The 45,111-nt window shown below is 59.2% G+C and carries 37 protein-coding genes and 3 pseudogenes; 23 read left to right on the top strand and 17 right to left on the bottom strand.

The window, feature by feature from the left end; all coding sequences use genetic code 11:
• Positions 1-4,016 (bottom strand): retention module-containing protein (locus AC07XF_RS23190; protein WP_495028339.1); only part of this gene is annotated, 4,016 nt, incomplete at its 3' end.
• A 588-nt stretch (positions 4,017-4,604) separates the two neighbouring features.
• Between AC07XF_RS23190 and AC07XF_RS23195 the strand changes: the two genes are divergently transcribed.
• The 3 genes from AC07XF_RS23195 to AC07XF_RS23205 all read left to right on the top strand — a co-directional run bounded on the left by AC07XF_RS23195 (position 4,605) and on the right by AC07XF_RS23205 (position 9,691).
• On the top strand, positions 4,605-5,969 hold the full coding sequence (locus AC07XF_RS23195; protein WP_495028340.1) for a TolC family outer membrane protein: 1,365 nt from the start codon (positions 4,605-4,607) through the stop codon (positions 5,967-5,969).
• 16 nt (positions 5,970-5,985) lie between these two features.
• The gene (locus tag AC07XF_RS23200) at positions 5,986-8,145 is read left to right on the top strand and encodes a type I secretion system permease/ATPase (protein ID WP_495028341.1); all 2,160 of its coding nucleotides are present in this window, start codon (positions 5,986-5,988) and stop codon (positions 8,143-8,145) included.
• A 181-nt stretch (positions 8,146-8,326) separates the two neighbouring features.
• Positions 8,327-9,691, top strand: a complete 1,365-nt coding sequence (locus AC07XF_RS23205; RefSeq protein WP_495028342.1) for an HlyD family type I secretion periplasmic adaptor subunit — start codon at positions 8,327-8,329, stop codon at positions 9,689-9,691.
• A gap of 140 nt (positions 9,692-9,831) precedes the next feature.
• Here the strand turns inward: AC07XF_RS23205 and AC07XF_RS23210 are convergent, their stop codons facing one another.
• The gene (locus AC07XF_RS23210) at positions 9,832-10,428 is read right to left on the bottom strand and encodes a tRNA-uridine aminocarboxypropyltransferase (RefSeq protein WP_495028343.1); all 597 of its coding nucleotides are present in this window, start codon (positions 10,426-10,428) and stop codon (positions 9,832-9,834) included.
• 4 nt (positions 10,429-10,432) lie between these two features.
• Complete coding sequence (locus AC07XF_RS23215) at positions 10,433-11,326, bottom strand: LysR family transcriptional regulator (protein WP_007972518.1); 894 nt, start codon at positions 11,324-11,326, stop codon at positions 10,433-10,435.
• Between the two features lie 367 nt (positions 11,327-11,693).
• Here AC07XF_RS23215 and speB point away from each other — a divergent pair, with 367 nt between their 5' ends.
• From speB to AC07XF_RS23245, 6 genes are all read left to right on the top strand, one after another.
• Positions 11,694-12,644 carry an agmatinase gene (speB, locus tag AC07XF_RS23220; RefSeq protein ID WP_007984912.1) on the top strand — a complete coding sequence of 317 codons (951 nt, stop codon included), beginning with the start codon at positions 11,694-11,696 and terminating at the stop codon, positions 12,642-12,644.
• A gap of 9 nt (positions 12,645-12,653) precedes the next feature.
• Positions 12,654-13,076 carry a YybH family protein gene (locus AC07XF_RS23225; protein ID WP_007984910.1) on the top strand — a complete coding sequence of 141 codons (423 nt, stop codon included), beginning with the start codon at positions 12,654-12,656 and terminating at the stop codon, positions 13,074-13,076.
• Positions 13,077-13,131: 55 nt separating this feature from the next.
• Positions 13,132-14,643, top strand: coding sequence for a purine-cytosine permease family protein (locus AC07XF_RS23230; protein WP_495028344.1), 1,512 nt, complete (start codon positions 13,132-13,134; stop codon positions 14,641-14,643).
• Between the two features lie 162 nt (positions 14,644-14,805).
• The gene (locus AC07XF_RS23235; protein WP_495028345.1) at positions 14,806-16,185 is read left to right on the top strand and encodes a sodium:solute symporter family protein; all 1,380 of its coding nucleotides are present in this window, start codon (positions 14,806-14,808) and stop codon (positions 16,183-16,185) included.
• 85 nt (positions 16,186-16,270) lie between these two features.
• The gene (locus tag AC07XF_RS23240) at positions 16,271-16,996 is read left to right on the top strand and encodes an MBL fold metallo-hydrolase (protein ID WP_495028346.1); all 726 of its coding nucleotides are present in this window, start codon (positions 16,271-16,273) and stop codon (positions 16,994-16,996) included.
• A 55-nt stretch (positions 16,997-17,051) separates the two neighbouring features.
• On the top strand, positions 17,052-17,303 hold the full coding sequence (locus AC07XF_RS23245; RefSeq protein ID WP_495028347.1) for an acyl carrier protein: 252 nt from the start codon (positions 17,052-17,054) through the stop codon (positions 17,301-17,303).
• A gap of 203 nt (positions 17,304-17,506) precedes the next feature.
• Here the strand turns inward: AC07XF_RS23245 and AC07XF_RS23250 are convergent, their stop codons facing one another.
• Positions 17,507-17,635 (bottom strand): PA1414 family protein, encoded by a 129-nt coding sequence (locus tag AC07XF_RS23250; protein ID WP_007972508.1) that lies wholly within the window; start codon positions 17,633-17,635, stop codon positions 17,507-17,509.
• A 135-nt stretch (positions 17,636-17,770) separates the two neighbouring features.
• Positions 17,771-18,664, bottom strand: coding sequence for a putrescine utilization regulator PtrR (gene ptrR, locus AC07XF_RS23255; RefSeq protein WP_495028348.1), 894 nt, complete (start codon positions 18,662-18,664; stop codon positions 17,771-17,773).
• A 104-nt stretch (positions 18,665-18,768) separates the two neighbouring features.
• On the opposite strand from ptrR, the gene AC07XF_RS23260 reads away from it, so the two are divergent.
• The gene (locus AC07XF_RS23260) at positions 18,769-19,950 is read left to right on the top strand and encodes an MFS transporter (RefSeq protein WP_495028349.1); all 1,182 of its coding nucleotides are present in this window, start codon (positions 18,769-18,771) and stop codon (positions 19,948-19,950) included.
• Here the strand turns inward: AC07XF_RS23260 and AC07XF_RS23265 are convergent.
• Together AC07XF_RS23265 and AC07XF_RS23270 are read right to left on the bottom strand one after the other, a co-directional pair.
• Entirely contained in the window at positions 19,895-20,827 is a 933-nt protein-coding gene (locus AC07XF_RS23265; protein WP_204934755.1) for a DMT family transporter, read from the bottom strand. The genes AC07XF_RS23260 and AC07XF_RS23265 overlap by 56 nt on opposite strands.
• 194 nt (positions 20,828-21,021) lie before the next feature.
• Positions 21,022-21,858: a CvfB family protein gene (locus AC07XF_RS23270; protein WP_495028350.1), complete on the bottom strand. Its 837-nt coding sequence runs from the start codon at positions 21,856-21,858 to the stop codon at positions 21,022-21,024.
• Between the two features lie 351 nt (positions 21,859-22,209).
• On the opposite strand from AC07XF_RS23270, the gene AC07XF_RS23275 reads away from it, so the two are divergent.
• The 4 genes from AC07XF_RS23275 to AC07XF_RS23290 all read left to right on the top strand — a co-directional run bounded on the left by AC07XF_RS23275 (position 22,210) and on the right by AC07XF_RS23290 (position 25,094).
• Entirely contained in the window at positions 22,210-22,398 is a 189-nt protein-coding gene (locus tag AC07XF_RS23275; protein ID WP_015096330.1) for a PFL_1563 family small protein, read from the top strand.
• Between the two features lie 306 nt (positions 22,399-22,704).
• On the top strand, positions 22,705-23,574 hold the full coding sequence (locus AC07XF_RS23280; RefSeq protein WP_495028351.1) for a DUF6279 family lipoprotein: 870 nt from the start codon (positions 22,705-22,707) through the stop codon (positions 23,572-23,574).
• A 190-nt stretch (positions 23,575-23,764) separates the two neighbouring features.
• Positions 23,765-24,499: a DUF899 domain-containing protein gene (locus tag AC07XF_RS23285; RefSeq protein ID WP_495028352.1), complete on the top strand. Its 735-nt coding sequence runs from the start codon at positions 23,765-23,767 to the stop codon at positions 24,497-24,499.
• Between the two features lie 127 nt (positions 24,500-24,626).
• Positions 24,627-25,094, top strand: a complete 468-nt coding sequence (locus tag AC07XF_RS23290; RefSeq protein ID WP_495028353.1) for an AraC family transcriptional regulator — start codon at positions 24,627-24,629, stop codon at positions 25,092-25,094.
• 182 nt (positions 25,095-25,276) lie between these two features.
• Here AC07XF_RS23290 and AC07XF_RS23295 read toward each other — a convergent pair whose 3' ends face one another.
• On the bottom strand, positions 25,277-26,617 hold the full coding sequence (locus AC07XF_RS23295; protein ID WP_495028354.1) for a DEAD/DEAH box helicase: 1,341 nt from the start codon (positions 26,615-26,617) through the stop codon (positions 25,277-25,279).
• A 192-nt stretch (positions 26,618-26,809) separates the two neighbouring features.
• Between AC07XF_RS23295 and AC07XF_RS23300 the strand changes: the two genes are divergently transcribed.
• Together AC07XF_RS23300 and AC07XF_RS23305 are read left to right on the top strand one after the other, a co-directional pair.
• Complete coding sequence (locus AC07XF_RS23300; protein ID WP_495028355.1) at positions 26,810-28,105, top strand: mechanosensitive ion channel family protein; 1,296 nt, start codon at positions 26,810-26,812, stop codon at positions 28,103-28,105.
• A gap of 98 nt (positions 28,106-28,203) precedes the next feature.
• On the top strand, positions 28,204-29,244 hold the full coding sequence (locus AC07XF_RS23305; RefSeq protein WP_495028356.1) for an acyltransferase family protein: 1,041 nt from the start codon (positions 28,204-28,206) through the stop codon (positions 29,242-29,244).
• A gap of 45 nt (positions 29,245-29,289) precedes the next feature.
• Here AC07XF_RS23305 and AC07XF_RS23310 read toward each other — a convergent pair whose 3' ends face one another.
• A complete protein-coding gene (locus AC07XF_RS23310; protein WP_495028357.1) occupies positions 29,290-30,897 on the bottom strand; it encodes an MFS transporter in 1,608 nt (535 codons plus the stop codon).
• A 161-nt stretch (positions 30,898-31,058) separates the two neighbouring features.
• Positions 31,059-31,358: pseudogene (locus tag AC07XF_RS23315) on the bottom strand (cysteine hydrolase family protein); the annotation flags it as partial.
• Between AC07XF_RS23315 and AC07XF_RS23320 the strand changes: the two are divergent.
• Positions 31,345-31,628 (top strand): annotated as a pseudogene (locus AC07XF_RS23320) (hypothetical protein); the annotation flags it as partial. The pseudogenes AC07XF_RS23315 and AC07XF_RS23320 overlap by 14 nt on opposite strands.
• Here the strand turns inward: AC07XF_RS23320 and AC07XF_RS23325 are convergent.
• The 5 genes and pseudogenes from AC07XF_RS23325 to AC07XF_RS23345 form a co-directional block, all read right to left on the bottom strand.
• Entirely contained in the window at positions 31,570-33,045 is a 1,476-nt protein-coding gene (locus AC07XF_RS23325) for a S41 family peptidase (RefSeq protein ID WP_495028358.1), read from the bottom strand. The pseudogene AC07XF_RS23320 and the gene AC07XF_RS23325 sit on opposite strands and share 59 nt — an antisense overlap.
• Before the next feature lie 43 nt (positions 33,046-33,088).
• Positions 33,089-33,952 (bottom strand): carboxylate/amino acid/amine transporter, encoded by an 864-nt coding sequence (locus AC07XF_RS23330; RefSeq protein ID WP_495028359.1) that lies wholly within the window; start codon positions 33,950-33,952, stop codon positions 33,089-33,091.
• 343 nt (positions 33,953-34,295) lie between these two features.
• Positions 34,296-34,895 (bottom strand): FMN-dependent NADH-azoreductase, encoded by a 600-nt coding sequence (locus tag AC07XF_RS23335; protein WP_495028360.1) that lies wholly within the window; start codon positions 34,893-34,895, stop codon positions 34,296-34,298.
• Positions 34,896-35,018: 123 nt separating this feature from the next.
• Positions 35,019-35,111 (bottom strand): annotated as a pseudogene (locus tag AC07XF_RS23340) (metal ABC transporter ATP-binding protein); the annotation flags it as partial.
• A gap of 12 nt (positions 35,112-35,123) precedes the next feature.
• Entirely contained in the window at positions 35,124-35,438 is a 315-nt protein-coding gene (locus AC07XF_RS23345) for a 3-phosphoglycerate kinase (RefSeq protein ID WP_116262284.1), read from the bottom strand.
• 49 nt (positions 35,439-35,487) lie between these two features.
• On the opposite strand from AC07XF_RS23345, the gene AC07XF_RS23350 reads away from it, so the two are divergent.
• The 5 genes from AC07XF_RS23350 (at position 35,488) to aqpZ (ending at position 40,714) form a co-directional block, all read left to right on the top strand.
• Positions 35,488-36,411 carry a PA3225 family LysR-type transcriptional regulator gene (locus AC07XF_RS23350; RefSeq protein ID WP_495028361.1) on the top strand — a complete coding sequence of 308 codons (924 nt, stop codon included), beginning with the start codon at positions 35,488-35,490 and terminating at the stop codon, positions 36,409-36,411.
• Positions 36,412-36,425: 14 nt separating this feature from the next.
• Positions 36,426-37,229: an alpha/beta fold hydrolase gene (locus AC07XF_RS23355; RefSeq protein ID WP_495028362.1), complete on the top strand. Its 804-nt coding sequence runs from the start codon at positions 36,426-36,428 to the stop codon at positions 37,227-37,229.
• 3 nt (positions 37,230-37,232) lie between these two features.
• On the top strand, positions 37,233-37,790 hold the full coding sequence (locus AC07XF_RS23360; RefSeq protein ID WP_495028363.1) for a peptidylprolyl isomerase: 558 nt from the start codon (positions 37,233-37,235) through the stop codon (positions 37,788-37,790).
• Positions 37,791-37,884: 94 nt separating this feature from the next.
• Positions 37,885-39,717 (top strand): ABC transporter ATP-binding protein, encoded by a 1,833-nt coding sequence (locus AC07XF_RS23365; RefSeq protein ID WP_495028364.1) that lies wholly within the window; start codon positions 37,885-37,887, stop codon positions 39,715-39,717.
• 298 nt (positions 39,718-40,015) lie between these two features.
• Positions 40,016-40,714 carry an aquaporin Z gene (aqpZ, locus tag AC07XF_RS23370; RefSeq protein ID WP_495028365.1) on the top strand — a complete coding sequence of 233 codons (699 nt, stop codon included), beginning with the start codon at positions 40,016-40,018 and terminating at the stop codon, positions 40,712-40,714.
• Between the two features lie 19 nt (positions 40,715-40,733).
• Here the strand turns inward: aqpZ and AC07XF_RS23375 are convergent, their stop codons facing one another.
• Positions 40,734-41,858, bottom strand: coding sequence for a GNAT family N-acetyltransferase (locus tag AC07XF_RS23375; protein WP_495028366.1), 1,125 nt, complete (start codon positions 41,856-41,858; stop codon positions 40,734-40,736).
• Between the two features lie 281 nt (positions 41,859-42,139).
• On the opposite strand from AC07XF_RS23375, the gene AC07XF_RS23380 reads away from it, so the two are divergent.
• The gene (locus tag AC07XF_RS23380) at positions 42,140-43,471 is read left to right on the top strand and encodes a putative porin (RefSeq protein ID WP_495028367.1); all 1,332 of its coding nucleotides are present in this window, start codon (positions 42,140-42,142) and stop codon (positions 43,469-43,471) included.
• 220 nt (positions 43,472-43,691) lie between these two features.
• Here AC07XF_RS23380 and AC07XF_RS23385 read toward each other — a convergent pair whose 3' ends face one another.
• Positions 43,692-44,813, bottom strand: a complete 1,122-nt coding sequence (locus AC07XF_RS23385; RefSeq protein WP_495028368.1) for a beta-ketoacyl-ACP synthase III — start codon at positions 44,811-44,813, stop codon at positions 43,692-43,694.
• Positions 44,814-45,111 lie beyond the last annotated feature (298 nt).

The raw sequence follows: 45,111 nt of genomic DNA on the forward strand, positions 1-45,111 counted from the left end.
TTGCTGTCGTATACGGCTGTTGGCAGGTCGTCGACGATGTTCACGTCGAGGCTGCCGGTGGCAGTAGTGCCGTTGTCATCGACCACGGTCACGGCGAACTGTTCGGGCAGGTTGTTGGCACCGTTGGCGGTCGGGTGCGCTTCGTTATCGTTGAGGGTGTAGCTGTAGCTGACGACGCCCGTGGCGGCGTTGAACCCGGTGATGGTCAGGGTGCTACCCAGTGGCGTGGTGATCGACTGCGGGAAGCCGGCGGCCACGCCAGCGCTGACCACGGCAATACCGCCGACGCTCAGGGTCGTCACGCCGTCCAGCGCGGTGACAGTGAAGGTGCCGGTCTGCGTCAGCGCCGACGCGTTGGGGTTGCTGCCGTCGCTGAGGTTTTTCTCGTAGACCGTCAGCTCACCGCCATACACGTCGAGGCCGTTGAGGGTCACCGGATTGTCATTGTTGTGGATCTGCAGCACCAGGTTCGCCGTGCTGGTGTCGCCGTCCGAGTCGGTGAGGGTGTAGTTGAAGGTTTCGGTACCGTTGCCGCCGCCGTGCAGGGCCTTGAAGTCGGCATCGCTGGTGTTGAGGGTGTAGGTGTACGTGCCGTTGGCATTCAGCACCAGGGTGCCGTACGTGCCGGTGAAGGTGCCGGGGGTGATCGGTCCGGCATTTTCCCCGAGCGACACGCGGTCGGCGCCTTGCACGTCGTTGGTCAGCACGTTGCCGCTCAACGTCAGCAGGGTTTCCGAGGCCGTTGAAGCATTGCTGTCGTATACGGCTGTTGGCAGGTCGTCGACGATGTTCACGTCGAGGCTGCCGGTGGCAGTAGTGCCGTTGTCATCGACCACGGTGACGGCGAACTGTTCGGGCAGGTTGTTGGCACCGTTGGCGGTTGGGTGCGCTTCGTTAGCGTTGAGGGTGTAGCTGTAGCTGAGCACTCCAGTCGCCGCATTGAAGCCGGTGATGGTCAGCGTGCTGCCCAGCGGGGTGGTGATCGATTGCGGGAAGCCGGCGGCTACGCCAGCGCTGACCACGGCGATGCCGCCGACGCTCAGGGTCGTCACACCATCCAGCGCGGTGACGGTGAAGGTGCCGGTCTGGGTCAGCGCGGTGGCATCCGGTGTGCTGCCGTCGCTGAGGTTTTTCTCAAAGACGGTGAGCTCGCCACCCTGAACATTCAAACCGCCAATCGTGATCGGGTCATCGTTGTTATGGATCTGCAATACCAGGTTGGCGGTGCTGGTGTCGCCGTCGGCGTCCGTCAGCGTATAGCTGAAGGTTTCGGTACCGTTGCCGCCGCCGTGCAACGCTTTGAAATCGGCATCGCTGGTGTTCAACGTGTAGGTGTAAGTGCCGTTGGCGTTGAGCACCAGGGTGCCGTACGTGCCGGTGAAAGTGCCGGGGGTGATCGGGCCGGCATTTTCCCCGAGCGGCACCCGGTCGGCGCCTTGCACGTCGTTGCTCAGCACGTTGCCGCTCAACGTCAGCAGGGTTTCCGATGCGGTACTGGCGTTGCTGTCATTCACGCCTTGCGGCAGGTCGTCGACGATGTTCACGTCGAGGCTGCCGGTGGCGGTGCTGCCGTTGTCGTCGACCACGGTCACGGCGAACTGTTCGGGCAGGTTGTTGGCACCGTTGGCTGTTGGGTGCGCTTCGTTAGCGTTGAGGGTGTAGCTGTAGCTGAGCACGCCGGTCGCCGCATTGAACCCGGTGATGGTCAGCGTGCTGCCCAGCGGGGTGGTGATCGATTGCGGGAAGCCGGCGGCTACGCCAGCGCTGACCACGGCGATACCGCCGACGCTCAGGGTCGTCACGCCATCCAGCGCGGTGACGGTGAAGGTGCCGGTCTGGGTCAGGGCCGTGGCATCCGGTGCGCTGCCGTCGCTGAGATTTTTCTCGAAGACGGTGAGCTCGCCGCCCCCAACGTTCAAACCGCCAATCGTGATCGGGTCATCGTTGTTATGGATCTGCAATACCAGGTTGGCGGTGCTGGTGTCGCCGTCGGCGTCCGTCAGCGTATAGCTGAAGGTTTCGGTACCGTTGCCGCCGCCGTGCAACGCTTTGAAATCGGCATCGCTGGTGTTCAACGTGTAGGTGTAAGTGCCGTTGGCGTTGAGCACCAGGGTGCCGTACGTGCCGGTGAAAGTGCCGGGGGTGATCGGGCCGGCATTTTCCCCGAGCGGCACCCGGTCGGCGCCTTGCACGTCGTTGCTCAGCACGTTGCCGCTCAACGTCAGCAGGGTTTCCGATGCGGTACTGGCGTTGCTGTCATTCACACCTTGCGGCAGGTCGTCGACGATGTTCACGTCGAGGCTGCCGGTGGCAGTGGTGCCGTTGTCGTCGACCACGGTCACGGCGAACTGTTCGGGCAGGTTGTTGGCACCGTTGGCTGTTGGGTGCGCTTCGTTAGCGTTGAGGGTGTAGCTGTAGCTGAGCACGCCGGTCGCCGCATTGAACCCGGTGATGGTCAGCGTGCTGCCCAGCGGGGTGGTGATCGATTGCGGGAAGCCGGCGGCTACGCCAGCGCTGACCACGGCGATACCGCCGACGCTCAGGGTCGTCACGCCATCCAGCGCGGTGACGGTGAAGGTGCCGGTCTGGGTCAGGGCCGGTGCGTCGGGGCTGCTGCCGTCGCTGAGATTTTTCTCGAAGACGGTCAACTCGCCGCCCCCAACGTTCAAACCGCCAATCGTGATCGGGTCATCGTTGTTGTGGATCTGCAATACCAGGTTCGCCGTGCTGGTGTCACCGTCGGCGTCCGTCAACGTATAGCTGAAGGTTTCGGTGCCATTGCCGCCACCGTGCAGGGCTTTGAAATCGGCATCGCTGGTGTTCAACGTGTAGGTGTAAGTGCCGTTGGCATTCAGCACCAGGGTGCCGTAAGTCCCGGTAAAGGTGCCAGGGGTAATCGGTCCGCTATTTTCCCCGAGCGGCACCCGGTCGGCGCCTTGCACATCATTGCTCAGCACGTTGCCGTTCAGCGTCAGCAAGGTTTCCGAGGCGGTGCCATTGCTGTCGTCGACTGCTCTCGGCACGTCGTCGGTGATGTTGATATCCAGCGAACCGGTGGTGCTGTCGCCATTGCTGTCGTTGGCCACCACGGTGAGGTGCTCGCCGAGACTATTGGCACCCTCACCGCTCGCATGGGTTTCGGGAACGTTGAGGGTGTAGCTGTAACTGACCACGCCCGTGGCCGGGTTGTAACCGGTGACAGTCAGCGTGCTGCCCAGCGGGGTGGTGATCGATTGCGGGAAGCTGGCGGCCACGCCAGCGCTGACCACGGCGATGCCGCCGATGTTGAGGCTGGTCAGCCCGTCGGGTGAATTGACGGTGAAGGTGCCGCTTTGGGTCAGCGCGCCTGCGTTACTCGCCGAACCGTCGGCCAGGTTGGCTTCATTGACGGTCAGCTCGCCGCCCTGCACCGACAGGCCATCGAAGGTGACCGGATTGTTCGGCACCTCGGGAACCACCGGTGGCACCTCAGGGACATCGGCTGCTACGACGTTATTGTCCGGATTAGCGTTCAGGCGTTCTTCGGGAAGTTCTGGAATGCCATTGAAACCGGCAGTGGGGAAACCAATGATCGGGTCGACTCGCCCGCCCACTTCTTCAAGCAGGACGAAACTATGGCCACTGCCCTGGACGCCACCCGGCACGCCGGTAGTCATAGCAGGCCCGGCAGCGGTGGCTTCAGCGGTCTGGGTCGGGTCGTCGCCCGCCGCAATGGCTTTTTGCAGCTGTTCGACATCGGTCAGCTGTGCTTGGCTCGGCGTCACCGCTTCAGGGGAGTCCACATGGGGAATCTGATTGGCGAGCAGCTGCGCAGTCATCTGCATGCTGCTGCCGCGCCCGAGGGTCAGTTCCTGGCCATTTTGCAGATGCACCGCCACTGCGCCTTCGGCGCCGGTGCTCAGTTGGTCGCCGGCAAACAGCCGATCCCCCTCGACCAAAGCACGCCGGGTGCCGTCGCCCGCAACCGCGAACACCTGGCCGATGACCTTACTGACGATACCGATGAGCGTTGCCATGGTGCACTTCCTCCGCTGCCAACCGCTGTCGGCACCTTGTTTGTGCGAAGAATGTGCGCATGGCTCAAGCGGGTTGTCTGGCGGATCGTGTTCCGGCTGCCGGTTTACTTGAGTAAGCCGCAGCCCCGGCAACGATCTCGCCCAGCCAGTCGCTCACGGCGCTGTTTGCGATTTCGGGAAAAACCCTCTGCAATCAATGGCATCGGATCCCTGTGCGCAACAACGTGGCCTGTGAGCAATGCGTAACGATCTCGAATCAGTCAAGTGACAAAAAACCGTCGCCATCAGATCGTTCGCATCCCTCCCCTCCAGCACTTCTCCGCTCTATGTCGATAAGTGGATTGGAACTTTCCTCAAACCCCGATGAGCGCCCTAGAGCCCATAAAACAAGGGCTTTCGAATTGAACAATGTGCTGGATTTTGCAGAGCTCATAAGTTTTTTTTGGCATACGCGTTATGAAAAAAATTTCTTAGCTACGCTCCAGAATGTTCTTAGCTCTTTTGTTAAAGAGGTGAAACAACTTTACCTATAAAAGTCGTCAAATAATTGGCGACTGATAAGCACCATCAGGAATCAGGGAGATGTAAATGCGCCTATTAACCCCCCTCTGCAGCGCGGTTCTTTTAGCCATGGCCTGCTCGTCCCAGGCTCAGGCCATGACGCTGACCGAAGCAATCCAGAGCACCATCGCGACCCACCCGGAGCTGGCTTCGCGGGTGGACAGCCGTCTGTCGGCTGATGAGGACGTGAAGGTCGCCAAAGGGGGCTATTATCCATCGGTTGATCTGAACGCCGCCTACGGGCGCGCGTACAGCGATAACACCAATACCCGGGCGCTCACCCCCAGCGGGCACAACACTGAAACCTTGAACTACACCCAGTCGGAATTGCGCCTGCGGCAAATGCTCTTCGACGGGTTCAACACGTCCAATGAAGTCGAACGCACCAAAGGCGTGGTCAACTCCAGAGCCTATTACGCTCAGGGTACGGCTCAGGACCTGGCCCTGCGCACCACCGAGGTCTACCTCGAAGTGCTCAAGCGCCGCGAACTGGTGACACTGGCCAAGAACAACCTGCAAGCGCACTTGCGGGTCAACGACCAGATCGGCCTGCGCACCCAGCGCGGTGTGGGCAGCAACGCCGATGCCGACCAGTCCTCGGCTCGCCGGGCACTGGCAGAAAACAACCTCGACACTGCCGAAGTTGATCTGGCCGATGCCGAGTCGAACTTCTACGCCGTTGTGGGGCGCATGCCCGATGAACTCGAAACCCCGCCGTCGATTCGTGGCGAAGTCCCCACCTCGCTGCCCGAAGCCCAGCAGAGCATGGTGGAAAACAACCCTTACCTGAAATCCGCCCAGGCCGACGTGCAATCGGCCGAAAGCCAGTACGAAGTCGCCAAGTCGCCGTTCTACCCACGCTTCGACGCCGAGGCGGCAGTGGGCGCGAACAACAACGTGCAGGGTGACGAAGGCCACGACAACGAATGGCGAGTCGGCGTGATCATGAACTACAACCTGTTCCGCGGCGGCAGCGACAAGGCGCGCCTGGCCTCTGACTCGCACAAGATCAACCAGGCCATGGACATCCGTAACAATGCCCTGCGCCAGCTCAACGAAAACATTCACCTGGCCTGGAACGCCATGGTCAATGCCAAGAAACAAACCCCGACCGCCCGTGAATACGCCGACACCAGCAAGCGCGTACGCATTGCCTATCAGGATCAGTTCGGCCTCGGTCAACGGACCCTGCTTGACCTGCTGGACAGTGAAAACGAACTCTACAACGCCAACCGTCGCTACACCGAAGTGCGCTACACCGAAGAGTTTTCGATGTACCGCGTCCTGGCGAACATGGGCCAGTTGTTGAGCAAACAACGGGTCGTACTGCCCGCCGACGCGATCGCCCAGACCGAAGTGAAAAACGAAGCTCGTCTGCCTGAAATGAAGTAGTGCATGGGAGGGTTCAATGACCAGCATGGAACCCGGCAACACCGGTGTCGATCCGCGCCTGAGCTTCGATGACCCGCTTCTGGACGGTCTGTTGATCCTCTGCAAACTCCACGACGCGACAGTCAGTCGCGCCAGCCTCAGTGCCGGGCTCCCAATGGCACACCAACGCCTGAGCCTGGACCTGCTGCCCCGTGCAGCGGCCCGGGCCGGTTTGCAGGCGCGCTTGCTGCGCCGTGACCTCAAAGACATTTCCCCGCTCAACCTGCCCGTGCTGCTGTTGCTCAACAACGGCCGCACGGCCGTCCTGCGTCGTTATAGCGAGGACGGCAAGGTGTTGATCCTGCCCAGCGAAGCCGACGGCGGCGAGCAATGGCTCAGCCCTGAAGAGCTGGCCGAACACTACAGTGGCCAGGCGTTGTTTGCCCGGCCACGCCACGAACTCGAAGACTTGCGCTCGCCGCTGGTGCCTCGGGTCCAGGCCTGGTTTCGCGATACGCTGAAGCTGTCGAAATGGCTCTACAGCGATGCGATTCTGGCGAGTTTCCTGATCAACCTGCTGGGGCTGATGGTGCCGCTGTTCGTGATGCAGACCTACGACCGCGTGGTGCCGAACCAGGCCACTTCGACTTTGTGGGTGCTGGCGATCGGTCTGCTGATCGGCACCGCTTTCGAACTGGTGCTGCGGATCGTGCGCGCGCACTTGCTGGATACCGCCGGCAAGAAAACCGATGTGATCCTGTCGGCCACCCTGTTCGAGCGCATCACCGGCATGGCGATGAAAGCGCGGCCGGCGACCATTGGTGGTTTTGCCCAAAGCATTCATGACTTCCAGGGCCTGCGGGAATTCCTCACCGCCGTGACCCTCACCAGCCTGATCGACCTGCCCTTCTGCCTGTTGATGCTACTGGTGATCGGCCTGCTCGGTGGCTGGCTGGTGGTAATCCCGATTCTGGCGTTTCCCATCACGATCATCTTCGCGATGGTGATCCAGGTCCGCCTGCGCGACACCGTGCAAAAGAGCCTCAGCCTCGGCGCCGAACGCCAGGCACTGTTGATCGAAACCCTCAGTGGCCTGGAAACCCTCAAGGCCTGCAGCGCCGAAAGCGAACGCCAGCACAAATGGGAAAGCACCCACGGTGCCCTCTCCCGCCTCGACAGCCACGCACGCAACCTCTCGGCCCTGGCCACCAACGGCACGCTCTTCATCCAGCAGCTGTCCGGCATGGCAACCATCGTCGCCGGGGTCTACAGCATCATCGCCGGCAACCTCAGCGTCGGTGCCCTGGTGGCCAGCTACATGTTGGGCAGTCGGGTGCTGGCGCCACTGGGACAGATCGCCGGCCTGATCACCCGCTACCAGCAAGCGCAACTGACCATGAAAAGCACCGACGCGCTGATGAGCCTGCCCCAGGAGCGCGACGCCAAACAACGGCCGCTGGAGCGCACCCAGCTACAAGGCGCGCTGGATGTTGTCGGCGTAACCTTCCACTACAACGGCCAGAGTGCTCCCGCCCTGGCCAACATCAGCTTCAGTGTGAAACCCGGTGAGCGCATCGGCATCATCGGCCGCAGCGGTTCAGGCAAAAGTACCCTGGCGCGAATGGTGATGGGGTTCTACGAACCGGATGAAGGCCAGTTGCTGCTCGATGGCCTGGACCTGCGGCAACTGGACGTCGCCGACCTGCGCCATCAAATCGGCTACGTCGCCCACGACCTGCCGCTGCTGGCCGGCAGCCTGCGCGACAACCTGACCCTCGGCGCGCGCTATATCAGCGACTCACGCATGCTCGAAGTGGCGGAAATGACCGGGGTCACCGAACTGGCCCGGCAACACCCGCACGGCTTCGACCGGCCCGTGGGCGAGCGCGGACAGTTGCTGTCCGGTGGTCAGCGCCAGGCGGTTTTGCTGGCCCGGGCATTGTTGCTCGACCCGCCGATTCTGCTGCTCGACGAACCTACCAGCGCCATGGACAACAGCAGTGAAGACGTTCTGCGGAAAAAACTCCACGACTGGGTCCAGGGCAAAACCGTGCTGCTGGTGACTCACCGCACCTCGATGCTGAGCCTGGTGGATCGGCTGGTGGTGCTGGACAACGGACGGATCGTCGCCGACGGGCCGAAAGAAGCAGTCATCGATGCACTGCGCAAGGGCCGTGTCGGCTCTGCGGCTGTTTAGATGCGAATACACAACCTGTGGCGAGGGAGCTTGCTCCCGCTGGGTTGCGAAGCAGCCCCCTCGTTGTGTCATCTGGATCGCGCCAGCAGTTTTTGCGACGGCTTCGCCGCCGGACGGGAGCAAGCTCCCTCGCCACAGGATTGTGTTCGGCACTATTTCTCTTAACTGACGGGTATCGCCCATGTCTGCTCAAACGCCAGATTCAGCGCCCCGAGGCTACTTCAACAGCTTCGGCAAAAGCGCCGAAGTCGATTTCATGCCGGAAACCGCCGGCGCCTCATTGCAGGACTCACCGCGCTGGTCGCGGATCACCGTGTGGCTGGCGGCGGCGTTGCTGATCAGCGCGCTGGTCTGGGCCAAATTCGCCGTGTTGCAGGAAGTCACCATGGGCGAAGGCAAGGCGATTCCGTCGAGCAAGGTCCAGGTGATCCAGAACCTCGAGGGCGGCATCGTCACCGAGATTTTTGTGCGCGAAGGGCAAATGGTGAACAAGGGCGACACCTTGCTGCGCCTCGATGACACGCGCTACCTGTCGAACAAGGGCGAAAGCGAAGCCGATCGCTATGCCTTGACTGCGCAAGTCGAACGGCTTTCGGCGGAAGCTGAAGGCCGGCCGTTCAAGCTGTCAGAAGAAGTGATCGCCAAAGCCCCGCAAGTGGCTGAAGACGAGCGTTCGCTATATGAGCAACGGCAACGTCGACTGGCCAGCGAGCAGCGCACATTGTCCGAGCAACTTCGGCAAAAAACCCAGGAGTTGGCAGAGTTCCGCTCGAAACAGGGGCAATTCAGCTCCAGCCTTGCGCTGCTGCAACAAGAAATGAACATGTCCACGCCACTAGTGGGCACCGGCGCGGTGTCACCGGTAGAAATCCTGCGGCTCAAACGCAGCGCGGTGGAGATTCGCGGCTCACTGAACGCCACCACCCTGGCGATTCCCCGGGCCGAATCGGCGATCAACGAGATCAAAAGCAAGATAGATGAATCGGAACAGACCTTCCGCTCGGAAGCCGCCAAAGAGTTGAATGAGAAACGCACCGACCTGTCGAAAATCACGGCATCGAGCATCGCCATCGACGACCGTGTCACCCGTACTACGGTGGTATCGCCGGTTCACGGCATCATCAAGGTATTGAAGGTCAACACCATCGGCGGCGTGGTCCAGCCCGGCAACGACATGGTGGAAATCGTACCGCTGGAAGACAACCTGCTGATCGAAGCCAAGGTCCGCCCGCAAGACGTTGCATTCCTGCATCCGGGCCAGAAAGCCATGGTCAAGTTCAGTGCCTACGACTACACGATCTACGGTGGCCTGAGCGCCAAGCTGGAGCTGATCGGTGCCGACACCATCACCGATGACAAGGGCAACAGCTTTTATCTGATTCAGGTGCGCACTGACAAAAATCATCTGGGCGGGGATGTGAAACCGTTGCTGATCATCCCGGGGATGGTGGCGACGGTGGACATTATTACCGGGGAGAAAACGGTGCTGGATTACTTGCTTAAGCCGGTGCTCAAGGCGCGGACCGAGGCAATGCGGGAGCGGTAGTTTCTGGCTGAGATTTTCTGGTGATTGTTCCGCCGCTTTCGCGAGCAAGCCCGCTCCCACATTCGACCGTGTTCCTCCAGGAGAAATACGATCAAATGTGGGAGCGGGCTTGATCGCGAAGAGGCCGGCACAAACAGCGATCAATTATCACCATGATTACGCTGGTAAACCTCCTCCCCCATCGCCGCAATCTGCCCTTCGATCAACGCTTCGAACGGCTTCAACAACGGCGCAAACGAAGTCGGCGCTTCAAGGGTTTCCAGCGCCTGCACAATCGCCTCCACTGTCGACAACGCCCCCGGTCCCGGCGCCTTGCGCAGCCGATAACGGGACACTCCCCCTTCGGCCAGCGTCACCCTCGGCAACGCCGCCAGCAGCGGATTGAGGTGCAGCATCTTGCGCGCCTTGCGCCAGGTGCCATCCGGGACGACCAGCAACAAGGGTTCGTCTGTCGGGGCATAAATCTGCATCGGCTGCGCATCGTCTCCGGGAAACAACAAGCGCGCCTGATATCCCGGCTGCCTCAGCAATGCCGGCAAATCCTCGAACACTTCCCCCACGATCAACTCGGCATTGTTCAAGCCCAACGCCGCCAACCGTGCCGTGTTCAGCGCATGGTTCACTTCGCTCGGATGCTGCAACAGCAACACGCGGGTGCGGCTGTCGAGGCTCGGGATCAACGGGCACAGGCAGTGGCTTTGCGGGCGCAGGCAGCGCGGGCACTGGATTCTGGACATCTTCTCAGGCCTGATTCAGTTGGGCTTTAAGCAAGTCGCGGAACGTCTGGATCAGCGGCTCGCGGCTGCGGCCCCGGCGCACGATCATCGAGAACGGCGCCTGATAGCCGAATGTCGCCGGCAGCAACACCCGCAAGTCGCCCTTGTCGGCCCAGGCCTGGGCGTAGTGCTCCGGTAAATAGCCGATGTAGGCGCCGGACAGCACCAGAATCAACTGGGCTTCCATACTTTCCACGGTCGCGGCGCTGTGCTTGAAGCCATGACGCGCCAGTTCAGCCTGACTCCAGTAGCCACGACCGACCATGCGCTGCTGGGTGATGACTTGCTCGGGAATGCGCCGTTCATTGAACAGCGGATGGCGCGTGCTGCAATACAACCAGTGTTGTTCACGGTACAGCGGCATGTACACCAGGCCGCTCATGCGTGTGGAAAACGCACCGATGGCCAGATCGAGACGGTTGTCCTGCACGCCGAGTTGCAATTCGTAAGGGCTCATGACCGACAGGTGCAAGTGCACGGCCGGGTGTTCCTGGCTGTAGGCGCCGATGGCTTCGGCGAACGGCAGGGCCTTGTCGCTGACGGTGGAGTCGATCACCCCGAGGTTCAACGTTCCACGCAACTCGCCCTTCAGCGCGGCGGCGTACTGCTCGAAGCCTTCGAGTTCGCCCAACAGGCGCAGGGTTTCCTGATGGAACAACTCGCCCTTGCTGGTCAGGCTGAAACCGCCACGGCCGCGATGGCAGAGCACCAGGCCGAGGGCCGCTTCGAGCTGGCTCATGTAGGTGCTGATGGCCGACGTCGAGAGGTTGAGCTCCTGCTGGGCATTCGCGAAGCCCTGGTGACGCACCACGCTGACGAAGATGCGCAATAGTTTCAGGTCGGGTAAAGCGTTGGCCATGGGGGGCTCCAGCAGCAACACAAAAATCAGGTGGACGATAACGCTCTGTAGCAGCTGGCGAAGCCTGCGTCCGGCGGCGAAGCCGTCGTGAAATCAGGCGACGCGCTGTTTCAGGAAAACCTCGCGTTCAGGTTTTGACGACGGCTTCGCCGCCGAACGCAGCCTCGCGGTGCTCGGCAGCTGCTACAGGAAACCCTGTGAGTCTATCGCCGTCATCACCATTAGTTTAGAAAAATCTGAACTAAGTATTTGCGCCTAGCGATTCTTCCTGGCCACTACATTTCGCAGAATCGGCCCACAACGGTGCCCGTACCTTCCGTGAACGGCGCAACCCAATAAATAAAACAACGACGATGAGGCCCTACCCGTGGACAAGATTCTTCACCAACCACTGGGCGGCAACGAAATGCCGCGCTTCGGCGGCATCGCCACCATGATGCGACTCCCCCACTTGAATACCGCTGCCGGCCTGGACGCTGCCTTCGTAGGCGTACCACTGGACATCGGTACCTCGCTGCGCCCTGGCACCCGTTTCGGGCCTCGCGAAATCCGCGCTGAATCGGTAATGATCCGCCCGTACAACATGGCGACCGGCGCTGCGCCGTTCGACTCGCTGTCGGTTGCCGACATTGGCGACATCGCGATCAACACCTTCAACCTGCTGGATGCCGTGCGGATCATCGAAGAATCCTACGACAACATCCTCGAACACGATGTGATCCCTCTGACCCTGGGCGGCGACCACACCATCACCCTGCCAATCCTGCGTGCCATCCATAAAAAGCACGGCAAGGTCGGCCTGGTGCACATCGACGCTCACGCCGATGTGAACGACCACATGTTTGGCGAGAAAATCGCCCACGGCACCACCTTCCGTCGTGCAGTCGAAGAAGGCCTGCTGGACCCCGACCGCGTGGTGCAGATCGGCCTGCGCGCCCAGGGCTACACCGCTGACGACTTCAACTGGAGCCGCAACCAGGGCTTCCGTGTGGTTCAGGCTGAAGAGTGCTGGCACAAATCGCTGGAGCCTCTGATGGCTGAAGTCCGTGAGAAAGTCGGTGGCGGTCCTGTTTACCTGAGCTTCGACATCGACGGTATCGACCCGGCCTGGGCACCTGGCACCGGCACCCCGGAAATCGGCGGTCTGACGACCATTCAGGCGATCGAGATCGTTCGTGGCTGCCAAGGCCTCGACCTGGTCGGCTGCGATCTGGTAGAAGTCTCGCCCGCTTACGACACCACCGGCAACACCTCGCTGCTGGCCGCCAACCTGCTGTACGAAATGCTCTGCGTACTGCCTGGCGTAGTCCACCGCTGAGGATGGTTCATGAACGAACGCGATCAGGTTTTGAAAGCCGCCGCCGATCTGGTGTCCGCTTTTGCCCGTAACGATCGCGAAGCCTACTTCGGCGCTTTCAGCGCCGATGCCAGCTTCGTCTTCTATACCCTCGAACAGCCCCTGCTGTCGCGCGACGCCTACCAGGCGATGTGGGACAGCTGGCGCGCCGAGGATGGCTTCGAGGTGCTCTCGTGCACCTCGAGCAACGCTTTCGTCAGCCTGCAGGGTGACGTGGCGATTTTCATCCATGACGTAGCCACCGAGCTGCGCATGCAAGGGGAGCAGCACTTTAGCCAGGAGCGCGAGACGATTGTTTTCAAGAAACAAGCGTCTGGCCAAGAACAACAAGGCCTATGGCTGGCCTGCCACGAACATTTGTCCGCGATGCCGGAAGGGCTGCCACCCCCTTAGCCAACACAGGTGACGCTCACGCACGATGAGCGCGCCTTTATGATCGGAGCTGATCATGAATAACAACAACAAAGACCAAAGCCTTACACAAATTGAAACCCACGGGGTCGAACAGATCCCGGACAACGAACGCACCGCAGGTCCGACGGACTTGTTCCGGATGATCTTCGGTGGTTCCAACACCTTTGCTACCGCCGTCCTCGGCAGTTTCCCGGTACTGTTCGGCCTGTCTTTCCAGGCGGGCGTCTGGGCGATTGTGCTGGGCGTGTTGCTGGGTTCGCTGATCCTCGCGCCAATGGGCCTGTTCGGCCCGATCAACGGCACGAACAACGCCGTGTCTTCCGGTGCGCACTTCGGCGTGCACGGGCGGATCGTCGGTTCGTTCCTGTCGCTGCTGACCGCCATCGCCTTCTTCTCGCTCTCGGTGTGGAGTTCGGGGGATGCGCTGATCGGTGGCGCCAAACGCCTGATCGGCCTGCCGGAAACCGACCTGACCCTGGGCCTGGCCTACGGTCTGTTCGCGATTCTGGTACTGACCGTGTGCATCTATGGCTTCCGCTTCCTGCTGTGGGTCAACAAGATCGCGGTGTGGAGTGCCAGTTTGCTGTTCCTGCTGGGCATCTTCGCGTTCGCCGGTCCTTTCGATGCGAACTACGCCGGCACCGTGAACATGGGCCAACCCGGTTTCTGGGCCGCCTTCATCGGCGCAGCGCTGGTGGCCATGAGCAACCCGATTTCCTTCGGTGCGTTCCTCGGCGACTGGTCGCGCTACATTCCGCGTGACACCTCCAAGCGCCGCATCATGGCAGCGGTGGTGATTTCGCAGATCGCCACGTTCATCCCGTTCCTGTTCGGCCTGGCCACCGCCACCATCGTAGCGATCAAGGCGCCGGACTACATCGCGGCCAACAACTATGTCGGCGGCCTGCTGGCAGTCTCGCCGAGCTGGTTCTTCCTGCCGGTGTGCCTGATCGCAGTGATTGGTGGCATGTCCACCGGCACCACCTCGCTCTACGGCACCGGCCTGGACATGTCCAGCGTGTTCCCACGCGTGCTGTCGCGGGTCAAGGCCACGCTGCTGATCGGGGTGATGTCGATTGCCTTCATCTTCATCGGGCGCTTCGCGGCCAACCTGGTGCAGAGCGTATCGACCTTCGCCGTACTGATCATCACCTGCACCACCCCCTGGATGGTGATCATGATCATCGGCCTGCTGGTGCGTCGCGGCTTCTATTGCCCGGATGACCTGCAAGTGTTCACCCGTGGCGAGAAAGGTGGCCGTTACTGGTTCACCCACGGCTGGAACTGGCGTGGCCTGGGTGCCTGGATCCCGAGCGCGGCCGTCGGCCTGTGCTTCGTGAACCTGCCGGGGCAGTTTGTCGGGCCACTGGGCGAAATGGCCGGTGGTATCGACATCAGCCTGCCGGTGACCCTGGGCCTGGCCTCGCTGGTGTACCTGGCGCTGCTGAGCCTGTTCCCGGAACCGCGCGAAGTGTTCGGCCCGAACGACTCGCGCAGCAAGACCACGGATTCGCTCGCTAAACCGGCGATGCGACAAACCGCCTGATTCAACACGTTAAACGCACTACCTGTAGGAGCGGGCTTGCCCGCGAAGACGGCAGCACATCCAACATTGATGTGACTGACAGACCGCTTTCGCGAGCAAGCCCGCTCCCACAGGGATTGATTTTCAGCCTCACATAAAAAAGACAATCGGAGACACGCCATAATGGCTTTGGATTTATTCGTTGTACTCATCTACGCCGCCGCGATGCTGCTACTCGGCTACTACGGCATGCGCAAGGCCAAGACCAACGAAGACTTTTTGGTCGCAGGTCGTAACCTCGGCCCAAGCCTGTACATGGGCACCATGGCTGCCACCGTTCTGGGCGGCGCGTCCACCGTGGGCACCGTGCGTCTGGGCTACGTGCATGGCATCTCCGGTTTCTGGCTTTGCGCCGCACTGGGTTGCGGGATCGTGGCGCTGAACCTGTTCCTCGCCAAACCACTGTTGAAGCTGAAGATCTACACCGTTACCCAGGTGCTGGAAAAACGCTACAACCCGATGGCCCGCTCTGCGAGCGCGGTGATCATGCTGGCCTACGCGCTGATGATCGGCGTGACCTCGATCCTGGCCATCGGCACCGTTCTGCAAGTGCTGTTCGGCCTGCCGTTCTGGATCTCGGTACTGCTCGGCGGCGGCGTCGTGGTGATCTACTCGGCCATTGGCGGCATGTGGTCGCTGACCCTGACCGACATCGTCCAGTTCGTGATCAAGACCGTAGGCCTGATGTTCATCCTGTTGCCGATCTGCATGTACCGCGTCGGTGGCTGGGATGAGTTGGTGATGAAACTGCCAGCGGCGAGCTTCAGCTTCACCACCATCGGCTGGGACACCATCATCACCTACTTCATGATCTACTTCTTCGGCATCCTGATCGGTCAGGACATCTGGCAACGGGTGTTCACCGTCAAGACCGCCAAAGTGGCTCAGGTTGCCGGTACCGCTGCCGGTATCTACTGCATCCTCTACGGCCTGGCCTGTGCCCTGATCGGCATGGCTGCACATGTGCTGATCCCGGATCTGGACAACGTCAACAACGCCTTCGCCGCCATCGTCAAACTGTCGCTGCCGGACGGTATCCGTGGCCTGGTGATCGCTGCCGCACTGGCCGCCATGATGTCCACCGCCAGCGCCGGCCTGCTCGCCGCTGCTACCACCCTGACCGAAGACCTGCTGCCGAAACTGCGTGGCGGCAAACAGTCGAGCCTGGCGATCAACCGCCTGTTCACCCTGTTGACCGGCATCGTGGTACTCGGCATCGCACTGGTGGTCAACGACGTGATCAGCGCCCTGACCCTGGCCTACAACCTGTTGGTGGGTGGCATGCTGATTCCGCTGATGGGCGCCATCTTCTGGAAGCGCGCCACCACCGCCGGCGCCATCGCCAGCATGGGCATGGGCTTCGCTACCGCGCTGCTGTTCATGTTCAAGGACGGTCTGGATGCCAACACCCCGATTTACTACAGCCTCGGCGTTGGCCTGGTGAGCTTCGTGCTGGTCAGCCTGCTGTCCCCTCGCCCGGCGGCAGTGGCCAGCGCTGCCTAAGCTGAACATAACGACTTGATGCTTTCTTCGACGGGTGTGGCGTCGGTTGCCACACCCGTTTTTTTTCGTCTGGAGAAAACGCTTTATGAAGATTGTTTCTCGCGACCAATGGTTCGAAGTGAAATCGCTCAGTGACGGCATCCGCCTGATTCACGAGCCGTACATCCGGCCTTTCTACCGCTGCAACCTCTGGCACATCCAGGGCCGCGACAAAGACCTGCTGCTGGACAGCGGCTCGGGCCTGGTCAGCCTGCGCGAGCAACTGCCGTGGATCACCGAACGGCCGCTGGTGGCAGTAGCCAGTCATTGCCATTTCGATCACATTGCCGGTCATCACGAGTTCAACGAGCGCCTGGTGCATCCGGCCGAGGCGGACATTCTCGCCGCGCCGGATGGCGACAACGACTTGAGCAAAGCCTTTGTCGGCGACGACATGTTCGAGGCGCACCCTGATTGCCCGCTGTGCTACGCCGAGTACCGGGTAAAAGCCGCACCGGCCACAGGGTTTATCGAAGATGGAGATGTGCTGGACCTGGGCAATCGAGTGTTGCAGGTCGTACACACACCGGGACACTCGCCGGGTGGCATCTGCCTGTACGAAGCCGCCACCGAGACCTTGTTCAGCGGCGACATCATCTACGACGGCCCGCTGATCGAAGACGCCTACCACTCCAACCTCGATGACTACGCCCGCAGCCTGCAACGGCTGCACGCGCTGTCGATCCGCACGGTGCATGGCGGGCATTTCGGCAGTTTTTCCGGAGAGCATTTGCGCAGCATGATTGACGAATGGCAGCGCTCACACGGCTAAAGCCTGCTGTACTCAGCGGCAGGGAGAACAACTCCCATTTCCTCGAAGAACGATCATGAAAGAAGCTGCCGTTCGTGCTGTCGTACATCGCTACATCAGCCGCCTGCTGAAAGGTCGGGATGACTTCGACAACAACGCCAGCCTGGCGCAATTGGGATTGGATAAAGAAGATATCGAAGAGCTGATCTTCCATCTGGAAGATGAACTGGGTGTAACGGCGTTTACCGTGGAGGAAGACCGGATGCTCAAGACCGCCACGACGGTGAATGACTTGAGCCGGTTTTTGCTGGAGATTGGGCGGGATTGAGGCTGATCGTCAACGACCTGAATCGTGGCGAGGGAGCTTGCTCCCGCTCGACTGCGCAGCAGTCGCATAACCTGCAATCAAATGACCTGCTAAAACTCAATGACTATTTGGGGCCGCTTCGCGGCCCAGCGGGAGCAAGCTCCCTCGCCACAGCAAGCTCCCTCGCCACAGAAGGCCCCTTATCAGCCAGATAGCATCAGCCGTTACCGGCGACGTTGCTGGCGTCGGCGCTGTTCGTCGTCAGTACGAACAGGCACGGGTTGCAGAGGCGGTTCGATCAAGCCGAGAGCGACGCCCAGGTCATGCAGCCAGTTTTGGATCTTCTCTTTCATGATGCCCCCTTCAGGGTAGTGCCGAGCGGCCAAAATTCTGTAGCCCCTTCGCACTGATAATAGTCCGAAGTCCTACGCAATGCTCGTGCAAAGTCGCAATGATCTGTTACTGAATCCATCACAATCAGCCTGTGTTCAGGCAATTTCCTGCGCCGGTACCCGTGTCGGCGGAAAAACCGCCTGTTGCTGCTCGATCCAGGCATTCAGGTTGGCCCCGACCATGCCCTTGCGCCACATCAGCCAGGTGGTAGCGCTGGCAAACGGTTCGGCCAACGGATGCACCGCCACACTCTCACGGCCTGGCAGGCTGGCGAGCATCGACTCCGACATCAACGCCACACCCGAACCCGCAATCACACACGCAAGCATTCCCGGATAGGACTCGATCTCCATCGCCCGGCCCATGGCCGCATGGTCATGGGCGAACCAGGCCTCCAGGCGCATACGGTAGGAGCAGCCCTGGCGAAAGGTGAACACCGAACGACCTTGCACATCCAGCGCGCTGTGCACGGGTGGATGATCGGCCTCGCTGATCAGCACCAGGCGTTCGTCGCACAAAGGCACGCCGTCGAGCCCGGCCAGCTCCATAGGGCCATCCACCAGCGCCGCATCGAGTCGGCCGGTGAGCAGGCCTTCGAGCAATTCACCGCTGGGGCCGGATTGCACTTGCAGGTTCACCGCCGGATACAACCGGTGGTAACGCGCCAATAGCCCCGGAAGGTGAATAGCAGCCGTGCTGTACATGGTGCCGAGCACGAAGTCGCCCGCCGGTTGCCCGCCCTGCACGGCCGCACTGGCTTCATCGCGTAAGGCAAACAGCTTGGTGGTGTAGTCCAGCAGGACTTTTCCCGCAGGCGACAACTGCAAGCGCTGACGCTCACGCAGGAACAGTTCGACACCCAGTTGCTCTTCCAGCTGTTTGAGCCGGGTCGACAGGTTCGACGGCACACGATGCAACCGTTCGGCGGCCCGGGTTATGGACCCTTCCTCCGCCACCGCCTGGAAGATGCGCAATTGGCTGAACTCCACAACATTCTCCAAATCAGAACAAGTTACTCACTATTATTCATTTTTAAAGAAAGTCAATCAGTCCTAGCCTGACGGTCATTGATCCTCCAAACGGAATCCAGACCATGTCTCCCCTGATTCGCTTATCCGCCAGTTTCATTGCCTTGATGATGGCCATGGGCATCGGCCGTTTTGCCCTGACACCGCAACTGCCGCACCTGCTCAGCGAAGGCCAGATCGACCTGACCGCCGCCGGGCTGATTGCCGCCGCCAACTATCTCGGTTATTTCATTGGCGCGGTGGACGCCATGTTCTCCCGGCGTCCCGCACAAGTGCGCCGGCGCTTGCTCGGCGGATTGTGGCTCTGCGTGCTGCTGACCCTGGCGTCATTCTGGGCCAATGGTTTCTGGTCGCACCTGCTGCTGCGCTTCGGCACCGGCGTGGCCAGCGCCTGGGTGCTGGTGATGATCACCGCCCTGAGCCAGCCGCTCGCGGCAGCGGCTGGTCGTCCTCGGCTCGGTGCCCTGGTCTTCGCCGGACCGGGTTTGGGGATTTTCCTGACCGGTTTATTGGCCTTGGGCTCAAATCTGTTGGGCCAGACATCCGCCACCTTGTGGCTGGTGTACGCCGCCGCAGGACTGGCGATGCTGCTGGGGATTCTGCCGCTCCTGCCACAACCGGGCACAGGCGCGACCGCTGCGCCCAGCGCCAGCGCGTCGAGTCATCAAGGCATCGCTCGCCTGGGCTTGATCTATGCCTTGTACGGATTGGGCTACATCATTCCGGCGACCTTTTTGTCGCAAATGGCCAACGCGCAATTCCATGGCCAATGGCAAGCCGATCTGTTCTGGCCTTGCTTTGGCCTCGCGGCGGCAACCGGCGTGGTGCTGGTGAGTCTGCGTCGGCAAAAACCTGACGCCACGCGTCACTGGCTGATGGCGACGTTATGGCTGCAAGCTGCTGGCGTGTTCGCCTGCCTGCTGGGCAACGGGCCAGGCCTGGCGTTGGGTGTGATCCTGTGCGGCACGCCGTTCCTGGCCTGCATGCAACTGGTGATGCAACGCTCCCGGGAGCTGGCACCCCACGCCACCCAGCGCAATGCCGGCCTGCTGACGGCCTGCTTCGCCGTGGGCCAACTGAGCGGGCCATTGCTGGCGGCGCTGAGCAGTCATTTCAGTGGCGGCTTGCAGCCGGCACTGGTGGTCGCCGGCTGCTGCTTGCTGATCGCCGGCGGTCTGTTGATCGCGCCGGTCAGTGCTGCCCGAGGGCTTTGCGCAAACGACGACGCAACCACTGCTCAGCGCTGACAAACGTGATGCCCGCCAATACCAGCACTGCACCGATGATGAAGTTCAGGCTCAGCGCCTCGCCTAGCAGCACCACACCGAACGTGACGCCGAACAACGGCGTCATGAACGAAAACACCGCGAGGTTAGCCGCCAGGTAACGGCGCAACAGCCAGAACCAGATGAGGTAACTGAAGAACGACACGACCACGCCCTGAAACAGCACACTGGCCACTGCCACGGTGGTCAGGCTGACATGGGTGATCTGGCCGCTGAGTAGCGCAATCAACAACAGACCGAAGAAACCGACAATCAACTGATAGAACAGCGTCAGGGTCACCGGCGCCTCCGACAGGCGCGAGGCGCGCACCACCACGGTGGTCGCACCCCAGGCGGCACCCGCCAGCACACCCAGGGCATCACCCATCAACATGCGGTAATCAAGGTTGTCCCAGGACACGCCCCCGGCAAACGCGATGGCAATCCCGATAAAGGCCAGGACAATCCCCAGCCATTGCAAGGGTCGCAAGCGCTCACTGGGCAGCAACCAGTGCACCCCCAACGCAGTGAAGATCGGCGCGGTGTAGAGGAACACCGACATGTGCGCCGCCGTGGTCAGTTGCAGGCCTTCGGAAATGAAGAAGAATTCCAGGCCGAACAAGGCGCCGGCCAACAAGCCGCCCCGCCAGGTTGTACCCACCTGGTTCCAGCCGCCCTTCCAGCAGATCAACAGCCCGACCAGCAACGCCGACATGCCGGAACGTCCGGCCGCCTGCATCACCGGCGCAATATCGGCCGCCGCCCACTTGATCATCACCTGCTGAACGCCCCAGACCAGGCACAACCCGACCATCACTTGCAGGGCAAACCCGTCGGCGCTGCGCCGGGTGGCGCTCACCGGAACACCTCGAAGACACAATCCATGGCAAAGACTCGGCAGTAAAAGCAAAGCCCCGGCCTTCTCGTTGAAAAGAAAACACCGGGGCGAAAAATCATGCTGTCGATTATTAACCAGAAGGCCGGAAAATGCCGCCTGCCAGAGACCTTCACTTCTCTGCTTGCGCCATCCAGGCCCTCTGTATTGTCAGGCAATCAACTCAGTTCGATACGGTCGGCATGAATGACAATCTGGCCATTCTTGTACAACGCGCCAATGGCCTTCTTGAAGTTGCCCTTGCTGACACCGAACAGGCTGCTGATCAACGCCGGATCGCTCTTGTCGCTGACCGCCAGGGTGCCGTTGTTTTCACGCAACTTGGCGAGGATCTTCGAGTTCAGGCTGGTGGCCGCTTCCTGACCGACCGGTTGCAGGCTCAGGCTGATCTTGCCGTCGGCGCGAACTTCCTTGATGAAACCCTTTTCTTCTTTACCGGCGCGCATGAACTTGAAGATTTCGTTCTTGTGGATCAGGCCCCAATGCTTGTTGTTGATGATGGCCTTGAAGCCCATGTCAGTGGCTTCGGCCACCAGCAGATCCACTTCCTGACCCGCGGTATAGTTGGCCGGGGTCTTGTCCAGGTAGCGGTCCAGGCGTGCGGTCGCGGTGATGCGACGGGTGTGCTTGTCGAGGTAGACGTGCACCACCACATACTCGCCCGCCGTCATCTGACGTTTCTCTTCGGAGAACGGCAGCAACAGGTCCTTGGGCAAGCCCCAGTCCAGGAATACGCCGATGCTGTTGACTTCAACAACTTTCAAACTGGCGAATTCACCGACTTGAACTTTCGGCTTTTCAGTAGTTGCGATGAGTTTGTCATCGCTGTCCAAATAAATAAAAACGTTCAGCCAGTCTTCATCTTCGGTAGGAATATCTTTTGGGATATAACGATTAGGCAGAAGGATTTCGCCATCCGCGCCACCGTCCAGATATAAACCGAAGTTAGTGTGTTTAACCACTTGCAAACTGTTGTAGCGCCCGACTAAAGCCATGTCCAATACCCTCATTGCGTGGGCGGCATTCTACCCGGTTTTAAGCGTCGCGTTTGGCACCCGGCCCGGTGGCACGAGAAAATCCTCTGAAGACCTCAATTTTCCTGGGTTTGTATCGCACGCCTGGCCGCTCGTCAGACCGATCCGGGCATTTACGCCACGCCCAGGCCAGCGTAATGCGGTATTTTCCCAGGCAATGTTCTTATTTAAAACAGCGGCTTAGACGCATATTTCGAATACTGGCCGCTGACTAATTACCCAGACCTCACGAGTATTGCCAGGGGATATTTGCCAAGCAATTATCAGGTGTTTCCTGTACGATGCCTGGCCAAGTTAATTTTCTACAGGTTAATGGCCGCCATGCGCGTAAAAGCATCCACCAGCAAAGCAAAGCCAGCTCCAGCCGTCGAAACCAGCGAATCGATCAACAGCCAGATCGCAGCGTTCCTCAAGTCCGGCGGTGAAATCCAGCAAATTGCCAAAGGCGTCAGTGGCCAGACGTTCGGCCCGTCCAAGCAGATCACCCTGGGCAAAAAGTAATCCCCTCGCGTCACCTGGTCCCAAAGCGCTTTGAGCTTCGAAGCGCTTGGACTGGAACCCTCGCTTTCCCCCCCTCCGCCATTCCTTCAAACCCTGTGAAAATCGACGCTCTGCCTTCATTGCCGATCATTCACCGGTATCCTTGCACGCGTCTGGATCAAGCGTTTCAATGAGCCCACCAGCCCGCCTCGCTGTTCATGAAATGACACATGTTCAAACCTTCCTGTTTGTCGGCTGAACTGCCAGGCTCATCCTGGGTTCACATGAGAATCAGACCCGAAGACTGGCTTTCGCAAGGATTCGCCCATGTCCCGCTGGTTTAAACATTTCGCCATTGTGCTCACCGTTGCCCTCGCCCTCGGCGCGTGCAGCCGCATGGGCCTGGCCTACCGCAATCTCGATGTGATCATCCCGTGGACGCTCAGCGACTACCTGGACATGAACGGCGAGCAAAAGAGCTGGTTGAACGAACGCCTGAAGGAACACCTGAGCTGGCACTGCACCACCCAATTGCCCGGCTACCTCGACTGGCTGGACCGTCTGCAAACCATGATCGCGACCAACCAGGTCACCGATACCGCATTGCAGGCCCGCGCCCACGAAGCCGAACAAGCGATCGCCGAGACCGCGCGGGAAATCACCCCGTCGGCCATCGAGTTGTTACAAGGGCTGGATGACAAGCAAGTCGCCGAGATGAACGAAGCCTTTGCCAAGGACCAGCGCAAACGCCAGGAGGAATACCTCAAACCCTCCCTCGACCAGCAGATCAAGGAGCGCGGCGAGCGCATGGAGAAGCGCCTGAAGGACTGGCTCGGGCCACTGAGCGCCACCCAGCGACAGCGGGTAACCACATGGTCCAACGCCTTGGGCGACCAAAACACCCAGTGGCTTGCCAACCGTGTCCACTGGCAAAAGCAGTTCAGCGCGGCCGTCGCCCAACGCCAAAGCCCACAATTCCCACAACGAATCGAGACACTTCTGGTCAACCGTGAGAGTTTGTGGACACCCGCCTATCGCCAGGCCTTTGCCAACACCGAAGCTCAGGCACGTTCGCTGTTCGTGGATCTGATGGCTGAAAGCACGCCGGCTCAGCGCGAGCGTTTGCTGAAAAAGATCGAGGGAGTGCGCAAGGACTTCAGTGACTTGAAGTGCTTGAAAGCGGCGAAACAAAGTTAAGCCCAACACAATGCCAATGTGGGAGTTTCTATGGTTGAGGAAAAACCCTCAACCTGCTTTTGGTTGGTATTCGCTCTGCCCCTTCAGCCGGGCATTTGCTGACGACCGACCGGCGGTATGTCGAATTCCACGCAAGCCAAACGACTAGGCTGTGTAACTCACCTCCCCGCCCCACGCAGGAGAAAACAACATGAACATTCAGAATCATCCCGTCGTGTCGCGGGAAGAATGGCTCGCCGCACGCAAACAGCACCTTGCCCACGAGAAAGCCTTCACCAAGGAAAGGGACAGACTCAGCGCCGAACGCCGCGCCCTGCCCTGGGTGAAAATCGACAAGGATTACCGCTTCCAGGGGCCAAGCGGCGAATTGAAACTGGCCGACCTGTTTGGCGGCCGCAGTCAGTTAGTCATCTACCACTTCATGTTCGCCGAGGGCTGGGACGAGGGTTGCCCCGGTTGCTCGTACCTCAGCGATCACATCGACGGCGCCAACCAGCACCTCGCCCACCACGACATTGCAGTGGTGGCGGTTTCCCACGCACCGTTTGCCGAATTCCAGGCCTTCAAACGGCGCATGGGCTGGAAGTTCGACTGGGTGTCGTCAGCAGGATGCGACTTCAACTACGACTTTGGCGTCACTGCCCGAGCCGAAGACGTCGCCGCCGGAAAGGCTACGTACAACTACGAAAAAACCGACGGCTCCGAGGAAGAACTCCCCGGTCTCAGCGTGTTTTATCGCAATGACGCCGGCGAAATTTTCCATACCTACTCTACTTATGCCCGGGGCCTGGACCTGCTGGTCGGCGCCTACAACTACCTCGACCTCACGCCCAAGGGCCGCAACGAGGAGGAGATCATGGAATGGGTGCGGCATCACGACAAATATGAGGAACAGGAGAAGTCGAGCTGCTGCCATAGCGGTTAGCCCCAGACACCGAGGCGCGGCCTTCGCGGGCAAGCCACGCTCCCAGCCCCCTGTGGGAGCGGGCTTGCCCGCGAAGAGTCCCGACCATTCAACACAAAATCCCCAGATAAGTAACAAGGCCAAGACAATGAACGTCACCCTCAAAACCCTGCCCCCCGCCCGCGTCGCCTATCTGCGCTACACCGGCCCCTACGGCCCGGAAATCGGCACCTTCTGGCGCGAAACCGTTGCCCCGTGGATGATCGAAAACAATCTGCTCAACCGCGTGCGCTACGGCATCGGCCACGACGACCCGAGCGCCACGCCAGCGCAATACTGCCGCTACGACGCCTGCGTCGAAGTGCCCGCCGACTTCGAACCCAAATACCCGTTCGCCGTCACCCACCTGCCCGGCGGCCGCTACGCCGTCGCCGAATTCACGGGGCCAGCCAGTGAAATTCCAGCCGGCTGGTGCGAGATGTGCACGCAGTGGATGCCGCAAAGCGGCCTGGAATACGACCAGCGCCCTGGGTTCGAACGCTATCCGACAGAGACATCCTACGATGAAGAGACCGGGGTGATAGCGCTGCAGATGTGTATTGCGGTGAAAGGCTGATCGAGACGGGCATCCCAAGGCCGACCATACGTTTGACTGAACTTCCCCCCGAATAGTGTCAGTTGATTGATCAGCGCTTGAAGGAACTGGAATCGGCAGAAAAGAAAACTGAGAGTTGATACACATCAGACATAAAAAAACCCGGACATTGTCCGGGTTTTTCGTGGGGCACTTACAACGACTTATTCAGCCGCTGGCGCTTCCGGCTTGCGGCGCTTGAGCGGGGCCATGCCGTCCTTGCTGACCAGGGAATCGCTCTTCGGCCGGTTGACGCTCTTGCGCTTGGTCGGGGTCTTGGCGGCAGTTTTTTTCTTGTCGCCCTTGGCGTCGGTCTTTTTCTTCTTCACGCCGACGGCTTTGCCCGAGGCCTTGACCTTTTTCGGTCCGCCGTAGGTGCCTTTGACTTCCTTGATGGTACGGCGCTCGAAGCTCTGCTTGAGGTAGCGCTCGATGCTCGACATCAGGTTCCAGTCGCCGTGGCAGATCAGCGAGATGGCCAGGCCATCGTTACCAGCGCGGCCGGTACGACCGATGCGGTGCACGTACTCGTCGCCGCTGCGCGGCATGTCGAAGTTGATCACCAGGTCCAGACCGTCGACATCCAGGCCGCGGGCAGCGACGTCGGTGGCCACGAGGATTTTCACGCCGCCCTGCTTCAGACGGTCGATCGCCAGTTTGCGATCCTTCTGGTCTTTCTCGCCGTGCAGCACGAACGCTTTGTATTCCTGCGCCACCAGGCGGCCGTAGATACGGTCGGCCATGGCCCGGGTGTTGGTGAAGACGATGGCCTTCTGGTAGGTCTCGTTGGCCAGCAGCCAGTTGACGATCTGTTCTTTGTGCTGGTTGTGGTCAGCGGTAATGATCTGCTGGCGGGTGGTCTCGTTCAGCTGACTGACCGCATTGAGCTGCAAGTGCTCAGGGTTGTTCAAGACCTTGGCGATCATCTCGCGCAGACCCGAACCACCGGTCGTAGCGGAGAACAGCATGGTCTGCTGACGGTTGGTGCACTCGTCCACCAGACGCTGCACGTCCTCGGCAAAGCCCATGTCGAGCATGCGGTCGGCTTCGTCGAGCACCAGTACTTCGACTTCCTTGAGGTCGAGGTTGCCGGCGTTCAGTTGCTCGATCATCCGGCCCGGCGTACCGATCAGGATGTCCGGCACCTTGCGCAGCATCGCAGCCTGAACCTTGAAGTCTTCGCCGCCGGTGATCAGGCCGGACTTGATGAAGGTGAACTGCGAGAAGCGTTCAACTTCTTTCAGCGTCTGCTGGGCCAGTTCGCGGGTCGGCAGCAGGATCAGGGTCTTGATGCTGACGCGGATTTTCGCCGGGCCGATCAGACGGTTGAGGATGGGCAAAACGAATGCAGCGGTTTTGCCGCTACCGGTTTGCGCCGTCACCCGCAGGTCACGCCCCTGGAGCGCCAGCGGAATGGCCGCGGCTTGCACAGGCGTTGGCTCGACAAATTTCAGCTCGGCCACGGCTTTGAGCAGGCGTTCGTGCAGGGCGAATTGGGAAAACACGGGTGCTACCTCGAAGAAATGCAAAAAAACAGCTGCATAGGGTAACGGTTTCGAGCGCGTAGGCCGAGTTTCTTTATACAAATGGCGGTAAACAGTTGGTTTTTTGTTGCCTGATTTTTCCTCAAACGTAATACAAAGCGTCTTAAATGCTCTAATCACCCCTCGCGCCCTACAGAAGAATCGTTTTTAACCATGGATATCAAACAGCTCTGGATCAACGCCCTGGACCTTTGGGGCGCCCTCGACCAGCACCCGCTCGTGCATTCCAGCCTGGCATTGCTGCTGTTGCTGGCCATTGCGCTGTTCCTCGGACGGGTGGCGCGCTACCTCATTCTGCACGCGGCCAAAATGCTCGGCCGCCAGCCGGCCTTGCACTGGGTCAATGATTTTCTACAGAACAAGGTGTTCCATCGCCTGGCGCAGATCACGCCATCGCTGGTGATCCAGTTCGGTCTCAATCTGGTACCGAACCTGAGCAAGACCAGTCTGGGTTTCCTCGGCAACGTCGCGCTGTCCTTCACCTTCCTGTTTCTGCTGCTGGCGGTCAGCGCCCTGCTCAATGCCCTGCTGGACATCTACGCCCGCACCGAGCACGCCCGCACCCGCTCGATCAAAGGCTATGTGCAACTGGCGAAAATGGTGTTGTACGTGTTTGGCGCGATCGTCATCGTCGCGACCTTGATCGACCGCTCGCCGCTGTTGCTGCTGTCGGGTCTGGGTGCCATGTCGGCGGTGATTCTGTTGGTCTACAAGGACACGCTGCTGTCGTTTGTCGCCAGCGTGCAGTTGACCAGCAACGACATGCTGCGGGTCGGCGACTGGATCGAAATGCCCCAGGTGGGCGCCGACGGCGATGTGGTGGACATCACCTTACACACGGTCAAGGTACAGAACTTCGACAAGACCATCGTCTCGATTCCAACCTGGCGCCTGATGTCCGAGTCGTTCAAGAACTGGCGCGGCATGCAGGCTTCCGGTGGCCGCCGGATCAAACGCAGCCTGTTCATCGACGCCAGTGGCGTGCGCTTTCTGCGCGACGAAGAAGAACTGAAGCTGTCCCAGGTGCACTTGCTCACCGACTACATGAGCCGCAAACAGGCCGAACTCAAGGCCTGGAACGAAGCCCAGGGTAACGTCGCGGCCCTGTCGGCCAACCGTCGCCGGATGACCAACATCGGCACTTTCCGCGCCTATGCGCTGGCCTACCTCAAGAGTCACCCGGGGATCCAGCCGAACATGACCTGCATGGTCCGCCAGATGCAGACCACGGCCCAGGGCATTCCGTTGGAGATCTACTGTTTTACCCGCACCACGGCGTGGGCCGACTACGAGCGGATCCAGGGGGATATTTTCGATTACCTGCTGGCGGTGCTGCCTGAGTTCGGGTTGAGCCTGTATCAGCAGCCGAGCGGAACGGATTTGCGTGCGGGGATACTGCCGGCAGTGCTGGGCGCGAGCCATCTACCCGAACTGAAAAAGACGCTATGAAACACTGCAACCGCCATGTGCGACCTGTTCATCAGCAAACGTAGGCGACACCAAGGCTATATCGGTATACTCGATCCTTTTGGCAGATGCATCGAACAATGCTCAATTCCATTCAAACATTACGCGCGCTCGCTGCATGGATAGTGGTCTTCCACCACTACATGCAGTTAGTCCATAACTTTCAACTAACCGATCCGGTGTCCGTTTCGATGCAACGGTATGGTGCCATCGGCGTAGATTTGTTTTTTGTCATCAGCGGCTTTGTGATTTACCTTTCCGCTACCGGCAAAAAAATTTCCCCTGCAACATTCGTCCGCCATCGATTAGCAAGAATTGCCCCCGCCTATTGGATGTTTACCTGTATCACTGCAGTGACATTGATTTTTTTACCCGGTTCGGTACCTCTGACACTCTATGAGCCCGTATTTCTGCTGAAAAGCCTGTTTTTTATCCCCGCACAGAATCCATCCGGAATCGGTTTTTATCCATTGATGACGGTTGGCTGGACACTCAACTATGAGATGGTGTTTTACGCCGTCTTTCTGGCGAGCCTGTTTTCCCCTGAAAAGTTCAGAGTACCCACGATCATTCTTGGCATTTTCCTGCTATACAAGGCGCTGCCGCACCTTGGCGGCGGCTTTGTTTTCTACCAAAACCCCATTGTGTTTGAATTTACATTCGGAATAATCATTGCGTACGCGTACCAAAAAAACCTTGTAAAACGTATCCCCTTGGTTCCAGCACTGATAATGGCAGTGGCCGCCCTCGGAGTTATTATCCACTACGGTCAGACGGCTCACTCACCATGGAAATCGGGACTACCTTGCGCTGCCATTTTACTTGCAGCGCTATCTCAAGAACGCTTTTTCTCTAGAATCGAACTGATCAATAAACTGGGCGATTGGTCATACTCGACTTACCTATGTCATGTACTGGTTATGTCCTACATGATAAAGATCCAACAAACACTAAACCTCAGCCACCTCACCACGCTGGCAATGATTCTTGGGCTGATCACTGCAATATCGGCATTGAGTTTCAACCTCATTGAAAAACCGATATCCAGATGGGTCAAGACACACGATAAAAGCACAAACGTAGTACCTTCCGGCGCTCCAAACCAAGGGCAAAACAACTGAATAACTTTTCAACGCCGGGCAAACGGTCGCTCTAAATTCAAAAGTTTAAGCTTGCCCGTGCAGTAAATGCCGGATGCGCACCTCTACGCCATCAGCCTGGAAACGTCGCGCCGCCGCCTCGATCTTGCGTTCGGCGCGGGTGACGCGTCCGTGGTGGCGCAAATGACCGACCCAGGACTCATCGAAAAAAAACTCGCACCACAACCGCGGATTCTCGCTGTCCTGCACCAGCCCCCAGGAAAACGAACCGTTGCGCTGCCGCATCCGGCGCACCGCGTCCATCGCCCTGACAAACGCCTGGGTATGTTCCAAAGGGATGTCATATTCCAGGATCACCATGACCGGCCCGCGCTCGTGATCAACACCTTCGGCCAACAACGGTTGTGGCCAATGCAGTGATGGCGCGAGGTCCTCTGCGACCCGTTGCGGTAACGCGACACGCCAGGTCAGGATGACGCCCAGCGCCAGCACCGTGCCTGCGGCACTGAGGGCGATGCTCATTGAACTCTGGCTGGCGACCCAGCCCCAAAGCAATCCGCCCAGCGCCATGCTGCCGAAGAACATCAGGATGTACACTGCCAGCGCCCGGGCTCGCACCCAGGCCGGCACCGAGGTTTGCGCCGCCACCTGAAAATTCGACAGGACGGTGATCCAGGCCGCGCCACTGATCAACATCACCGGAATCAGCAGATAGAAATCCCGCAGCCACGCCAGGGCAAACAACACGATGGCGTAAATCAGGCTGGCGCCAGCTACCAGACGGTCTACCGCCAACTGTTGACGCAACCTTGGCAGCCACATGGCGCCCAATACCGCGCCAACGCCGACGCTGCCCAGCAACACACCGAATTGCGCCGCACTGCCGTGCAACTCGCCGCGCACAATCAGCGGTAGCAACGACATTCCGGCACTGGCGCCGAAGAAGAACGCCAGAGTCCGGATCAACACCCGTTGCAATGGCCGGGCACTGCGCGCATAGCGCCAGCCAACCCGCATTGCGCTGAACAGCCGCTCAGCCGGCAAGACCGCCACTTTCGCCTCGCGCCGCCAGAGCCAGAGCACTGCGATCACACCGAAAAACGACAATGCATTGAGTGCGAAAGTCGCCCACGGCCCCACCAGACTTACCAGCACGCCGGCAATGGCGGGGCCGACCGCTCGGGCCAGATTGGTCCCGACACTGCTTAAGGCAATCGCCGCTGGCAACTCGTCACCGGGCACCAGTTCCGGGGTCAGGGACGACCAAGCCGGCATCATCAACGCCGTACCGGTGCCCATGGCCAGGGTCAACAGCAGCAACAATGGCACGGTCATCAACCCGCTCAGGGTCAGCAGTGCCAACAACAACGCCACGCCGGCCATCCAGCCTTGCACCATCAACAGATAACGACGCTTGTCGACAATGTCGGCCAACGCACCCGCCGGCAAGGCGAGAAAAAACATCGGTGCCGCACTGGCGACCTGCACCAGCGACACGGTCATCGGACTGGCCGACAACGAGGTCATCAACCATCCGGCGCCGACCTCATGCATCCAAGTGCCGATGTTCGAGGCAATGCTCGCCAGCCACAGTCCACGGAAAATCCCGTGTTTCAAAGGACTCCACGGTGAACGGTTAGCGGAACTGACAGTACTTTCGCTGGGCTGGCTCATGACGGTTCCCTGATCACGACGACTGTGGGCTTAACAACAGAACAATTGTGGGAGCGAACTTGCGATGAGGGCGTGTCAGTCAACCCAAGTGTCGTCTGACATTCTGCTATCGCGAGCAAGCTCGCTCCCGCAGGGATAGCATCTAATTCAACATTGGCGGCTTACTTGACCTTCCGCTGCGATGCCTTGTGCACCATGGTGTAAGCGTAATCCACGCCCACGCCATACGCGCCGCTGTGTTCCATCACCGCCTCATAAGTATCCTAGTGCGCCCAGTTACGCTGGTATTCGAGTAATGCTTGTTGCCAGATCACCGGCACCACGCCGACTTGAATCATCCGTTGCACCGACATGTCGCGGACTTCTTTGCTGGTGCCACCGGAATCGTCGATGACTATGTAGACCTCGTAGCCTTCGACCAGGGTTTCCAGAGTCGGGAAGGTCAGGCAGACCACCAACCAAGACATCCCACTGGAAATCTACTGCTTTACTCGTACCGTCGCTTGGGTCGACTACGAGCAGATTCAGGGGGACATGTTTATGACTACTTGCTGGCAGTCCTGGGCGCAGCCATATTCCCGAGCCGGAAAAACACATCATGTAATACCGCAATTCCCTGCGGCAGCTCCTACACCGGTTTTTCGGCGCGTTTGAGGAATGGCGCTGACCCGATCATAAATGATCAAGAACCCACTTTTGAACTGCAGGCGTGTCGCTTATATCGCCACTAAAAACAAATTGCGGATCATAACTTTGATTATTTCCTCGTGCTCGGTCTCTCCATACCTTTAACGGCAGCCAAAACTGCGCACCACTCGGTAGTGTTTGAGAGCCTATATCAATATAAAGTGTATCGCCGCTCGTTGATAACCCTAAATGGACAACCCCCGGAATTGCAAGAACAACGTCCGCAAAGTCGAGACAGGCACTCGCGCAAAATGAGTCAGTAACCAGCGCAATCTTACCTTTAAAACCCTGGGCATTGACGCCTCTCGAACCCTCTTGATCGACCGAGGAAGTGCTGGGCTGACGCAACCAGTCTTTCTTTTCGTGAAGTGCGAGTTCCATCGACCTGGTTAAACCAAAAACAAATTTATAAGCTTCACTATCTTTTCCATAATCACTCCCCATGGTAGCAAGTGCCTTATTTAGCGTTGAGAGTGCAAAAGGAGAAACGCGCCACATCGCATACGCACGAGATGGCTCGCCCAAGCTTTTTAACAATTGCGAGCCGAACAGAGCAGAAAGTATTTCAGCGCCAACCAAGCTGTTACCGCCGCGATTGCCTCGTGTATCAAGCACAACCAGCTTGGCATCATTGATGCTTTTGATGGCCTCAAGCATTTTATCAAGGGAAGCATTATCGGCTGCTGACGGCATGAAATTTGAGACATGTATCCAATATCGTCCGCCTCCCAGATTCTGGAGCGCTTGGGGTGGTTGAGGTTGGCGCAGGAAAGCCTCCAATTGTCCGGAATCTTCTTGCCATAACAAAGTAAAGTTTTGTCTTGTTCCATTTGGAAGAGCAACCAAACAGCTTTTTGACAAGTCCTTCGCCAGAACGGGATAGTTGGCATCATCGACAGTTAACTGCTGAGCCAAATGCAACCAAGTGGACTGCAGATTAAGTCTACGATCAACATATGGAGATATTTCACTTTCCAGTTTCTCGCGGACCGATTTGTTATCACACGATATAACCTCGGAATCTATCGGTGGTAGCGGTACAGGCCAATTTTTAGCGACGTGCTTTACAACGAAACTCTGACCTCGCATATCCAAAATGAAACCTGCCCAGGAAGAACTCCCTTTATCAGGTTGATTCAGCCCTACGTGTCCATCCTTGAAGCCCGCGATGTAAAAATCAAGCACGGCTTGAGAGTCTTTCCTTGAGTTGACGCGTTTGGACAGCTGAATTGCTTCCAAATAACCCCGCTCAACCCAGTCTGTAAAAGACTCATTATTATCATCTATAGCACCCGGATGAGAATCAACTATCAGTTGCCGAATACCAGAAAGATCATTAACAGTTAGCTCTCTCCAATTTTTTACAGGCGCTTCACCAGCCAACACAAAAGGCGACAACACAACAAAAAAAAGTATCAGGCATAAGCTTTTAAGGGGAAAGGCATTAGCATTACAAGTCATTTAAAACACCAAAAAAAGCAGACAAATGATGATCACATTGATCTCATCTGATCATTGCGCGCCTGATGCTCAACCGACTGATCCACACCGCCAGCAAAATCACCGAACCACCGAGCAACAACCGCCCCAGTTCTTCATGTTGGTTCCAGATCAGCAAATTGATCAGCAACCCCACCGGCACATGCAGATTGTTCATCACCGCCAAGGTCCCGCCGCTGACCAGGCACGCGCCTTTGTTCCACCAGTAGAGCCCCAAAGCGGTCGAGACCAGGCCGAGGAACAGCAGCACGCCCCATTGCAGCGGTGCTTCGGGCAGGAAGTTCTGTTTGCCGAACAACAGAAACGCCGGCAACGCCACCGCCAGTGCGCCAAGGTAGAAATAACCGAAGCGTCGGTAGTGCGGCAGATCGCTCGGGTGGCGGGCCACCAGGTGCTTATAGAGCACCTGCCCGGCGGTGTAGGTGAAGTTGGCCAGTTGCAGCAACAGGAAACCCATGAAGAAGTCCGGGTTGATCCGGTCAAAGCGAATTACCGCCGCCCCCGCCACCGCCACCAGCGCCGCGACCAGGGCCCAGGGATTGAAGCGACGATTCAGTGCATCTTCAATCAGGGTCACGTGCAACGGCGTGAGGATGGTGAACAGCAACACTTCCGGCACCGTCAATACGCGAAAGCTCAGGTACAGGCAGACGTATGTCACACCGAACTGCAACGCGCCGATCAGCAGCATGCCGCGCATGAACGCCGGTTCCACCGAGCGCCAGCGGGTCAGAGGAATGAACACCAGCCCCGCCAGCAGCACACGTACCAGTACTGCGAAGTAACTGTCGACATGACCGGCCAGGTATTCGCCGATCAAACTGAAGGAAAACGCCTGGATCAGCGTGACAAAAAGTAGATAGCCCATGCTCGCCTCATTTCGAATGGCGGCGACGATAGCGGGTTTTGCTACTGATCGCGAACGCTAAACCAACACAAAAACTGTGGGAGCGGGCTTGCTCGCGAAGAGGGAGTGTCAGTCGACATAAATGTGGGATGACACACCGCTTTCGCGAGCAAGCCCGCTCCCACAAAGGTTGTGTGTCCGCTCAAAAAATCCCGGGCAAAAAAAAGCCCGATCTCGCTAAAGCGTTCAATCGGGCCAGAGCACTCAGGAGCAAAAAGTGCGAAGGGAGGTTCGATGCGCGTGCAGGCTTGAAGGGTTGCGCCAGATCACTAGACCATCCAGTGATTATCTGGCGATTAACGGGTCAGGCCACTTGCGAAAGCTTGGCGTTCGCCTGGTTCAGGCCTTTCTCCTGGAACTCACCGCCCAGGTTCATGCCTTCGGCGTGGATGAACGTCACGTCGTGGATACCGATGAAGCCCATGACCTGACGCAGGTACGGTTCCTGGTGATCGGCGGCGCTGCCCGCATAAATGCCGCCACGAGCCGTCAACACGTAGGCGCGCTTGCCGCTGAGCAGGCCTTGCGGGCCGGTTTCGGTGTACTTGAAGGTCACGCCGGCACGCAGCACATGGTCGAGCCAGGCTTTCAGGGTGCTGGGAATCGCGAAGTTGTACATGGGCGCGGCCATGACCAGTACATCGGCGGCGAGCAATTCGTCGGTCAACTGGTTGGAACGCTCCAGGGAAGCCTGTTCGATGTCGCTGCGCTGCTCGGCAGGTTTCATCCAGCCACCCAGCAGGTTGATGTCCAGGTGCGGTACCGGCTTGACGGCCAGGTCCCGGACGGTGATCTGGTCATTCGGGTGAGCCGCCTTCCACTGGCTGATGAAGGTCTGGGTCAGTTGACGGGAAACCGAATCTTGCTGACGGGCACTGCTTTCGATGATCAGAACGCGGGACATGGGATGTAGCCTCCATCTGAGAATGCTGTAGGTCGATGGAGTGAAGGTTAAACAGAGTCATATCGATGAAAAAGCGCAAATAATTGCTATAACCCATCAATAAATTCGTTTATAAGCTCAGCATACCTGTGGGAGCGGGCTTGCTCGCGAAGGCGGTGTGTCCTTCAACGTTGATATCGACTGACACGGCCTCTTCGCGAGCAAGCCCGCTCCCACAGGAGATTGCTGTCATTTCGGGGTGCAAGTCAGCTCGATGCGCAGCTTGATGATGTTGCGGCTGAACTTGACGGTGGCATTTTTGTGCTTGCCGGCCGGTACGTCGATCTTGCGGGTACGCGGTGCTTCCGGGCCATTGATGAAAACGGCCTTGCAGCTTGCATCGACGTCGCCGTAGTTGGCCACCTGAATGGAGCCGATGTCGTTATCCGTGTCGTAGGTCTGGTAATCGATCTTCATGCCGTTGAGGTCTTTCTTCACATCGATCGGGTAAGCCATCGCCGTCAGCGGCAGCAGCGCCAGCAGCACACAACAGAATTTTTTCATTCAGCAGCCTCCAATAAGGGCTGCCAGCTTAGGACAAGAGGAGCTCAACATGAAAGCGCCCCGCGTGACCCTTGATCAATGGCGAACGCTGCAAGCCGTGGTCGATCACGGTGGATTCGCCCAGGCCGCCGAGGCGCTGCATCGCTCGCAATCGTCGGTCAGCTACACCGTGGCACGCATGCAGGATCAGCTCGGCGTGCCGTTGCTGCGCATCGACGGACGCAAAGCCGTGCTGACCGAAGCTGGCGGCGTGCTATTGCGCCGCTCCCGGCAACTGGTGAAACAGGCCAGTCAACTCGAAGACCTGGCCCATCACATGGAACAGGGCTGGGAAGCCGAAGTTCGCCTGGTGGTCGATGCCGCTTACCCAAGCGCCCGCCTCGTCCGCGCCCTGACCGCATTCATGCCGCAAAGCCGTGGCTGCCGGGTGCGCCTGCGTGAGGAAGTGCTGTCGGGCGTGGAGGAAGTGCTGCTCGAAGGCGTGGCCGACCTGGCCATCACCGGGCTCAGTATTCCCGGCTACCTGGGCGCGGAGTTGAGCGACGTCGAGTTCGTCGCGGTCGCCCACCCGGAACATCCCCTGCACCGCCTCAACCGCGAACTGAACTTCCAGGACCTGGAAAGCCAGATGCAAGTGGTGATCCGCGATTCGGGCCGCCAGCAACCACGGGACGTCGGTTGGCTCGGTGCCGAACAACGCTGGACCGTCGGCAGCCTGGCCACCGCCGCGACCTTCGTCAGCAGCGGCCTGGGTTTTGCCTGGCTGCCCAGGCACATGATCGAACGGGAACTCAAGGAAGGTACGCTCAAGCTGCTACCGTTGGATCAGGGCGGTAGCCGCAACCCGAGCTTTTACCTGTATTCGAACAAGGACAAACCGCTCGGGCCGGCCACGCAGATTCTCATCGAACTACTGCGTACGTTTGACACCGCACCACTGGACGCACCGTTCGCCGCCCCCGAACAAGCCTGACACGGAGTGTATGCATGGCCTATTTCGAACACGAAGGTTGCAACCTGCACTATGAGGAATATGGCCACGGCACGCCGCTGTTGCTGGTCCACGGTCTCGGCTCCAGCACGCTGGACTGGGAAAAACAGATCCCGGCACTGGCCACCCGCTACCGGGTGATTGTTCCTGATGTACGCGGCCACGGCCGCTCCGACAAGCCTCGCGAGCGCTACAGCATCGCCGGCTTCAGCGCTGATCTGGTCGCGCTGATGGAGCATCTGAACCTTGGCCCGACACATTATGTGGGACTTTCCATGGGCGGCATGATCGGCTTCCAACTGGGCGTGGATCAGCCACAACTGCTGAAAAGCCTGTGCATCGTCAACAGCGCCCCCGAGGTCAAACTGCGCAGCCGCGACGACTATTGGCAATGGTTCAAGCGCTGGAGCCTGATGCGCTTGCTGAGTCTGGGGACTATCGGCAAGGCCTTGGGCGACAAGTTGTTCCCCAAGCCCGAGCAGGCAGATTTGCGACAAAAGATGGCCGAGCGCTGGGCAAAAAACGACAAACATGCTTATCTCGCCAGCTTCAATGCCATTGTGGGCTGGGGGGTCCAGGAACGACTTTCGAAAGTCACCTGTCCAACCCTCATCGTCAGCGCCGACCGTGACTACACACCGGTAGCGCTGAAGGAAAGCTACGTAAATCTGCTGCCCGATGCGCGGCTGGTGGTGATCGCCGATTCACGCCACGCCACGCCGCTGGACCAGCCGGAACACTTCAACCAAACACTGCTGGATTTTCTGACCGCAGTCGACACCACCACTCAGGATCACTGACCCATGCTGAAAAAAATCGCCCTCGCCGCAGGCTCCGTCCTGTTTGCCGCCAACCTGATGGCCGCGACGCCGGAAAAGGCCCCGCACGTGCTGCTGGAAACCACCAACGGCCAGATCGAAATCGAACTGGACCCGGTCAAGGCCCCGATCAGTACCAAAAACTTCCTTGCGTATGTCGATAGTGGTTTCTACAACAACACGATTTTCCACCGGGTGATTCCGGGGTTCATGGTCCAGGGCGGTGGTTTCACCCAGGCCATGCAGCAAAAAGACACCAAAGCACCGATCAAGAACGAGCACAACAACGGCCTGGTCAACGTTCGTGGCACCTTATCCATGGCCCGTACCTCGGTGCCTGACTCGGCCACCAGCCAGTTCTTCATCAACGTCAAGGACAACGACTTCCTTGACCAGGGTGACGGCTACGCGGTGTTCGGCAAAGTGGTCAAAGGCATGGACGTGGTCGACATCATCGTCAATTCGCCAACCACCGTTCGTAGCGGCATGAAGGACGTGCCGGCCGACCCGGTGTTCATCAAGTCGGCCAAGCGCATCGACTGAGACTAAGCTGGACAAGGATGTCCGAGCCGTTGCCGGTGTTTGCCGGCAACGCTCAAAACGTTAAAAGGAGAGCCCGTACGCGGGCGAACAACCAATGCTTTATCGCCGCTTTGAAAAACTGATCGATGTTTTCCGTGAAGCACCGACGGCGTCTCCGCCGGACCGGGTTTTCCCTTTTTACACTTATTACCTCAAGCAGGTCTGGCCGAGCTTCGCCGCCCTGCTGATCGTCGGCCTGATTGGTGCATTGATCGAGGTGGCGTTGTTCAGCTACCTGAGCCGCATCATCGACCTGGCCCAAGGTACGCCGAACATCAATTTGTTCCAGGAACACGCCCTGGAACTGACCTGGATGGTGGTGGTTGCGCTGGTGCTGCGCCCTATATTCGTAGGCCTGCATGACCTGCTGGTGCACCAGACCCTCAGCCCCAGCATGACCAGCATGATCCGCTGGCAAAACCACAGCTATGTGCTCAAGCAGAGCCTGAATTTTTTCCAGAATGATTTCGCCGGGCGCATCGCCCAACGCATCATGCAAACCGGCAACTCACTGCGCGACTCCGCCGTGCAGGCCGTGGATGCCCTGTGGCATGTGCTGATCTACGCCATCAGTTCCCTGGTGCTGTTCGCCGAAGCCGACTGGCGCCTGATGCTTCCGCTGCTGACCTGGATCGTCGCGTTCATCAGTGCCCTCTGTTACTTCGTACCAAGGGTGAAGGATCGCTCGGTGATGGCCTCCGATGCGCGCTCAAAACTCATGGGGCGGATTGTCGACGGCTATACCAACATCACCACCCTGAAGCTGTTCGCCCACACCAACTTCGAGCAGCAATACGCCCGCGAAGCCATCAAGGAACAGACCGAAAAAGCCCAACTGGCCGGCCGAGTGGTCACCAGCATGGACGTGGTCATCACCAGCCTGAACGGCTTGCTGATCGTCTGCACCACCGGCCTGGCCCTGTGGTTGTGGACACAGTCACTGATCAGCGTCGGTGCGATTGCCCTGGCCACCGGCTTGGTGATCCGCATCGTCAACATGTCCGGCTGGATCATGTGGGTAGTGACCGGCATCTTCGAAAACATCGGCATGGTGCAGGACGGTTTGCAGACCATTTCGCAACCGGTCACCGTCACCGACCGCGAGCAGGCCAAACCCCTGGCGGTGGCCCGTGGCGAAGTGCGTTTCGAGCAGGTGGATTTTCACTACGGCAAGCAAAGCGGGATCATCGGCGACCTCAACCTGACCATCAAACCCGGTGAAAAAATCGGCCTGATCGGCCCGTCCGGTGCTGGTAAATCGACCCTGGTGAACCTGCTGCTGCGCCTGTATGACGTGGAAGGCGGACGCATCCTGATCGACGGCCAGAACATCGCCGACGTCAGCCAGGAAAGCCTGCGCGAACGCATCGGCATGATCACCCAGGACACCTCGCTACTGCACCGTTCGATCCGTGACAACTTGCTGTATGGCAAACCCGACGCCACCGACGCCGAACTCTGGGAAGCCGTGCACAAGGCCCGGGCCGACGGCTTCATTCCTTCATTGTCGGACGCAGAGGGCCGCACCGGTTTCGATGCCCACGTCGGCGAGCGCGGTGTGAAACTCTCCGGTGGTCAGCGCCAGCGCATCGCCATTGCCCGTGTGCTGCTCAAGGACGCGCCGATCCTGATCATGGACGAAGCCACTTCAGCACTGGATTCGGAAGTTGAAGCGGCGATCCAGGAAAGCCTCGAAACCCTGATGCAGGGTAAAACCGTGATCGCCATCGCACACCGGCTCTCGACCATCGCCCGCATGGACCGGCTGGTGGTGCTGGAAAACGGCAAGATCGCTGAAACCGGCAGCCATGCCGAACTGCTGGCCCATGGCGGTTTGTATGCACGCTTGTGGCAACACCAGACTGGTGGTTTTGTCGGGATCGACTAAGTCTTGCGGAGGCCACAAAACCTGTGGGAGCGGGCTTGCTCGCGAATGCGGTAGATCATTCAACAACGATGCCGACTGACACTCCGTCTTCGCGAGCAAGCCCGCTCCCACATGGATTGGCGCGACCGATAGCCCCAAAAAAACCGCCAGACCCCGTCAATCACGGGGCCTGGCGGTTTTTTCTGCCCGCTGGAATTCTAAAAAAACCCTGCTGTACTCACTTCAACGTTCTGGAGGTGGTTCTGCAGTCCATCGGCTGGATGCTAAAGGCGGCATAATCTCGAAAGGGCTCACTCTCATGTCTCTGTTAAAACGTTCGGCTACAGAGTTGGTAGGTACGTTCTGGCTGGTGTTGGGTGGTTGCGGCAGTGCGGTGCTGGCGGCGGCTTTTCCGGACGTGGGGATCGGTCTTCTCGGGGTGTCCTTCGCGTTTGGCCTGACAGTGCTGACCATGGCCTTCGCCATTGGCCATATTTCCGGCTGTCATCTCAATCCTGCGGTATCCCTCGGCCTGGTGGTGGGTGGGCGGTTTCCGGCCAATGAATTGCCGGCCTACATCATTGCCCAGGTCATTGGCGGCGTGATTGCAGCCGCCCTGCTGTATTTCATTGCCAGCGGCAAACCCGGTTTCGAACTGGCGGGAGGATTGGCATCCAACGGCTATGGTGAACACTCGCCTGGCGGCTATTCGATGGCGGCAGGGTTTGTCTGTGAACTGGTGATGACCGCGATGTTCATCCTGATCATCCTCGGCGCCACCGACAAACGTGCTCCGGCAGGACTGGCACCGATTGCCATCGGCCTGGGGCTGACGCTAATCCACCTGATCTCGATCCCGGTCACCAACACCTCGGTCAACCCGGCGCGCAGCACCGGCCCGGCGCTGATCGTCGGCGGCTGGGCGATTCAACAACTGTGGATGTTCTGGGTCGCACCGCTGCTCGGTGCAATCGTCGGTGGCGTGATGTATCGCTGGCTGGGCAAGGAAGACAACTGACACGTTGCACGTGTGAAGGTCAGCCTTGTCGATAAGGCAAGGCTGACTTCGCATCCTCCGCATAAGCCAGCACCCCCAACCGCTCCTGCTCCAGAAAGTCTTTCACCGCCGCCTTCAACCCCGGATGCCGCAAGTAGTGCCAGGAATGGGTGATCACCGGCTCGAACCCGCGAATCAGTTTGTGCTCACCCTGAGCCCCGGCATCGAAGCGCTGGAAACCGTTGGCGATTGCGTAGTCCATACCCTGGTAGAAGCAGGTCTCGAAATGCAGGCGGTCGAACTCCGCCAGGCAACCCCAGTAACGCCCGTAGAAACTGTCGCCCCCCACCAGACTGAAGGCCATCGCCACCGGCCGTGAGCCCTGCCTGGCCAGCACCACGCGAATCGACTCGGGCATGCGTTCGGCCAACAGGCTGAAAAACTCCCGCGTCAGGTACGGCGCCTGGCGGCGCACCGCATAAGTATTGGCGTAGCAGGCATAGACGAAATCCCACTGTGTCTGGCTCAGCTCTCGACCTTCAAGCCACTCGAATTCAAAGCCCTGCCCCGCCACTTGCTCGCGCTCTTTGCGCATCTGTTTGCGCTTGCGAGAACTCAGTGCATCGAGAAAATCCTGAAAATCCCGATAACCGCGATTCTGCCAGTGGTATTGACAGCCAACGCGCTGCAACCAGCCGGGCTGCTCGCTCAATGCCGCGTCGGTGAACGCATCGGTGAAATTGATGTGGGCGCTGGAGAGCCCCTCAAGCTCAAGGTAGCCCGGCAGGCTTTTCAATAACTCGAAGCCGTCTTCGACCGTGGCCGCCAACAACCGTGGCCCGGTGACGGGACTGAACGGCACGGCGGTCAACAGTTTGGGGTAGTAATCGATGCCGGCGCGTTCACAGGCATCGGCCCAGGCGTGATCGAACACATACTCGCCGTAGGAATGCCACTTGCGATAACTGGGTAGCGCGGCGATCAGGCGGTCACCTTCAACGTGCAGCAAATGCTCGGGCTGCCAGCCAGAATGGGGGCCGACGCTGCCGCTGTCTTCCAGTGCGCTCAAAAAAGCGTGACGCAGAAAAGGCTGAGTCTCGGGCACCAGGGCGTCCCAGGTCTGCGGGGCGATTTCTGACAGTCTTTGCAGGCGTTGCAACGGCATCACCATCCTCACTCTTCATGGCGTGAAAGCCCCGCGAGTATCGCCTATCGCTCTGTATTGCACACGAGCAAAACGACGACAGTGCTCTAACTCAATAGTTCAAGACGACTCTGTATCGTCATCGACATGACATCACATCGCCACTGCTCTGTCATAAACCATCGCGATACTGGCGCCTGTTTTTAGAGCGCCGGGTTATACCCGGTCACTGTTTTCCGCCCCTAAATGGTCGGTTGTGTCCCGGATGGCTCTGTCATCCCCTCTCATCTTCGGAGATTGATATGCGTCTTGCTTCCACGAAAACTGCGGCGGCCTTGTGCGGTGGCCTGCTGTTGGCCATGAGTGTTCCGGCCAGTGCCGCAGTCGACGCCAAACTGCTCGACATGCTCAAGGCTAACGGCTCGATCACCAACGCGCAGTACAGCGAACTGCAAGCCGAGCTGGCCAGGGATCAGAAAGACCAGCAGATCGCCCGTCAGGCTCAGCAAGAGACCAACGAGCAAATCGCGGCCACCGCGAAGAAAACCGACGCTCTGAGCACTTTCGACCAGAAGCTTGCATGGGCGGCAAAGACCCAGTTCAAGGGCGACGTGCGTTTCCGTGAAGAAACCGTGCACAACGATGGTGTGCCAAACAACAAGGACCAGGATCGCCAGCGCATTCGTGCCCGCCTGGGTGCCTACAGCGAAATCAACCCGCAAGTCGACACCGGTATCCGTATCGCCACCGGCAGCAACGACGACGCTCGCTCGACCAACCAGGACCTGAACAACTACTTCGACAAGAAGCAGATCTGGCTGGACCTGGGTTACATCGACTACCACCCTGACGCGATCAAGAACCTGCACCTGGTTGGCGGCAAGATGCCGCAACAATGGGTGAGCATGGGCGACATCATCTGGGATAGCGACATCAACCCGGAAGGTCTGGCAGTCACCTACAAGTACCCGCTGAGCGGCAGCACCGAGCTGTTCGGTAGCGCCGGTCACTACACCCTCAAGGACAACGTCGACGGTGAAGGCGTGCAGTTCAAGCACGACCTGCGCCTGTACGCTGGTCAGTTGGGTGGTCGCTTCGCCATTACCGACAGCATGAAAATGACGTTGGGCGGCAGTATCTACTCCTACGACAACGACAGCAGCAGTGCCTGCCCTACCTCCGGCACCGTTACCACACCATGCGCCCTGGCCGTCAACGGCAACAGCCCGAACGAAACCTTCAAACTGTACGAAGGTTTTGGTCAACTGGACTTCAGCAACCTGCCAGTTCCGCTGTCGATCTACGGTCAGTACGTCAACAACGCCGATGCCAGCAACGACCAGGACACTGGCTGGTTGGCCGGTGTGAAGTCCAAGGTCTACGGCTTCAACCTGGACTACAACTACCGCGATGTGCAGCGTAACGCTGTGGTGGGTGCCTTCACCGACTCCGACTTCGCCAACGGCTTCACCGGTTCGCGCGGCAGCAAGCTGAAAGTGAGCTACGATCTGGACAAGAACTTCGCCTTGGGCGCGACCTACTTCATGGCGACCTCGGACCAGACCAACGCCAACATCAAGAAAACCGATTCGGACATCAACACCCTGCAACTGGATGCCGAAGCCAAGTTCTGATTTACCCCGCTACACGACCCGGGCAAGGAAGCCCGGGCCGCTTTTACAGCCTGGCGTTGGTGTGTCGGTCCCCATCATCCTCCGACACATCAACGCCGGGCTGTTTGTTTTTGCCAACCCGCCCTTGTAGGAGCGAGCTTGCTCGCGATTAACCCGAGCACGCCGCGGGGCGTCAGGTTTATCGCGTTATCGTTGACGACCATCGCGAGCAAGCTCGCTCCTACAGCTTGCGCAGCAACACGCTACCAATCGAATAACCGGCACCGAACGAGCTGAGCACGGCCAGCGAACCGGCGGCCAGATCGTCCTGGTTCTTGTGGAAGGCAATCACGGAACCGGCGGAACTGGTGTTGGCGTAGGTGTCGAGAATCACCGGCGCTTCCTGTTCGGTGGCGTCGCGGCCCAGCAGCTTCTTGACGATCAGGTGGTTCATGCTGAGGTTGGCCTGGTGCAGCCAGAAGCGCTTCACGTCGCTGACGTTGAGCTGATTCTCTTGCAGATGCTCAGCGATCAGCTCGGCCACCATCGGGCAGACTTCCTTGAACACCTTGCGGCCTTCCTGCACGAACAGTTTGTCCTTGGCGCCAATACCCTCTTCCGCCGCGCGGTTGAGGAAGCCGAAGTTGTTGCGGATGTTGTTGGAGAACTTGGTCAGCAGCTTGGTGCTGACGATGTCGAACTGGTACTTGGACGTCGCCAGGTCGGCACGCTCGATGATCACCGCAGTGGCGGCATCGCCGAAAATGAAGTGGCTGTCGCGGTCACGGAAGTTCAAGTGGCCGGTGCAGACTTCCGGGTTGACCATCAGGATCGCCCGGGCCTGGCCCAATTGCACGCTGTTGGCGGCGGTCTGGATACCGAAGGTCGCCGAAGAACACGCCACGTTCATGTCGAAACCGAAACCCTGGATGCCCAGCGCTTCCTGGACTTCGATGGCAATGGCCGGGTAAGCGCGTTGCAGGTTGGAACAGGCGACGATCACGCCGTCGATGTCGGCAGCAGTCTTGCCGGCGCGCTGCAAGGCTTGTTCGGCAGCGCCGATGGCCATCTGGCACAGCACCGACCACTCATCGTTGGAGCGTTCCGGCAAGCGTGGGGCCATGCGTTGCGGGTCAAGGATGCCGTCCTTGTCCATGACAAAGCGGCTCTTGATACCGGAGGCTTTTTCGATGAACGCTGCGCTGGATTCGGTCAACGCTTCCACTTCACCACGCGCGATGGCATCGGCGTTGTCGGCGTTGAATTGCGCCACGTAAGTATTGAAAGACTGCACCAGCTCTTCGTTGGAAATGCTGTTGGCCGGGGTGTACAGGCCGGTGCCGCTGATGACGACGTTATGCATGGTCGTGTCTCTAATCTGTTCAGGCAGAAAGCATTGGCACCGTCGTACCAACACGCAAAGGGTCTATTCCCATCCTGGGGACGCAAACCTGGCATCGCTGTATTCCGACCCGCCCGCGACCGTGAAGGCTCAAAACCGCCGGGCCGGCGTTTATAGGCGCGAAGTTTGCCATAAACGTGGGCATTTCGCCCCTATTTGCTGGATCAAACTCCCACTGACACACCACCTGACCTGTGGGAGCGGGCTTGCTCGCGAAGGCGGTGTCTCAGGCGACAGTGATATCGACTGAGACACCGCC

It is taken from the genome of Pseudomonas sp. GW821-FHT01C01, assembly GCF_059422645.1.

Coding starts and splice junctions, on each gene's coding strand:
- AC07XF_RS23365 (WP_495028364.1), top strand. CDS start 37,885: ATGCTTTATCGCCGCTTTGAAAAACTGATCGATGTTTTCCGTGAAGCA.
- AC07XF_RS23280 (WP_495028351.1), top strand. CDS start 22,705: ATGTCCCGCTGGTTTAAACATTTCGCCATTGTGCTCACCGTTGCCCTC.
- AC07XF_RS23215 (WP_007972518.1), bottom strand. CDS start 11,326: ATGGCCAACGCTTTACCCGACCTGAAACTATTGCGCATCTTCGTCAGC.
- AC07XF_RS23345 (WP_116262284.1), bottom strand. CDS start 35,438: ATGAAAAAATTCTGTTGTGTGCTGCTGGCGCTGCTGCCGCTGACGGCG.
- AC07XF_RS23290 (WP_495028353.1), top strand. CDS start 24,627: ATGAACGTCACCCTCAAAACCCTGCCCCCCGCCCGCGTCGCCTATCTG.
- AC07XF_RS23260 (WP_495028349.1), top strand. CDS start 18,769: ATGTCTCCCCTGATTCGCTTATCCGCCAGTTTCATTGCCTTGATGATG.
- AC07XF_RS23360 (WP_495028363.1), top strand. CDS start 37,233: ATGCTGAAAAAAATCGCCCTCGCCGCAGGCTCCGTCCTGTTTGCCGCC.
- AC07XF_RS23275 (WP_015096330.1), top strand. CDS start 22,210: ATGGCCGCCATGCGCGTAAAAGCATCCACCAGCAAAGCAAAGCCAGCT.
- aqpZ (WP_495028365.1), top strand. CDS start 40,016: ATGTCTCTGTTAAAACGTTCGGCTACAGAGTTGGTAGGTACGTTCTGG.
- AC07XF_RS23270 (WP_495028350.1), bottom strand. CDS start 21,858: ATGGCTTTAGTCGGGCGCTACAACAGTTTGCAAGTGGTTAAACACACT.
- AC07XF_RS23235 (WP_495028345.1), top strand. CDS start 14,806: ATGGCTTTGGATTTATTCGTTGTACTCATCTACGCCGCCGCGATGCTG.
- AC07XF_RS23210 (WP_495028343.1), bottom strand. CDS start 10,428: ATGTCCAGAATCCAGTGCCCGCGCTGCCTGCGCCCGCAAAGCCACTGC.
- AC07XF_RS23355 (WP_495028362.1), top strand. CDS start 36,426: ATGGCCTATTTCGAACACGAAGGTTGCAACCTGCACTATGAGGAATAT.
- AC07XF_RS23195 (WP_495028340.1), top strand. CDS start 4,605: ATGCGCCTATTAACCCCCCTCTGCAGCGCGGTTCTTTTAGCCATGGCC.
- AC07XF_RS23230 (WP_495028344.1), top strand. CDS start 13,132: ATGAATAACAACAACAAAGACCAAAGCCTTACACAAATTGAAACCCAC.
- AC07XF_RS23350 (WP_495028361.1), top strand. CDS start 35,488: ATGAAAGCGCCCCGCGTGACCCTTGATCAATGGCGAACGCTGCAAGCC.
- AC07XF_RS23285 (WP_495028352.1), top strand. CDS start 23,765: ATGAACATTCAGAATCATCCCGTCGTGTCGCGGGAAGAATGGCTCGCC.
- AC07XF_RS23380 (WP_495028367.1), top strand. CDS start 42,140: ATGCGTCTTGCTTCCACGAAAACTGCGGCGGCCTTGTGCGGTGGCCTG.
- AC07XF_RS23205 (WP_495028342.1), top strand. CDS start 8,327: ATGTCTGCTCAAACGCCAGATTCAGCGCCCCGAGGCTACTTCAACAGC.
- AC07XF_RS23325 (WP_495028358.1), bottom strand. CDS start 33,045: ATGACTTGTAATGCTAATGCCTTTCCCCTTAAAAGCTTATGCCTGATA.
- AC07XF_RS23225 (WP_007984910.1), top strand. CDS start 12,654: ATGAACGAACGCGATCAGGTTTTGAAAGCCGCCGCCGATCTGGTGTCC.
- AC07XF_RS23310 (WP_495028357.1), bottom strand. CDS start 30,897: ATGAGCCAGCCCAGCGAAAGTACTGTCAGTTCCGCTAACCGTTCACCG.
- AC07XF_RS23245 (WP_495028347.1), top strand. CDS start 17,052: ATGAAAGAAGCTGCCGTTCGTGCTGTCGTACATCGCTACATCAGCCGC.
- AC07XF_RS23305 (WP_495028356.1), top strand. CDS start 28,204: ATGCTCAATTCCATTCAAACATTACGCGCGCTCGCTGCATGGATAGTG.
- AC07XF_RS23375 (WP_495028366.1), bottom strand. CDS start 41,858: ATGCCGTTGCAACGCCTGCAAAGACTGTCAGAAATCGCCCCGCAGACC.
- AC07XF_RS23200 (WP_495028341.1), top strand. CDS start 5,986: ATGACCAGCATGGAACCCGGCAACACCGGTGTCGATCCGCGCCTGAGC.
- AC07XF_RS23300 (WP_495028355.1), top strand. CDS start 26,810: ATGGATATCAAACAGCTCTGGATCAACGCCCTGGACCTTTGGGGCGCC.
- AC07XF_RS23240 (WP_495028346.1), top strand. CDS start 16,271: ATGAAGATTGTTTCTCGCGACCAATGGTTCGAAGTGAAATCGCTCAGT.
- AC07XF_RS23385 (WP_495028368.1), bottom strand. CDS start 44,813: ATGCATAACGTCGTCATCAGCGGCACCGGCCTGTACACCCCGGCCAAC.
- AC07XF_RS23330 (WP_495028359.1), bottom strand. CDS start 33,952: ATGGGCTATCTACTTTTTGTCACGCTGATCCAGGCGTTTTCCTTCAGT.
- AC07XF_RS23250 (WP_007972508.1), bottom strand. CDS start 17,635: ATGAAAGAGAAGATCCAAAACTGGCTGCATGACCTGGGCGTCGCTCTC.
- AC07XF_RS23335 (WP_495028360.1), bottom strand. CDS start 34,895: ATGTCCCGCGTTCTGATCATCGAAAGCAGTGCCCGTCAGCAAGATTCG.